We start from the raw sequence: 57,671 nt of genomic DNA on the forward strand, positions 1-57,671 counted from the left end.
GCTATTTAAAATTCCATTAGCGGAGTCCAGAATGACAACCAACAACAGCCCAATCTCGCCCACCTATAATGAGGAAGACGACGGAGAGAACAAGTCCGGTGGCCTGCCTGGCGCCATGATGACGAAGTTTCTCGAAGCCCGTACGATCATGATATTTGGCGGCATTGACCAGAAGCTGGCGGAGCGGGTGTCAACCCAGCTTCTTTATCTGGACCACGTCAACCATGACCCCATTCGGATCTTTCTGAATTCGCCCGGCGGTCACGTCGAATCAGGCGATACGATCCATGATCTTGTGCGTTATATCAGTTCGCCAGTCGCGATGATCGGCACCGGCTGGGTCGCAAGCGCCGGCACGCATATTTTTCTCGGCGTTCCGAAAGAACGGCGTTTCTGCCTGCCCAATACGAGATTCCTGATTCATCAACCATCCGGCGGTGCTGGCGGCAAGGCCTCCGATATTGCCATTCAGGCGCAGGAAATCGTGAAAATGCGCGAACGGCTGGCGCGGATCATTGCGGATGAAACCGGACAGGATGTCGAACGGGTCCGCAAGGATATTGATCGCGACTACTGGATGAGCACGGAAGAAGCCAAGGAATATGGCATTCTTGGAACGGTCATCAACAAGGCGAGCGAAGTCACGATCTGATCCCCGCCAAAGCGGCAAGTCGCGAACAGAAACTGGCAAAGATCAGCGCATAAAAAAGCCGGACAGGTACACCCTGCCCGGCTTTTTTGCATTCAGACCAAATCTATTATTTCTTGGCCGGTGCCTTCTTGGCAGCCGGCTTTTTAGCAGCTGGCTTCTTGGCAGGTGCCTTTTTCGCCGGTGCTTTTTCATCAGCAGCCTTGGCGGGTGCTTTTTTCGCTGGCGCCTTCTTGGCCGGTGCCTTTTCTTCTTCAGCCGTGTCCGATGCCTTTTTGGCGGCCGGTTTTTTAGCAGCCGGCTTTTTCGCGGCCGCTTTCTTGGCTGGCGCCTTTTTCTTGGCGGCTGGCTTGGCTTCCGCTTCGTCTTCTGCCTCGATCGCTGCTTCCAGCTCTTCGCGGGTTACTTTGCGATCGGTGATTTCAGCTTTGTCGAACAGGAAGTCGACGACCTTGTCTTCATACATTGGCGCACGAAGCTGGGCTGCAGCCATCTGATCCTGCTGGATATACTGGATGAACCGTTCACGGTCTTCCGGACGATATTGCTGGGCGGCCTGTTGCATCAGCATCGACATTTCCTGCTGGCTGACTTCCACACCATTGGCCTGGCCGATTTCCGACAGCAGCAATCCGAGACGAACGCGGCGAACCGCGATGTCGCGATATTCGTCCTTCTCGTCTTCCATTTCCTTGCGCGCGGCTTCGGTGTCTTCTTCCTGCTCCGCTTCCTGCTCGAGTTGCTGCCAGATCTGGCTGAACTCGGCTTCGACCATGCCAGGCGGCACTTCGAAATCATGGTTGGCGGCGAGCTGATCGAGCAGCTTGCGCTTCATATGGGTGCGGGTCAGGCCGTTCAGCTCCTGCTCGATCTGCCCCTTGAGCAGTTCGGTCAGCTGATCAATGCCTTCGAGACCCATGGATTTCGCCATTTCGTCGTCGGCCTTGGCTTCCTTCGGCTTCTGGACTTCGCCGATGACGACATCGAAGGTAGCGTCCTTGCCCTTGAGGTCCTCGACATTATAGTCATCGGGGAAGGTCACCTTGACGAGCACTTCGTCATTGGCTTTCTTGCCGATCAGCTGGTCTTCGAAACCCGGGATCAAACGGCCCGAGCCGAGCTCGATCGCCATGCCTTCGCCCTTGCCGCCATCAAACGGCACGCCGTCTACCTTGCCTTCGAAATCGATCAGAACCTGATCACCCTCTTTGGCTTTGTAGGATTTGGCAGCGGTTTCAAACTGCTTCTGGCTTTCAGCGAACTTCTGCAGCGCTTCGTCGACGGTCTTCTTGTCGGCTTCAACCTGCAGACGCTCCAGCTTCAGACCTTCAACATCCGGTGTCGGAACATCCGGCAGGACTTCGAGGTCCAACTTGACGATCGCGTCTTTGCCGGGCTCATAGCCTTCTTCCAAGTTGACATTGGGTTGCATCGCCGGACGGAGCTTGTTGTCCGCCATGGTCTTTTCGATGCTTTCCTGAACCGTGCTGTTCAGCGCATCCTGCATCAGGGCATCATTGTGCATCTTGCGCACAAGATTGGCCGGAACCTTGCCTTTGCGGAAGCCGGGCATGTTCACCTGAGGTGCCATTCTCTTCACTTCGGCTTCAACGCGCGACTCGATATCGTCCGCGGTAATCTTGATTTCATAGGCCCGTTTCAGACCTTCGTTCAGCGTTTCAACAATCTGCATGACTATCCTTTGATGCCTTCATATTCCGTGTGATTTCGATAAATATTGCAACTAAACTTGGTGCGGGCGAAGGGACTCGAACCCCCACACCCTAAGATACCAGAACCTAAATCTGGCGCGTCTACCAATTCCGCCACGCCCGCCCAGCTAAGTCGTCAAAATACCATCGAAGTACGATTGACCCGCGCGCCTAGCGTAAAGGCGCGTTGAGGGCAAGTGGGCTTTACGATGGATTTACCCGAGACTTTTCTTAAGCAGTTCATTGACGACCTGCGGGTTGGCCTTGCCCTGCATCGCTTTCATTGTCTGGCCGACGAAAAAGCCGAACAATTTGTCTTTACCATCGCGGTACTGGGCGACCTTGTCTTCGTTTGCGGCCATCACCTCGGCGATCACCTTCTCGATCGCGCCGGTGTCGGATTCCTGCTTGAGGCCCTGCTCCTCGACGATTTTCTTCGCGCCATCACCGGTTTCGAGCATGATCTCGAACACCTGCTTGGCGATTTTGCCGGAAATCGTGCCGTCGGCGACGAGACCGAGAAGCTCTGCGGCCTGTGCCGGCGAGACCGGGCTATCCTGAATATCAAGGCCCATGCGATTGAGCGCGCCAAACAGCTCCGATGTCACCCAGTTGGCCGCGCTGCTGGCGATTTTTTCGGGTTCGTCGGTGGTGTCGAGCAGTTCTTCAAACCACAGGGCTGTTTCATGCTCTGCGGTCAGAACGGCCGCATTATAGGCGCTGAGACCCAGGACATTCTTGTAGCGGGCGCGCTTTTCGTCCGGCAGTTCCGGCAGGCTTGCCTTGCAGTCGAAGATGAAATCATCTTCCAGTTCCAGCGGCAGCAGGTCGGGATCGGGGAAATAGCGATAGTCGTGCGCGTCTTCCTTGGAGCGCATCGAACGGGTTTCGTTGCGGTCGGGGTCGAACAGGCGGGTTTCCTGCACGACGGTGCCGCCGTCCTCGATCAGGTCGACCTGACGCTGCGCCTCATATTCGATCACCGCCTGGATGAAGCGCATCGAGTTGACATTCTTGGTCTCGGTTCGGGTGCCGAGCTCGCCGCCGGGCTTGCGCACGCTTACATTGACGTCGGCGCGCATAGAGCCCTGCTCCATATTGCCGTCGCAGGAACCGACATAGCGCAGGATCGAACGCAGCTTGCGAACATAGGCCGCCGCTTCCTTGGGCGAAGTCATATCCGGCTTGGAGACGATTTCCATCAGGGCGACGCCGCAGCGGTTAAGGTCGACATAGGACATGGTCGGATGCTGGTCGTGCATCAGCTTGCCCGCGTCCTGCTCGATATGGATGCGCTCGACGCCGATGGCCTTGCCGTGCGCGTCCGGGTCTTTCTCGTCGAGCGAAATCTGGATCACGCCCTCACCGACAATCGGATGGTAGAGCTGCGAAATCTGGTAGCCCTGCGGCAGATCGGCGTAGAAATAATTCTTGCGGTCGAAGCGCGAATATTTGTTGATCTGGGCATTGATCGCGAGACCGGTCCGCACGGCCTGACGGACGCATTCGCCGTTGAGCGTCGGCAGCATGCCGGGCATCGCTGCGTCGACGAGACTCACCTGCGTGTTCGGTTCTGCACCAAATTCTGTGGAAGCCCCGGAAAAGAGCTTCGATTCGGAGGTGATCTGGGCGTGGACCTCAAGGCCGATCACGACCTCCCATTCGCCGGTTCCGCCCTGGATTCTATAATTCGAAGCACTTTTCTTTTCTGATTTCACTTCTACTGGAAAATCCGGTGAAGACATAAATCCCATTGTCGTTGGAGGACGGCTCATAATACTTTCCTTACCACCACTGCTCGGGTTTAGCGACGAAACCAGCGCGTTCTTCCAATGCCAGACCTGCGTTAAACACGCTCTGTTCGTCCAGCGCCTTGCCAATGATCTGCAGGCCGAGCGGCAATCCCTTGCCATCGAGGCCAGCAGGAACCGACATCGCGGGCAATCCGGCCAGCGAACTGGGCACGGTGAACACGTCATTGAGATACATGGCCAGCGGATCATCCGTTTTCTCGCCCAGGCCAAAGGCGGCGCTTGGTGCCGTCGGGGTCAGCAGCAGGTCGCAGCTGTTCCAGGCCTTGTCGAAATCCTGCGCAATCAGGGTCCGGACCTTCTGCGCCTGGGTATAATAGGCGTCATAATAGCCGGCGGAGAGCACATAGGTGCCGATCATGATCCGGCGCTTCACTTCCGGTCCGAAGCCGGCTTCGCGGGTGGCGGCATACATGTCCTGCAGCCCTGCCCCGTCCGGCAGATCGCGCAAGCCATAGCGCACGCCATCATAGCGCGAGAGGTTGGACGATGCTTCGGCGGGCGCGATGATATAATAGGCGGGCAGCGCATATTTGGTGTGCGGCAGCGAGACATCAACGATGGTCGCCCCGGCATCCTTGAGCATTTCAATGCCCTTCTGCCACAGCGCATCAATTTCCGCTGGCATGTTCTCGACGCGATATTCCTGGGGAATGCCGATTTTCTTGCCTGCGAGATTGCTGTTGAGCGCCGCTTCCCAGTCGGGGACGGGAAGATTGAGCGAGGTCGAATCCTTGGCGTCGAAACCGGCCATGGACTCGAGCATGATCGCGCAATCGCGGACATCATGCGCCATTGGTCCGGCCTGGTCGAGCGAACTGGCAAAGGCAATCGTGCCCCAGCGCGAGCAGCGACCATAGGTGGGCTTGAAGCCGGTGATGCCGGTGAAGGCGGCGGGCTGGCGGATCGAGCCACCGGTGTCGGTGCCGGTTGCAGCGGGAACAATCCGTCCCGATACAACCGCCGCGCTACCGCCCGAGGAACCGCCAGGGGTCAGGTCGGTGTTGCCGCCGTCGTTGCGCCGCCAGGGCGAGACCACATTACCAAAGGCGCTGGTCTCGTTGGACGATCCCATGGCGAACTGGTCCAGATTGAGCTTGCCCAGCATCCCGGCGCCGGCCCGAAACAGGTTGGCGGACACGGTCGATTCATATTGCGGAACGAATCCCTCCAAGATGCCGCTGGCCGCTGTCGTGGCTATGCCCTGCGTGCAGAAAAGATCCTTCATGCCGATGGGAACACCCGCCATTTTGCCAAGCGTTTCGCCGGCGGCCTTTGCCTTGTCGGCGGCGTCGGCGGCCGCGAGGGCATGGTCCGGTGTTTCAACCAGGAAAGCATTGAGCGGCTTAGCCGCACTGACGCGGGCGATAAACGTCTCTGCCACTTCTTTGGCCGTAAAATAGCCGTCGGCGATTCCACTGCGAATCCCGGCGATACCCAGTTCAGATATTTCGGTCATAGCGATAGCTCCGTTGGTGCTGAGCGTGTCGAGGCATTGGTTGGTGTCGCCGTGCCCGTCGACAGGCTCAGGGCGAACGGGGTTTTGGTCGGACGGGTCATTATTCGATCACCTTCGGAACCGCGAAAAAACCATGTTCGGCAACCGGCGCATTGGCGAGTATCTTGTCGCGAATTTCGCCGTCGGTGACGACATCGTCGCGCAGCCGCAGCTTGTTCGGGATCACTGCCGTCATCGGCTCTACCTTGGAGCAATCCACTTCGCCGAGTTGCTCGACCCAGCCCAATATCTGGTTGAGTTCGGGCACAAAGGCGTCTGCCTCGGCGTCGGTGATGGCGATCCTCGAGAGGCTGGCGATCTTTTTGACGGTTTCCTTATCGATTGACATGACTCATTCTTTTCAGGTTCATCTTTTTTCGGGTATTTCGGAATTTATTTGTGTACCGAGCGCCGCTAGCACTGGCGCGGAGCGGCTTCAAGCGTATTGAGGCGGCAGCATAATGGTTGGAGTATATTTTGGCCCGTAAGTTTCTCTATTTTGTCGCGTGCATGGTAATTTTGGTGCTCGCGGGCGCCTTTATTTATCAGGTCTACGGCGATGAGCTGATGGAAGTGGCGTTTGTGCCGGACAGCGAATTTACGGCGCAGGAAGCTCTCGAGTCCAATGTCTATGCTGATCCGTCCATGTGGCTGGCCCGCCCCGGCATGATTGAGGACAACCCTGCCCTGTGGCTGCCGAAAGATATTGCCGAGGCTGACGTCACCCTGCCGGACGACAAGAAAGCAGCCGTCTTTTTTGTTCACCCGACTTCCTTTTTGAAAAAAGATCAGTGGAATGCGCCGCTGGACGACAAGGAATCGCAGACGCGAGCGCGGATTTTTCTGCGCGGCCAGGCCAGCGCGTTCAATACGGTCGGCGATGTCTGGGCCCCCCGCTATCGCCAGGCGACACTCGGAGCCTTTCTCACCGACAAGCCGGAAGGCCAGCAAGCACTGGATGCCGCCTATCAGGATGTTCTGACCGCATTTGACTATTTTGTTTCCGAAATTCCAAGTGACCAGCCAATCATATTGGCCGGGCACAGTCAGGGCAGCCTGCATCTGACCAATTTGCTCAAGGACCGCGTGGCTGGCACCCCGCTAGCCAACCGCATTGTCGCGGCCTATGTCGTCGGCTGGCCGGTTTCGGTCGAAACCGATGTCCCGGAAATGGGACTCGGCATTTGCGAAACTCCTGACCAGTCGAACTGCCTTTTGAGCTGGGAAAGCTTTGCAGAACCCGCCGATTATGGCCGGATCATCGAAGTCTATGACCGGACGATCGGCTTCAACGGCGAGCCACGCAAGGGCAGCAAGCTGCTCTGCTCCAACCCGATCAATGGTGACGTGGATTCGGCGGCACAGGCCTCCGATAATCTGGGAACGCTCAAGCCAAATGCAGATCTGAGCGATGCAACGCTTGTGGTGGGTAGCATTCCCGCGCGATGTGATGAACGGGGGTTTCTGCTGATCGGTGACCCACCCGACATGGGTCCCTATGCCCTGCCCGGCAACAACTATCATGTCTATGACTACAGCCTGTTCTGGACCAATATTCGAGCAGACGTAAAACGGAGGATGCAGGCATTTCTGGCGGGTTGATCAGCGCCGATGTGCGGGCCTTCGCCCATGCGCTGCCGGACGGTGGTCGCTTGCTGGGCCTCGATATAGGCACCAAAACCGTCGGCATGGCATTATGCGATTCCCACTGGACCTTCGCGACGGCTGCCGAGACGATCGAGCGGCGCAAGTTTTCAAAGGATCTGGAGCGGATCAAAACGGTGATTGCCGACCAGCATATTGTAGGGATCGTGGCCGGGCTGCCGCTCAATCTGGATGGCAGCCAGAGCCCGCAGACGCAGGCGGCCCGCTCGTTCGCGCAGAATTTGAAACCTCTGGGTCTACCAATATTGCTGTGGGACGAACGATGGAGCACGCAAGCGGTCACCCGCGATCTGATCGCGTCGGATGTCAGCCGGAAAAAACGCGCCAAGGTGGTCGATAAAATGGCCGCTGCCTATATTTTGCAAGGCGCGATCGACAGGCTTGCCGCGCTGCCATGATGGCTCTATAGCTCCCGCTTTAATGACATCGCAGCAAACAGGTTCACCGCATCAGTTTCCCACCGGATCGGATGCTTTCCCTCACCGTCATCTATTGGGCATCGCCGGGCTACAGCCCTGGGAGATCCTGTTCCTGTTGGAAGAGGCCAAGCAGTGGGTCGATCTCAACAAGAAATCCAGCAAACATGCGGACAAGCTGGATGGCCTGACGGTGATCAATGCGTTCTTCGAAAACAGCACCAGAACGCTGCTGTCGTTTGAAATTGCCGGGAAACGGATGGGTGCGGATGTCGTCAATATGCACGCCGCCCAATCGAGCATCAAGAAAGGCGAAACGCTGATCGATACCGCGGTGACTCTCAATGCGATGAAGGCGGATGCGATTGTTATCCGCCATGGCAGTTCCGGGGCGGTACAACTGATTGCCGACAAGGTCGACTGCCCGGTACTCAATGCCGGAGACGGCAGCCATGAACATCCGACGCAAGCGCTTCTGGATGCGTTGACGATCCAGCGCCGCAAGGGCGAAATCAGTGGCCTGACGGTAACCATCTGCGGCGATGTGATGCACAGCCGGGTGGCACGGTCCAATATCTATTGCCTGACAACGCTTGGCGCAAAAGTGAGAGTCTGCGGACCACCCTCGCTGCTGCCGGCCGCGCTCGACCGGTTCAATGTCGAGCTGTTCACCAATTTTGACGAGGCTTTGGAAGGCAGCGATGTGGTGATGATGCTCCGGCTGCAGAATGAGCGGATGAACGGTGATTACATTCCCAGCCCGCGGGAATATCACTATCTCTATGGTTTGACCCGGGAGCGCCTGGAACGCGCGAAACCGGACGCGCTGGTGATGCATCCCGGTCCGATGAATCGCGGTGTGGAGATTGACAGCGATGTCGCCGATGATCCGACGCGCTCGGCGATAACTGAGCAGGTCGAGATGGGAGTCGCGGTCCGAATGGCGTGCCTTGACATATTGACCCGCAAGTCTCGTGGTGTGGAGGGCTGGGCATGACCAAGATATTCACCAATGCCCGGCTGATTTTGCCGGACAGCGAGCAGCCAGAAGATGGCCGTTTGATCGTCGATGGCGATCGCATTGCCGCCGCCGGAGCGCTGACAGACGATCAGTCCGGCGAGGAAGTCGACTGCAAGGGCAGGATATTGGCGCCGGGTATCGTCGATCTGGGCGTTTTCGCGATCGACAAACCGGCCTTTCACTTTGGCGGGATCACGCGTGCCGCCTTGATGCCCGACCAGTCGCCGGTGCTCGACCTGCCAGCGATGATCAAACATAATGCGGTTGAAGGCAAACCGGACCTCTGGTCGCATCCGATCGCGGCTGCCACTACCGGCCTTGAAGGCAAGCGTCTTGCCGAAATCGGTCTGATGAAAAGATCCGGGGCGAAAGCGGTTGCAACCGGTAGGCAATGGGTCGCGGACAGCGGGATTATGATGCGGCTGCTGCAATATTGCAAGTCGCTGGAATTACCGCTGATTGTGCACAGCGAAGACGCGGGGCTGACCGCAGGGGCCGTGGCAACGAACAGCGAAACGGCAACCCGGCTCGGGCTTTCCAGCGCCCCGGCCGCGGCTGAAGCCGTTTCCATAGCCCGCGACATCGCTCTGGTGCGGGAAACCGGCGCTCATGTGCATTTTCGTCAGGTCACGACCGAAGCCGGGCTGGACCTTGTTCGTGCAGCGAAATCCGAAGGGCTGCCGATTAGCTGCGGGATCACCCCTGCCCATCTTCTGTTATCCGATATCGCGATCAATGATTTCCGGACATTCACACGGCTTTCCCCTCCCCTGCGCTGCGAAGAAGACCGTTTGGCCTGTATCGGTGCAGTGAAAGACGGGACGATCGACGTGATCTCGTCCGGGCATGATCCACGTGGCCCGGAAGACAAACGCCTGCCATATGCAGAGGCATTGCCGGGCATGGCGGGCGCTGAAACACTGCTGGCGCTGTCGCTGACTCTGGTGCGCGACGGTACGGTTTCAATCGGCCGCCTGTTCGAGCTTCTGTCCACCAACCCTGCCAAGATACTAGGGGTGGAGGCCGGCCTGCTACGACCGGGATATGAGGCTGACTTCATCCTGCTTGACGAGGATAGCCCGTGGCAGGTCGATACCCGCAAAATGGCCGCTACCGCTGGCAATACGCCGTTTGACGGGCTGCCGGTTCAAGGGCGGGTGACCGCCATATATAAAGGCGGCAGAGCTTATTAGCACGCCGCCTTTATCAGTTTCGTGTGTCGCCCGATCAGGCGTTAGCGCGAAGCGAGTTTTTTCGGCGCCCGGCTGGCCATCCGCGACGGCGCTATTCTTTTTACGCTTTTCGCATGGCGCACGATGCAGTTGCCGCCTTTGGCCTTGATACCGGCACACATCGCTTCGGCAGTCTGTGCGTTGCCGAAGCCGATCGCTGCCAGGCGGTAAAGCGTCCGGCCTTTCACGTTGATCCGCGAACTCGCATATTCGAAGCCTTGCAGATCGCTGTTTTTCGATGACAGGATATTCCATGCGCGCTTGGCGCTTTCCGGGGAAGAAAAGGCGCCGAGCTGGACCAGATGGGTGCCCGACGAAGAGCTGACCGTTCTGGCTGTCGGCTGATAGGCAGTTTTCTGCACCACCGGTTTGGTGATGGATTTGGGTTGCACCGCAACTGCTTTTATCGGTTTCGGCGTATCGCTGTTCTCAACGACGAATTTTGGCGAAGATTCGACTGCCGCAGCTTTGGGCCGCACTTTCGATCCAGCGCTGCTGGCTGGCAACGAAACGGATCCCACCTTGATGTTATTTTCTTTTGCCAGAAAGTCGACTTCCTCTTCAGCCGTTGGCGCTGGCCCAATAGCAGGCAGCGGGCTGTCTGCGGCAACGCTGGCAATTTCGCGCGGCTTATCCTGGTCAGCGGCGACTGCCACCTTGGTCGGGGCGTAGCTTTGCTGGAGTGCGAGTTGTACCGGCTGCCCGGGATCATTCGCGACCGGGGTCACGTTGAGGACTGTCGCAACCCGCGTCTGATACGCGCCGGGTCGTGCCATTTGCGCCCATTCCATTACCCGGTCATTGACCGCAGCCGGAGCGACATCCTGGACCGCCATCAGCTTGGCTTCTTTCCAGCGGCCGTCCAACGCGTAAGCAAGTCCGAGGTTTTGACGGGTGCGCGCGGTCACGTTGGATTCGCGGATCGCTTGCTCGAGAACATCAATCGCTGTCTTGCTGTCGCCGGCGAGCGCCAGAGCGAGCCCGTAGTCGGAAGCCGGGATATATTGGCGATTATTGACGATCAGCGCTTTCGCCTGATCGGCCTTGCCCTGGCCCAGTTGCGCCAGGCTCAGGCTGAGAATCGTGCGAGCGTCTGACTTGCCCAGTTCCATGGCGTCCTGAAAGCTGCGTTCGGCCGATGCGAGGCGGCCTGCGGACAGATAGGCCTGACCGAGCAATGCCCGGGTTTCCGGATCGCTGCCATAGCCAGCGACAGAACGCTCTGCATAAGCAATCGCGTCATCCAGATCGCCCTTCTCAAGCGCCTTTTCGGCCTTTTTGGCGTAGGTCGCTGCATCCTTGGCCGTCGCCGGCTTGCTGGACGAGGAAGCGACAGAGCCGCCGCCAAAGGGACCGCAACCGGTCAACATGGTGGTGAACACCATGGAGGAAGCAGCCAGTTTCAAAATCACATCGCGTTTCATGTCTATGCCCTCGCAATAAAAGTCAGTCGTATCCGTTCAAAATTCTCTTCAAGCTCGATTCAGGCCGCTCCACGCGACGGAACGCGTTCGGCCAGGTCGTCCAGTTCAGGGACCGATCTCAAATATTCGTCGAGCGCCCTGGTTACCAATTGTTGCGCCGAGACGTTTTTGACCGCCGAGGCGAGCCGCAATTTCAAATGCCGGTCCGGATCCAGACGAAGGGTGAATGCGGTCTTCGCCTTGCGGCTCCGGGCTGTCGGTTTTTCGTCCTCGTGCCCTTCACTATGGTCCTTGCTGGTTAGGACCGATTGATCCGCTACCGGCACTACTTCCCGTGCGCTCGACAGGGGAACCGGCAGTGCGGTGGCTTCGTCCTTGTCAGAAATGACTGGCTCATCGTCGGCAGGTGTCGCCCCCAATTTGGCCGCAATCTCTTCCTGCTGCTGCCGGACCGATGCGCCCGGATTTAGAATAGCGCCGGCCAAAGGGTTGTGGTGAACATGCGCGACCGGATGCGCGTCATGATCGGGGTCGACGTCATAACCCATATCGTTCCAGCCCAAATCATCATGGGTTTCTTCATCATTATGGGATGAACGGTCGGGAAAGCTTGAAAAGCCCTGACGGCGCATCGCCGGCTTCGCTCCGCCTTTTCGTGCCAGCAAGCTGGATGAAAGAGACGCAAAGGGTTTCTGATCGCTCATTTTGTCAGCCCTTCCCATTACGACCCGACCACCCGGCGGCCAAAAATACTGGCTGGACGATGCATGCCGGGACTCACGTTTTGAGCCACCGCAGGGGCGCTGAAAATCGTCCGACGGAAATTCTTTTCCAGACGATCGTAAATATAGGACCAAAGGTGGGCGATCTCTTCAGCCGATCGACATTTCGGGTCGACCTCCATCACGGTGCGGCCATCGATCATCGAACCGGCATAGTCCGTGCGGTGATGGATTGTAACCGGTGCCACGGTGCCATGCTGCGAAAGGGCGACGGCCGCTTCCGAGGTAATCTTCGCTCTCGGCGTTGCTCCGTTGACAACGAAAAGCAGAGGTTTTCCGGCGCGCTCGCAAAGATCGACGGTCGCGCCGACGGCCCGCAGATCGTGCGGGCTGGGGCGCGTTGGAATAACGATCAGTTCGGCCACCGATATCACGCTCTGGATCGCCATAGTGATGGCCGGCGGGGTGTCGATCACGGCCAGCTTGAAACCCTGTTGGCGCAGTATCGCCAAGTCAGACGCAAGCCGGGAAACGGTGGTTTGCGCGAAAGCTGGCATGTCGGCTTCGCGCTCGTTCCACCAATCCGCCAGAGAACCCTGCGGATCGATATCGATCAGGACAACGGGACCAGCCCCGGCCAATTGTGCTTGCACGGCCAGATGACCCGACAACGTCGTCTTGCCTGAGCCACCCTTTTGCGAAGCCATCGCTAGAACTCGCACGTTCGTCCCCTTGTTCATTCAGGGCAAAAATTGCCCGAAAATTTCTAATCGGGTGCTTTTGTAAAAGAACAGGTCTAAAATAGGGTTAACAAGATCGTCGCAAAAACGGCGGTGGTTAAATTATATTTTACCTTGGTGTGGCAGACAGTTTGCCGAAGAGCGGCCGAGTTTTTGCTAGACTTGCAGAGTCTTGGCGGTTTAGCGTCAACATGATGCTTATCGTGACGTCGTTTAGAAATTGATGACCAAGGAATATTTCATGACAATCACCCATCATTCCGTTGCCTCTTTGCTCGGTATCGCACTGTTGTTGGGATCAGGCCCGGCCTTGGCAGATGTCAAGGCAGGCGTCGATGCGTGGGGACGCGGCGACTTTCAAACCGCGATCAGTGAATGGCGGGGACCTGCCGAAAAAGGCGATGCGGATGCCCAGTTCAATCTCGGCCAAGCCTATAAGCTGGGCCGTGGTGTGCCCCAGGATCTTGTACAGGCGGAAAAATGGTACAAACGGGCCGCAGACCAGGGCCATCTCCAGGCCAGCGACAATTATGGACTGGTGCTGTTTCAGGACAACCGGCGTGCCGAAGCCCTTCCCTATCTACAGGCTTCCGCTCAACGGGGCGAACCCCGGGCGCAATATGTTCTCGGCACCGGTCATTTTAACGGCGACTTCGTGGAAAAGGACTGGGTCAAGGCCTATGCCCTGATGACTCGGGCGTCTGCCCAGCAATTGCCGCAGGCGACCTCCAATCTGGCGCAGATGGACCGCTATATTCCAGTTGAAGACCGGCGGCGGGCGATCGCGCTCGCAGGACAGATGGAGCAGGACGAAAAACGCGTCAGAACTGCGCAGATTGGCGGTCTGAGGACCACGCCGTCGTCCGGTGCCGTGCAAACCGCGCAATTGCCGCCGTCACGGCCTGCAATGCCCGCTCCGGCACCGACTCCAGCGCCAGCACCCGGGCCGATCACGCCCGGCGTGACTTACGCTCCCGCTCCCACTCCCGCACCGTCCCCCGCTCCTGCGGCACCGGTGACGACCACGGCGCCCGTGCGTGCGGCAGCAACCGGGGACTGGCGCGTTCAGCTCGGCGCATTTAGCGATGAGAACAAGGCAAAAAACCTGTGGACCAGTCTCGAACGCAGGATTTCTGCTCTCTCTGGCCTCCAGCCATATCTGGTCAAGGCGGGCGGCATTACCCGGTTACAGGCCGGACCATTTGCCACCAAGGCCCAAGCGGATTCGATGTGCAGCAGTGTCAAAACCGCTGGCAACGACTGTATTACAAAACGGCGCTAGCTGACGCTAATCAGTCACCCACTGGCTGGCACTGATCCCCTGAATATACAGCAGCGCGGTCAGGTTGTTATATCTGATCGCAACATCAGCGGCTGCAGCCGCCTTTGGCTTGGCGTGGTAAGCGACACCCAGGCCCGCCCTTTGCAGCATCGGAATATCATTGGCGCCATCGCCAACCGCGATACACTGGTCGAGACGTAAATTTTGCTCCTGAGCGGCGGCCTGCAGCAATTCATCCTTGCGCGCGGAGTCCACAATCGGCCCATCCAGCGCACCGCTGAGCACGCCGTCACTCTCTCCCAGAACATTGGCATGAAAAGATTGAAAACCAATAGTTTGGGCAACGGGCTTGGCAAACTTTGTAAAACCACCTGATACCAATATGGTCGTCGCACCGCCCTTGACCATGGTTCTGACCAGGGTTTCGGCGCCCGGCATGATCTTGACCCGTTCATCGAGACACTGCTGGATAGCCCCGGTATCAAGGCCTTCGAGCAGCGCCACCCTGCCCCGCAACGCTTCTTCAAAATCGAGTTCGCCCTGCATCGCCCGCTCGGTGATCTTGGCGATTTCGGACTTTATACCCGCGTAATCCGCCAGTTCATCGATACATTCAACCGTGATCATGGTGCTGTCCATGTCGGAGATCAGCAGTTTCTTTACCCGGTTGTCTTCCGGCTGAACCGCGACATCGATTTCGCCCTCAATTGCTTCAAGACTGGCGCGCGCGGCAACCGGGTCCCCTTCAAAGAAAATATCCACCGCACGGTCATCGACGATGTCAGCTTGGCGAACGATGGTCGCGCCCGTAGCATCGAGCGCCACAATTGCTGATTGAATATCTCTCTCATTCAGAGATTCTTTTGCTATGAGCGTCGCGATGAACATGATTTCTCCAAGCCGGGACCGAAATGTTGCCCTGGTCGTCGGACCGACGGCCAGCGGCAAATCCGCCTTGGCATTGGAGATTGCCAAAAAGCAACCCTCGGTAATCATCAATGCCGACAGCGCACAAGTTTACCGGGATCTCCAGATCCTGAGCGCACGGCCAACAGAGTCCGAAATGCAGGGCATTGAGCACCAGTTATTTGGCTATATCGACGGTAGCGAAGCCTGCTCTGCGGCCCGCTGGGCTCATGACGCCAAGACGGCAATCGCAAAAGCCCATCAGCATGACCGGTTGCCAATACTGGTCGGCGGCACCGGATTATATGTCCGGATATTGCTGGAGGGCATTGCACCAATTCCCGAGATCGTCCCGAAAGTCCGGGAGGACATCCGTAAAATGGAAACATTGGAAGCATATCGGAGCCTGCAGGACCTTGATCCCGTTGCGGCGGATCGTCTGAACAGGATGGACAGCACCCGCGTGCAGCGCGCGCTGGAAGTGGTGCGGTCGACGGGTAAACCACTCGATCACTGGCAAAAGAACAAGGTCGGCGGGATTGGTGACGCCATCACGCTGCACCCGCTGGTCCTGCAGCCACCGCGCGACTGGCTGTACGAACGCTGCGACCAACGGTTCGAGGAGATGATCGAGCGGGGTGCGACGGAAGAGGTCCGGCGGTTGATGGCTCGCGATTTGCCGCCTAACCTCCCGGTTATGCGGGCCATCGGCGTGCCGGAAATCGCCGAATGGCTGGCGGGCGACAGCTCCCGCGAAGCCGCTGTCGAGAGGGCGCAGGCCGCGACCAGGCAATATGCGAAGCGCCAATATACCTGGTTCCGCAACCAGAGCCCGCAAGATTGGCCAAGGATCGAAGAGCCACTAAATAACGATTATAGTAATATATTTGAAATATTATTACGTAGTTAGGTCTTGACATAATATATTCAGATATGTAGCGACCCCCGGATTAACAAAGCCTTGCCTATTGCACTGCGGTGCACCATGGCGGGCCGACAGTGCGAAACAGACAGGTAATGGAGCGTGATGTGGCCGAAAAAAGCGGCGCCGATATATTGGTAGAGACCCTGCTGGATCTGGGTGTGGATACCGTTTTCGGCTATCCGGGTGGCGCTGTGCTCCCCATTTATGATGCCCTGTACGAGCATCCCAAGATCAAGCATATTCTGGTCCGCCACGAGCAGGCCGCGACCCACGCCGCGGAAGGCTATGCGCGGTCCACCGGCAAACCGGGTGTTGTTCTGGTCACTTCCGGGCCCGGCGCAACCAACGCCGTCACCGGGATCACCGATGCGTTGATGGACAGCATTCCCATGGTTGTCATCACCGGCCAGGTTGCAACCAACCTGATCGGAACCGATGCGTTCCAGGAAGCCGATACGATCGGCATCACCCGCCACTGCACCAAGCATAATTATCTGGTCAAAAAACCGTCCGATCTGGCTGGTGTGGTCAAGGAAGCCTTTCATATCGCTACGCAAGGCCGTCCCGGCCCGGTCGTCATCGATATTCCGAAAAATGTCCAGGTTGCGGCAGCCGAATTCGCGCCGCACTCCAGCCGTGACAATAGCCGCTATCAGCCCCAGACCGAGGGTGACTTCAAGGCGATCAATAGCGCTGCCGAAATGATCATGAGCGCCAAGGCGCCGGTCCTCTATACGGGCGGCGGCATCATCAACAGCGGGCCAAAGGCTAGCGAAACTCTGCGCGAACTGGCAGAATTGCTCGGCTGTCCGGTTACCTCGACGCTGATGGGCCTTGGGGCCTTCCCAGCCTCTTCCGACAAATGGCTCGGTATGCTCGGTATGCACGGCACGTTTGAAGCCAATATGGCGATGAACAAGGCTGACCTTGTCGTCTGCCTCGGAGCGCGCTTCGACGACCGGATTACGGGCCGGATCGACGCCTTTTCGCCAGGCAGCAAGAAAATTCACGTCGATATTGATCGTTCTTCGATCAACAAGACAATCCGGGTCGACCTGCCGATCGTCGGCGACGTCGGCCGCGTCATGGAACAGCTGATCGCCGTTCTGAAAGGCCGCCGTTTTGCTACACCAGACCATGAAGAATGGTGGTCGCGGATCAAGGGCTGGCGCGCGACCAATTGTCTCGACTATCCTGAAAACAAGCAGGAGATCATGCCACAGCAAGCCATTCGCAGATTGTGGGAGGCAACCCACGAGCGCGAGCCGATCATCACTACCGAAGTCGGTCAGCACCAGATGTGGGCCGCACAGCATTTCGATTTCGAAAGCCCCAACAAATGGCTGACCAGTGGCGGTCTTGGCACCATGGGCTATGGCTTGCCTGCGGCCATTGGCGCGCAATTGGGCAACCCCGACGCCCTGGTGATCGATATTGCCGGCGAGGCGTCGATCCAGATGAATATTCAGGAACTCGGCACCGCCACCCAATACCGGCTTCCGGTGAAGATATTCATCCTCAACAATGAATATATGGGGATGGTACGCCAGTGGCAGGAGCTTACCTATGAAAGCCGCTATTCAAATAGTTACAGCGATAGCTTGCCAGACTTTGTGAAGTTGGCGGAAAGCTACGACTGGACCGGGATCCGGATTGAGAAGCCGGCTGATCTTGATGCCGGGATACAGGAGATGCTCGACACCGACGGCCCTGTGGTGGTCGACTGCCGGGTTTCCAAACTCGCAAATTGCTTCCCGATGATCCCGTCCGGTGCTGCCCATACCGAAATGCTGCTGACCGAAGCAGATGTGAACGGTACGATGGACGACCAAGCAAAGGCTCTTGTCTGATGCATATCCATGAAGAAGCCGTCGAACGCCATGTTCTTGCCGTTCTCGTCGACAATGAAGCCGGGATTTTGGCGCGCATCGCCGGGATGTTTACCGCGCGCGGCTATAATATCGAAAGCCTGACCGTTGCCGATATCAGCGAAGATCACGCAATCAGCCGGATCACCATCGCGACCAATGGTCCGCCGCATGTGATCGAGCAGATCATCGCGCAGCTGGACCGGCTGGTTCCGGTGCACAGCGTGCGCGACCTGACCGAATCCGGTCCCCACGTGCAGCGCGAACTGGCACTGGTAAAAGTCGCCGGCAAGGGCGACAACCGGATCGAAGCGATGCGACTGGCCGACGCCTATCGCGCGCGCATTGTCGATGCCTCCACCGAAAGTTTCATCTTTGAAATCACCGGCGCGCCGGAAAAGATCGAAACATTCGTCGGTCTAATGCGCGAAGTCGGCCTGGTCGAAGTGGGCCGGACCGGTGTGGTTGCGGTTGGACGCGGGCCAAGCGCCAGTTAAACTATTTTCAATTCAAATCACAAAGATACAAAGGACGCCTACATGAAAGTCTATTATGACGCCGATGCCGATCTCAACCTGATCACCGGAAAGAAAATCGCGATCGTCGGTTACGGCAGCCAGGGTCACGCCCACGCCCAGAACCTTCGGGACAGCGGCGTCAAGGATGTCGCCATTGCTCTGCGCGCCGGATCGGCCACCGCGAAAAAAGCCGAATCCGCAGGATTCCAGGTTATGACCAACGAAGAAGCAGCAGCCTGGGCCGATATCGTGATGATCTTGGCACCGGACGAGCATCAGGCGGCTATTTATGCCAATGACTTGCACGACAATATGAAAGAGGGTGCCGCCCTCGCTTTCGCGCATGGCCTCAACATCCATTTCGGCCTGATCGAAGCGCGGCCGGATCTTGACGTGATCATGATTGCTCCAAAAGGCCCTGGCCACACCGTGCGCAGCGAATATCAGCGTGGCGGCGGCGTCCCTTGCCTGATTGCTATCGATCGCGATGTTTCCGGCAATGCGCATGACGTGGCCCTCGCTTATGCCTCCGGTGTTGGTGGCGGTCGCTCCGGCATCATCGAAACCAATTTCCGCGAAGAATGCGAAACCGATCTGTTCGGCGAACAGGCCGTGCTTTGCGGTGGTATCACGCATCTCATCCAGGCCGGCTTCGAAACGCTGACGGAAGCGGGCTATGCTCCGGAAATGGCCTATTTCGAATGTCTGCACGAAACGAAACTGATCGTCGATCTGCTTTATGAAGGCGGCATTGCCAATATGCGCTATTCGATCTCGAACACCGCAGAATATGGCGATATCACAACGGGTCCGAGAATCATCACGGACGAAACCAAGGCGGAGATGAAGCGCGTTCTCGCCGACATCCAGTCAGGCCGTTTCGTGAAGAATTTTGTACTCGACAACCGGGCCGGTCAGCCCGAGCTGAAAGCAGCCCGCAAGGCCGCAGAAGCGCACCCGATCGAGGAAACCGGCGCTCAACTGCGCGCGATGATGCCATGGATTGGTGCCAACAAACTGGTCGACAAAGAAAAGAACTAGGCGAAACGAGCGAGGCGGGCGGCCTTTTCACAGGCCGCCCGATCGCGCGCTTCGGCAAATCTCAACAATTTGTCGGCAACTTCCAGATCGCACTGCTGTGTCAGCCGTTCGACGCTGGCTTTCAGGCTGTCGCCTTCTCCGGCAATTTTGCTGGCCATCGCCCAGCCCGGAAATTGCCGGCGGCTGATCGTCAGGCCGTGCAGCCGCATGATCGCATGATGCCGCCGATCAACTGAAATCCGTGCAAAAGTCGCCTCGACCTCGGCTTGTCCGCCCTCGAGATATTGCAAATAGCGCCGGCTATCGTGGATCAATATGCCGGTGATCCCGTCGCGATCATTGTTGTGCTTGGCCCGCCGCAACAGCGCCTGCACCTCAACGCGATTCATCTCGCGGCTAGGGCTGCTCATGTAAACCAGACAATACAATCTGAAGGTTCCTTCGACGGTTTCGCACACCCGTAGGCCGAAAATCTTAAAATTTTACATCCAGTGGTCCTTCGCTGACCTACATTGATCCGGTGGTCTCAAAAAAAATCATCGCGGTGGTTGATTTATCGACGGGTCTGGATAAAACGCTCCCCATGACGAGGTTAAAAGCTCTCTCGCTGCTACGACTTATACGCCCTTAGGCGTATCAATGCTGCTGCCCGCAAGCCGCAGCGCCCCGCCTAAGGGACGTTTTTCCAACCAATATCAGCAAACCCGCGAATTTGTGCCTTGCGCGCATTTTCCAGCAGCATAAGAGCGAAGTCATGCACAAGAATCCATCGCAAAAATATCGTCCGTTCCAGCAGATTGATCTGCCCAACCGCCAGTGGCCGTCGCGTACCATCGACAAGGCCCCGCGCTGGCTTTCCACCGATTTGCGCGACGGCAATCAGGCGCTGATCGATCCAATGGATGCACAAAAAAAGCAGCGCTTCTTTGACATGCTGGTCAAGATCGGGATCAAGGAGATCGAGGTTGGGTTTCCGTCGGCGGGCGCCACCGATTTTGACTTTATCAGCGGTCTCGTCAAATCCGGAAAAATCCCGGACGACGTGATGGTCCAGGTGCTGACCCAGTCGAGGCGCGATCTGATCGAAACGAGCTTTGCCAGCCTGGAAGGCGCACGAGCTGCCATCGTGCATCTGTACAACGCCGTATCGCCTGCCTGGCGCGACGTCGTATTCCGGCTCGACAAGCAGGGCGTCAAAGATATTGCCCGGGAAGGCGCAACCATTTTGCGCGAACAGGCGGAGAAATATCCCGATACCGACTGGCATTTCGAATATTCACCGGAAACCTTCTCGACTGCAGAGCTGGATTTCAGTCTCGAAGTCGTCGAAGCGGTGATGGAGATTATCGAACCGACCGCAGAAAAGCCTCTGATCCTCAATCTGCCAGCCACTGTGGAAGCGGCGACACCCAATATCTATGCCGATCAGGTGGAGTGGATGTGCACCAATATCAGCAAGCGCGAACATGTGGTGATCAGCCTGCACACGCATAATGACCGCGGCTCCGGCATCGCGGCGTCGGAACTGGGCATGATGGCCGGCGCGGACCGGGTCGAAGGCTGTCTGTTCGGCAATGGCGAACGCACCGGCAATGTCGATCTGGTCACACTGGGCCTGAATCTCTACACGCAAGGCGTTGATCCGGAACTGGATTTCTCCAACATGGACGAGATCGTCAAGACCGTTGAATATTGCAACCAGCTGCCGGTCCCTGCTCGGCATCCCTATGCGGGCGAGTTGGTCTTTACCGCTTTTTCCGGCTCCCATCAGGACGCGATCAAGAAAGGCTTTGCGGCCCAGGAACAGCGCAACGACGAATTGTGGAACGTGCCCTATCTGCCGATCGACCCCCGCGACCTTGGCCGCGACTATGAAGCGGTCATCCGGGTCAACAGCCAGTCCGGCAAGGGCGGTATCGCCTGGATCCTGGAGCAGGATCACGGGTTGAAGCTGCCGAAGCGGCTGCAGGCCAATTTCAGCCGCACGGTGCAGGAACTGGCCGACAAAACAAGCCGGGAACTGTCATCGGAAGACATCTGGGACGCCTTCCGCACACGCTATCATCTCGATGGCAGCGGCCGGTACAGCCTGATCGACTATGACGAGCGCGCGACCGGTGGCGAGCGCATCTTTGTCGGCAAGATCGCCGGCCCTGACGGCGAAATTTCGGTTAGCGGCCGCGGCAACGGCCTGATTTCGAGCGTGGTCGACGCCGTGTCTTCGGCGCTGGGCGTTTCGCTGGAGATCGTCGACTATAGCGAACATGCGCTGGGCTCCGGCAAGGACGCGCAGGCGGCGGCCTATATCCAGTGCCAGACCGGTGACGGCAGAGAATTTTATGGGGTCGGCATCAACAGCGACGTCGCCACCGCCTCGGTTGAGGCACTGCTCAGCGCGGTCAACCGAGTTTAAGCAGCCAATTAAATTAACAGTAGAAAATGCCACCGTATTGCGTAATGCGGTGGCATCGTTTTTTTAATTGGGGGTTCCATGACTTTACCAGCCATTTTCGACAATCTTCGCCTGCCGCTTATCGGTTCCCCCCTGTTCATCGTCTCGGGACCGGAACTGGTCATTGCCCAGTGCAAGGCCGGAATCGTTGGCAGCTTCCCTGCCCTCAACGCGCGTCCGCAGAGCCTGCTGGATGAATGGCTGCATCAGATTACAGAGGAACTGGCTGCATGGAACCGCGACAATCCGGACAAGCCGGCCGCTCCGTTCGCAGTCAATCAGATTGTTCACAAGTCGAATGACCGTCTGGATCTGGATATGGCGACCTGCGCCAAATGGAAGGTGCCGATTGTCATAACATCGCTCGGCGCGATTGAAGACCTGAACACCGCGGTCAAAGGCTGGGGCGGCATCACGCTTCACGATATTATCAACAACCGCTTTGCCCACAAGGCCATCGAAAAAGGCGCAACCGGCCTCATTCCGGTTGCGGCTGGGGCTGGTGGCCATGCCGGGACCCTGTCTCCCTTTGCCTTGATGCAGGAGATCCGCGAGTGGTTTGACGGCCCCGTGGCACTCTCCGGTTCTATCGGCAATGGCGCGTCCATTCTGGCGGCGCAGGCGATGGGCGCCGATCTTGGCTATGCTGGCTCTGCTTTCATTGCGACGAAAGAGGCCAATGCGGACCAAGGGTACAAAGAAGGCATTGTCGAAGGCCAGGCGTCGGATATCGTCTATTCCGACCTGTTTACCGGCGTGAAGGGCAATTATCTGCGCCAGTCGATCGAAAATGCCGGTCTCGATCCCGACAATCTGCCGCAGGGCGATTACAAGACGATGAACTTCGGGTCCGGTGGCAATACCGAGAAAAAGGCCTGGAAAGATATCTGGGGCTGCGGTCAAGGCATCGGCCTGATCAAAGATGTGATGAGCGTCCAGGATATGGTCGACCAGTTTACCCGTGAATATCGGGACGCGCGGGAGAGTTTGAAAGACCGCTTCAACTATTGAGCAGACGAAGACAGCGCTGACTGATCCTGTTCCTGGCCAGCAACGCTGTTCAGCCGCTAACCATATGTGCCAAAACTGTCTCGATTCCGGACATTCGGCCCAATTCGTGTAAATTCATGTCGATCGTGACACGATTTCCGACATTTTATCGCTTTAAATAAGGTAAACCTAATTGAAACCGTGCTTTCCACGCATAGCGTTACCTTGTGCCCTGACCGAGGGTCATAGCGAAAGGTTATATTTTTGGCTGTTGTTGCTGTATATAATTCCAAAGGAGGCGTCGGCAAATCCACGTTTGCGATCAATCTCGCTTGGGAATCGGTTCAGCAAGGCCATCGAACATTACTTTGGGAACTGGACGAACAAGGGGATAGCAGCTGGATCCTCTCTCCAGACGATAGAGTGAATTGCACGACCAATGCGAAACAGTTCGTACTCGGGTCGCGAAACATATTGCAGCAAATCCATCCGAGCAAATTCTCCGGCCTGAGCTTGCTCGATGGCGATCCCAATATCCGGGCGACCGAAAATTTTCTGGTCCTGTTTGCCCGGCAGCAACAGCTTTCAAAATTATTCGCCGAGCTTGAGCAAAATTACGACGTAATCATACTGGATTGCGCCCCGGGCTTCAGCGATGCCAATCGCAAGGTGATGCTGTTCGCGCATCTTGTCGTGGTGCCCGTCATCCCGTCCCCGCTGGCGGTTAGGGGACTGGGCAAGATCCGGAAATTCATGACGCTGCATCGGGGCCACCACGCCCCCATCTTGCCGGTCTTTTCAATGGTCGATCGCCGCCGAAAAATGCACAATCTATCGCTAAACGAAAATCCGGATTGGCCCGTCATCGACATGGCCAGCGAAGTCGAACAGATGACTCACCGGAAATTGCCGATCGGTTCGTTTGCCCCGAACAGCCGCAGCGGTCTGTCATTTGGCCGATTATGGCGAGGAATCGAAAGAAAATTGTTCGAAATGCGAGTCTTGAGAACCAAAGTTGACGATCCCGCCAGATCCGCAAGTTAGCGAATCCTTCCGCAGGAGCCTTGTCACATTTCTCCGCGCTCGCGTCTCAGCGCGAACCATTTTTCGACATTGGCATTATGCTCTTCCAGCGTTTCCGCAAACACATGTCCGCCCTTGCCGTCAGCGACAAAATAGAGGGCTTTGGTTTTTGCTGGGTTCAGAACCGCTTCGATTGATGCGCGACCGGGATTGGCGATCGGCCCTTTTGGCAAGCCAACCATGGCATAGGTATTATAGTCATTGACCTGCGCTATCTCCGATTGCCGGATCCGTCGGCCCAAAGGTTTGCCCCGGGTGATTGGATAGATAATAGTCGGGTCTGCCTGAAGCATCATATTCTTGCGTATCCGGTTGCTGTACACACCGGCAACTGTTGGCCGTTCGCGCGCCAAAGCGGTTTCCTTCTCGACAATCGCGGCCAAAATAACCGCTTCTCGAGGAGTTTTCACAACCGTATTGGGCGAGCGTTTTGGCCACAATTCTGCAAGCGTATCCTTCATCGCCTTTTGCATGCGCAGCAAGACAGCTGCTCGTTGTTCGCCGCGTTCGAAGCTGTAGCTGTCCGGCAGAATCGACCCTTCGGCCGGCACCGGAATATCTCCCTTGAGCAGATCTTCGGCCATCAGTTTTTCATAAACGATGATCGATGGCGTGCCTTCGGGTATCGTGATCAGACGCTGAACCGACTTGCCGCCCTGCAGAATATCCAGAATGAGCGCGTTGCTGGCACCAGCGGGGATTTCAAATTCGCCGGCCTTGATCGGCTCCGCTCCGCCCAGAATTTTTGCCCGCATCAGGAATGCATCAGCGGATTTGATCACCCCTTCCGATTCCATCACGTCCGCAGCCATGGCGAGACTCGAACCCGACTTAATCACTAGCATCCGCGGATGTTCAAGCGGGCCGCTGGCGTTCCAGCCATAGAGAAAATTTCCTGCCAGAAAGACTGCAATAACCGCCCCCGCTACCAATATCAGGCAACCGAGACGTCGGATCATGCTAGATCGCCTTCATAATGATACTGGCGTTGGTTCCGCCAAAGCCGAAGCTGTTGCTCAGCACCGCCTTCACTTCGCGCTTCTTGGCAAAATGAGGGACCAGATCCACGCCTTCACAGCCTTCATCGGGATTGTCGAGATTGAGCGTTGGCGGCACAATCTGATCGCGCAAAGCCAGGATGCAGAAAATGCCCTCAACCGCGCCCGCGCCACCAAGCAGATGGCCGATCGCAGATTTGGTCGAACTCATCGACATCGTCTTGAGATCGTCTCCGAACAACCGCTTGACCGCAGCGAGTTCGATCGTGTCCGCCATCGTCGATGTGCCGTGCGCATTCACATAGTCGATATCAGCCGTGGTCAGGCCAGAGCGCTTCAGCGCCATTTCCATCGACCGGTAAGCACCGGTTCCGTCCGGGTGCGGGGCAGTGACATGATAGGCATCGCCGGACATGCCGTAGCCGATTACTTCGCAATAGATTTTGGCTCCGCGCGCCTTGGCATGTTCATATTCTTCCAGAACAACAACGCCTGCGCCCTCGCCCATGACAAAGCCGTCGCGATCCTTGTCATAGGGACGCGATGCGGCGGTGGGATCATCATTGCGTTTGGTAGACAGTGCCTTGGCCTGCGCGAAACCGGCAATGCCGATCGGGCAGATGGTTGCCTCCGCTCCGCCGGCCAGCATGACATCGGCATCATCCAGTGCGATCATCCGCGCGGCATCACCGATACTGTGGGCGCCAGTTGAGCAGGCGGTCACCACGGCATGATTGGGGCCCATCAGGCCATATTTGATCGAAACCTGACCAGAAATCAGGTTAATCAGCCGACCATGGACAAAATGTGGGCTGACCCGGCCAGGACCGCGTTCGTGCAGGACGATGGACTCTTTTTCGATTCCCGGCAGGCCGCCAATACCGGAACCGATCGAACAACCAGCGCGATATTTCTGTTCCTCGGTCATATCCGTGAGACCGGCATCTTCGAGCGCCTGGCCTGCGGCGTCGATACCGTAAACAATGAAGGGGTCGACCTGACGCTGAACCTTGTGGTCGACGCGCAGGTTCGGATCAAAGCCATATTCATGGTCCGCCGGCTTGACCTCGCAGGCGATATGGCATTTTTGATCGGAAGCATCGAAGCGCGTGATCTTGCCCGCACCCGACTTCGAAGCAAGAATATTGCTCCAGGTCGTCTCTACATCCCCGCCCAGCGGCGTTACCAGGCCCATTCCGGTTACAACTACACGGCGCATATCATGCCTCTCCCTACGGACTTACCCTGCCCGAAATCAAAAACGGCCACCGGTTCAGGACATTCCTCCCGGGCCGGTGAGCCGCTCTGCTGTCTGTCAGCGATCATTGGCCCGAGGCGCGCCGTTTCCTGGCAACACCTCAAAATCCATTAACCCTTGTGTTTGTCGATGAAATCGATGGCGTCTTTGACGGTCGCGATTTTTTCGGCGGCATCATCAGGGATTTCAACGCTGAATTCTTCTTCAAACGCCATTACCAGCTCAACGATGTCGAGGCTGTCGGCGCCGAGATCGTCGATGAAAGCAGCTTCTTCGGTCACTTTGTCGGCTTCAACACCCAGATGCTCAACAACGATCTTTTTTACGCGTTCTGCAGTCTCACTCATGAGAGGTCCTTTTTGTTACGAATTAATTTCCATTTCGTCCTAGTGCGGTGGCGCGCGGCTTGCAAGTGTCCGTGAAGTCGAAATCGCACCGAACATCATGTTTTTGGCGGCAGGTTCAGGAAATCATCGCCATACCGCCGTTTACGTGCAGCGTCTGGCCGGTGACATACGCGGCCTCCTGACTGGCCAAATAGACGACGGCAGCGCCGATATCGTCACCACTGCCCATTTTCCCTGCGGGAATCTTGCGGTTAATCTCGTCCTTCTGCGCATCAGTCAGCGCGTCGGTCATCGGCGATTCAATGAATCCCGGCGCGACGCAATTCACCGTGATGCCGCGAGCCGCCAGTTCCTGCGCCAATGCCTTGGACATACCGACCAGCCCCGCCTTGGACGCCACATAATTGGCTTGCCCCGGATTGCCTGTCGCACCGACCACGGAACTGATAGAGATGATACGGCCATGGCGCGCCTTCATCATTGGCCTTGCGGCTGCCCGAATGAGGCGAAAAGCCGACTCCAGATTGACGCGAATGACATCGGAGAAATCTTCGTCCGACATGCGCATGGTCAGCCCGTCCCGGGTAATCCCGGCATTGTTCACCAGAATGTCCAGTTTACCAAGCTTGGCGACCGTGTCCGGCACCAGGGCGTCAACCTCTTCCGCTTTGGACAGATCGCAGGGCATCACAATATGGCCATCACCGGGCATTTCGGGGATCATTTCCATCAACACGTGGCGGCGCGTACCGGACAACGCAATCGTTGCGCCCTGCGCGGCCAGAGATTTCGCGATCGCCGAGCCGATTCCGCCGGAGGCTCCGGTCACCAGAGCGGTCATCCCGCTTAAATCAAACATTCCCAATTCCTCCCAAATTTCAACGCTATAGAATAGAGTGTTCGGCCCACTAAAGGCTCTTCAAAAAAGCCTCGATATCGGCCATCGAAACGAGGCTCACGGTTTCCGCATCGGGCGCAATGCGGCCGACCATACCGGTGAGAACCTTGCCGCCAAACTCGACAAATTGCTGAACGCCGGACTCCGCCATATTACCGACTGATTCACGCCAGCGTACGGTTCCGGTGACCTGCTGCACCAGCAGATCGCGAATCTCGTCCACGTCTGAAACCGCTCCGGCCGTGACATTAGCGAAGAGGGGTACCAGCGGCGGCAATATCGTGGCTTCCGCCAGCGCTTCTTCCATGGCTTCCGCGGCGGGGGCCATCAAAGAGCAATGAAATGGCGCCGACACGGGCAGCAATATGCCCCGCTTGATGCCATGTTCTTTTGCTGAAGCAATGGCGCGTTCGATGGCGCCGATGTGGCCGGAGATCACCACCTGAGTCGGATCATTGTCGTTCGCCACCGTGCATATTTCGCCTTGTGACGATGCGTTGGCGAGCGCCGACGCCTTCTTGATGTCGGCGCCCAGCAACGCCGCCATGCCGCCCTCGCCTACCGGCACCGCTTTCTGCATCGAAAGGCCGCGCAGCTTCAGCAGTTCGGCCGTGGTCGTCAGGTTCAGCGCACCGGCTGCGCACAGCGCGCTATATTCACCAAGGCTATGTCCGGCGACATAGGTACATAGCTCATCTAGGGGCTGGCCGCTTTCCTTTTCCATCACACGCAGCGTTGCAACAGCATTGGCCATGATTGCCGGCTGGGCATTTTCGGTCAGCGTCAGCTCATCCGATGGGCCTTCACACATCAACTTGAACAAGTCCTGCTCCAGCGCGTGATCGACTTCTTCGAAAACTTCACGAGCGGTGCTACTGGCTTCGGCGAGCGCCTTGCCCATGCCCACCGCCTGGCTACCCTGACCCGGAAAAATAAATGCACGCATGACGACCCCCTAGTTGCAAATTATGGACCGGAATTAGGGACGATTGACCGGTCATGCAAGCGTCGCTGTCGCGCGGCAAAGCCATTGCGTATTTTTAATCGTCTGATTAAGCCTCTTGCATGACTGATGATATGTTCCAGGAAAAGCTCTCCGCATATTGTGCCAAAACTTTCGGGCAAGGCGGTAAACTCACGGACGTTCAACGACTGTCGGGCGGCGCGAGCATGGAAAGCTGGGCGTTCGCTTATGGTGGGGAAGACTATGTTCTCCGCCGCCTCCCGACCGGGCTGTCGCCGGATGACGACGGTTTGCGCGGCGTCCCCCTGGCCACGCAGGCGGATGTCATCGAGCTCGCCCGAAGTGCCGGAGTAACCGCCCCGGAGGTGCGTGGGCGGCTGAAACCGGAGGATGATCTCGGCGAAGGTTTCATCATGACCAAGGCCGAGGGTGAGACCCTGCCCCACAAGATTCTTGGCAATCCGGAATTTGCGGAGGCGGAGAGTCGCCTGACCACCCAGTGCGCACAAGAACTGGCTGCGATCCACCGGATCGAGATGAACCCGCTGCTCCAGTCGCTGGAATATTTTTCACCCGCAGAACTGATCGGTTTGCAGAAAGATAAATATCACGAAATCGGCGGCCAGATTCCGATCTATGAATATGCCTTTCACTGGCTGGAACAAAATGCGCCTGACGCCAGCGACAAATATCTGGTGCACGGCGATTTCCGGATGGGCAATCTGATGATCGACCGCCAGGGCCTGTCCGCTGTGCTCGACTGGGAACTGGTCCGGTTGGGCGATCCGGTGCAGGATCTGGCCTATCTGTGCACACCAAGCTGGCGCTTTGGCCATTATGAGAAGGAAGCGGGCGGTTTTGACAGCGCCGAATCCTTCCTGACTGCGTATGCCGAAGCGAGCGGGACAGCGGTCGATCCGGAACGCTTTCGCTTCTGGCTGATATATTCGACTCTCTGGTGGGGTGTGGCCTGCATGGTGATGGGCCAAATCTGGCGCAGTCATGGCGATCGATCGCTGGAACGGACGGTCATCGGTCGCCGGGTGTCAGAGGTCGAGATTGATCTCGCTCTGCTGTTCGAAGAGATTCTGCCCGAAACAATATCCGGTCCGCTCGACTGGTCGATCCCCGATCAGGCAGACGAAACTGGCGAGACCGGATATGGCGAGTTGTTGACGGCGCTTGAGGAATGGAACGCGAAGCAAGTGCTGCCCGGTCTGCAGGGGCATGACAAATTCCAGTCCCGCGTCGCCGGCAACGCACTGGGCATTGCGCGGCGGCAGGCGGAATGGGCCCCCCTATATCGCGAAGCTGCCGAGGCCCGGCTCGCGGCTATCGGTTGTGATCATCGACAACTTTGCAACGGACTTTCACAAGGCAAGATTGCGGCAACTCGTCCGGGGGTCTGGGACCATCTGCGGCTGTCCGCGCTCGAAAGGCTGTCGATAGATCAGCCCAAATATGTCGGCCTCAAGGTCGCGCTCAGTAAATGGAGAAGCACATGACCAATTTTGAAATTCCGCAGGAAATAGAAGATTATCTGGATGTGCTGGACGCCTTTATTGAAGACAAGATCAAGCCGATCGAGCAGCGCGATGACAATATCCGCTTCTTCGATCACCGCCGCGAAGATGCACGCACCAACTGGGACAACCAGGGCCTGCCGACCGAGGAATGGGAGGCGTTGCTGGTCGAGATGCGCAAGACTGCCGATGCGGCCGGCCATTACCGTTACGCCCTGCCCAAGGAGTTCGGCGGCCAGGATGGCACCAATCTCGGCATGGCGCGAATCCGCGAACATCTGGCGCACAAGGGACTGGGCCTGCACAACGATCTGCAGAACGAGAATTCGATCGTCGGCAATCTGGTGCAGCCGCTGATGCTGCGCGACTTTGGTACCGAGCAGCAGAAAAACGACTATATTCCTGAAATGCTCGCCGGGCGCATGGGCTGGTGCTTTGGCCTGACCGAAAAGGATCACGGCTCTGACGCCACCTGGATGGACACCACGGCGGTGCGGGAAACCCGGGACGGCGTCGACGGCTGGCTGATCAACGGCAACAAGATGTGGACCACCGGGCTGCACAAGGCTTCGCACGTGATGACTTTTGCCCGGCACAGCGGCAAGGATGGCGATGCCAAGGGGATCGGCTGTTTCATCGTGCCGGTGGATGCTGAAGGCTTCGAGATCGGCGAATATATGTGGACATTCAACATGCCCACCGATCACCCGAAATGTTCCTACACCAATGTCTGGGTCCCCGCCGATGCCGTGCTGGGCGATCTCGACATGGGTCTGGCCTGTGCGCAGCATTTCGTGCACGAGAACCGGATACGGCAAGCTGCTTCCTCACTCGGCGCGGCGCAATATTGCATTGATGAATCAGTGAAATATGCGGGCGAGCGCAAGCCATTTGGCAAACCATTATCCGTCAATCAGGCTATTCAGTTTCCATTGGTCGAACTGCACACCGAAGCGGCCATGCTCCGGCAGCTAATCTACGCGACCGCCGCGAAGATGGACACCATGCCGAAACCCGACGTCGCCAAATATCTCTCGGCGCAGGTATCGATGTGCAACTATCGGGCAAACCGGCTGTGCTGCGATGCCGCCGACCGGGCGATGCAGGTTCACGGCGGGATGGGCTATTCGCGCCACAAGCCGTTCGAGCATATTTACCGGCATCACCGTCGCTACCGGATCACGGAAGGCGCGGAAGAAATCCAGATGCGCAAGATTGGCGGCGATATGTTCGGCTTTCTGGGACGTAAAAAATAGCGACCCAGCGAGCGCAGTCGACGATGTGCGAGAATGCGGTCTGAGCGCCAAGCCTATTTCGGTTTAACCTTGGTTGCTTCCCAATCGGCCACCGTGCTGAACGCGGGTAGCGAAGTCGAGTCCCCGTCAACTTTGCGTGTCGGAACATGGCCCGGCGGCAGATTGGGCACATCCAGCCCCGCCTCAGCGAGCAGATAAGGGGATATCCGCCTGGCGGTGCAAAGTCCTCCATTGCCGTCGCTGACCAGACGCGTTTCGAATTGGATGCCCTGCTGATTCCGGTGGGACCGGCAGACGGTTGCGACCGCGAGTTGACCGTCACCAAAATCGATAACGAATTTGGTGCCAACCGGAACATTATATAGTCCCTCCACCATCGCGCCGGTGACCGACAGATTGCGGATGACGATGGAATAGACATGGTTGTCGTGGATCATCCGCACTTTGCGAAACATCGACAGCCGTTCGTTTCGATGGCGCTTCGGCCCCGTAGGTTCGATGCTCCATTGACCATCGGAAAGATTTTCGGACAGCTCTGCATTGCTGACGCAGTCGCCGAAAACACGGCCCTGGATATGGCCGACATGCAGGTTTTTGATCAGTTCATGTTCGTCCAATGCCTCGATGCCCTCGGCGGCGATCTCCATGCCGAGTGCCTCCCCGAGCGCAACAATCGCAGAGATGATGGCACCGTTGGTCGACCCCTCTTCCGTCGCGCCGCGGACGAAATTCTGGTCAATTTTGATTTTGTCAAAGGGTGCATCTTGCAGATGGCTGAGCGACGAATGACCAGAACCGAACCCGTCCAGAACCAAGCGGACGTCTCTGCTCTTGAGAGCCTGGAACATGGCGTCCATCTCATTGGCTTCAGACATGAAAACACCATCGGTTATTTCCAGTTCGAGCCGTTCAGCCAACAAACCTGAACGCTTCAACGCATTGTCGACGATTTTCGGGAAACGTTCATCGGCAAATTGACTTGGCGCAACATTCACCGCCACTCTCGTCGTCCCCGGCCATTTTACCGCATCTTCGCAAGCCTGGTTCAGCGCCCATTGGCCAAGATCCCAGATCAGGTTGGTCTCTTCCGCAATGGGAATGAACAAAGCCGGATCAATCTGACCCCGCTCGGAGTGGTTCCAGCGCATCTCGGCTTCAAACGCCTCGACAATGTTGGTCTTCGCATCGACAATCGGTTGATAGGCCAGTTCCATTTCACCCTTGACGATCGCGCTGTCCAGATCTTCTGCCAGCTCCCGCCGCTCTTCGGCAGACTGCTGCAGATCCTTGGAATAGAAACGAAATCGGCCGCGCCCGTTTCCCTTGGCTTCGTACAGAGCCAGATCGGCACTTTTCACAATTTCCTCGCCCGATAGCCCGTCAAACGGACTGATTGCGATGCCGACCGAGGCACCGATAATACATCTATTGCCGCTAACCAGGTATGGCTGCGAAATGCTGCTGATGATTTTTGTTGCCAGTTCCCCCAGAACGCCGCGGTCCTCACAATCAAGCAGAATTATCTGAAACTCATCGCCGCCCAAGCGACCGACCTCACCGGTCTGACCCACAACCTTCGACAGACGTTCTGCTACCTGTTTCAACAATGCATCGCCAATGGGATGACCCAATGTATCATTGACTTGCTTGAACCGATCAAGGTCTACCAACATCACGGCACAGGTTCTTTTCTGTGCCTGATAGGTCGATAGCGTCGTCTCCAGCTTTTTCGTCATGGTGGCGCGGTTCGCGAGTCCGGTCAGTGAATCGAACTTGGCCATCCGGGACGTGTCCAGCGACGCCTTGCGTTTCGCCGTCACCTCAGAACCGCTGCCACGGAAGCCAAGAAAATTGCCTGATTTGTCATGATAGGGACGGCCAGAGATCGCCAGCCAACATTCCTCTTCAGAGTTCGCCGCCTGCACCTCCAGATCACTGAATTTGACCTTTTTCGTTAGAATGAACGGCAGTGTTCTGGCACCGGATTCGTTATTCTCGGGCTTAAGGAAGAGCGAAACCATCGGCTTTCCGATCAGCTCTTCTGCCGTCCCTCCGAGGGTCTGCGCGACAAATTCAGTAATATAGGTCAGATTCCCGGCAGCGTCGGTCGACCAGAACCACCCGAGCCGGCTTTCTTCATAGGACTGTAGCAAAAGAAGAGCATCCTCGGCCCGGATCTGGCAGGGGTCATTTGAAGCCTGCGATCCGAGCAAGGAGCTGATGTTACCAAAAAAGCCTCTGGTTCCGCCCGAAGCCTGCTTGATATTCAGATCCTCACTTGTGCTTGATGAACTGGTTTCCATCGCTTCATTCTTCTCGCTCAACGATATCATGGTAAATTTCTAAACAAGAGGTATTGCATAATGGTAAAGATCCTGCCGAAGCGCTGCAGGATCCCCGCAAGAGCACTCTTGCATTACCAGAGCAAATCGGTCATAGGCGCCGCTTCCGCGTGACCGAGCCTGACTCGTCACCGGAAAACGAAGAAAGCCGGAGGGGCGTGTCTGCATGGTGCGGCGTCAGCGATCGGCGGTAAATGAAGGAATGATTGCATGCCAATGTATGAGCATGTCTTCCTTGCGCGACAGGATCTGAGCCAGTCTCAGGTTGATGCTCTTGCGCAGGAAGCCACCAAAATTGTAGAATCGAATGAAGGCAAGGTCGTTCTGACCGAGACCTGGGGCCTGCGTACGCTCGCCTACAAGATCCAGAAGAACCGCAAGGCTCATTATGTCATGCTGCGTCTTGACGCACCGGGCAATGTCGTTCTGGAGCTCGAGCGCCAGACCCGGATCAACGAAGATATCATCCGTTTTCTGACCATCCGCGTTGACGAGCATGAAGAAGGCCCGTCCGTGATGATGCGCAAACCAGAACGCGAGCGTGAACGCAAACCGCGCCGCGACGATAATTAAGCCAGAGAAGGAGTTAAAATATGGGACGTCCATTTTTCCGTCGCCGCAAAAGCTGCCCCTTTTCCGGCAAAAACGCAAAGCCCATCGACTATAAAGACGTGAAGACGTTGTCGGGATTCATTTCCGAACGCGGCAAGATCGTACCAAGTCGTATCACCGCAGTTTCTGCCAAGAAGCAGCGCGAGCTTTCCAAAGCCATCAAACGCGCCCGCCATCTCGGCCTGCTGCCATATCTCGTGAAGTAGGAGCGAAACAATGGATATTATTTTGCTCGAACGAGTAGAGAATCTCGGAAGCATCGGTGATATTGTCACCGTCAAAAACGGCTATGCCCGCAACTTCCTGCTGCCGAACAAGAAAGCACTGCGCGCCAACGAAGCGAACAAAAAGGTTTTCGAAGCCAATCGCAAGCAGATCGAAGCGGATAACGAAGCCAAGCGCAAGGAAGCCGAATCGGCATCCGGCGACATCGACGGCCGTCAGATCGTATTGATCCGCGCGTCGTCCGCCAGCGGTCAGCTATATGGTTCCGTGTCGGTTCGCGATATTGTCGAAGCCCTGAATGCCGACGGCAAGGGCACCTTGGTCGAAAAGAGCATGGTGATCCTGGAGAAGCCAATCAAGACGCTCGGTGTTTTCGATGTTCGTATTCGTCTGCACCCGGAAGTCAACGTCAACATCCAGGCAAATGTCGCCCGTTCGGATGATGAAGCCGACCTGCAGAAAGACGGCGTCGACGTGATCGCCCAGATGTTCGAAGAAGATCAGGCTGAACTGGCTGCCGCTGCCCTCGAAGTCATCGACGAAAATAGTGAAGTCGATGAAGAAGCGAAGGCCGAGCTCGAAGAAACCGTTGAAGCGGGTGCTGGCGAGACTCCGGAAGCCACGGAAACAGAAGAACAGGACGACACCGAAACCAAGGAATAGTCCTATTCTGAACTTGCTTTTGAAAGCCCGGATCCGGATCGTCGCAAGGCGGCGCCCCAGATCCGGGCTTTTTCTTTGGAGGCGGGATTGAACAAAGATTGGCAATCCAGATTTGCAGGCGATGCAACGCTCTTTCCGCATCTCGCTGATCTGCAACAGAATCAGGTGCTGCTGTCGACGATGAGCGAGGCTGCATTCAACCAGGCGAGTTTTCTCGATCAGCGGCTGTTTACGCCGGAGCTTGAGCGGCAGGTTGTCGCCTGGAACGATATCGCATCCATAGCTTTGCCGCCGCTCCAAAAACCCCACTATATTTTCCATATAGGTCATGTCGGTTCGACCCTGATTTCACGGCTGTTGGGTGAACTCGACAGCGTATTGGCTTTGCGGGAGCCAGCTATATTGCGGCAACTGGGCGATGAATATGTAAACAGGCAGGCTGATATTGGCTGGTCGGACGACGAAAGAACCCATCGTCTGGATCTGGTCGAAACCTGGTTGTCCCGCGTATTTCATGCCGGCCAGCGCGTAATGATCAAGGCGAGCAGCTTTGTCAGCCCGCTGGCGCGGCCATTGCTCGCCGACGCAGGCACGGCGCTTTTCCTGTTCACCTCGACCGAACGCTATCTGCAAACGATATTGGCCGGAGACGCGTCCAAGCAGGAAGCTGCTGCGCTGACCGACCTTAGGCTCAGCCGCCTCCAGCAGCATTGCGGTGGATCGCTGAAAACAGAAGGCTCCCTTTCGCTTGCCCAGACCGCCGCGCTCGGTTGGTTGTGCGAGATGGTCACGCTTTGTGATGCGGAAAGCCACTGTCCGCAAGCAAAGATTGCCTGGCTGGATTTCGATGATTTTCTGGATCAACCGGCGGAACGTTTGCAGCCGACGGCCCAGCATTTCGGGCTGGACCTGTCGACCGAGCAGGCCCGGCGTCTTGTCTCCAGTCCGATCATGAATCGCTATTCCAAGGCACCGGAATATGACTATAGCGCATCGCTGCGCGAAGAACTGCTGGCTGAAGCCGGAAAATTTCATGCTGACGATATCAAGCAGACGCTGCTATGGATCGATCAACTGGCGCGGCGCTTTCCGATAGTCGCCGCCGCACTATCAACAGCGGAATCGAGACGATAATGTTCAAGCAACTCAGCTTACTGGATCAGGCGCAGGTCAGGGAATTGAAAAAAATCGCCAACGAGGCGAAATTTGTCGATGGAAAGATCAGCAATCCACACAGCAAGGTCAAAAACAACCTGCAGCTGCACGACGTTGAAGGCTACAAGAAGTCATCGAAAATCCTGCACGACGCGTTGATGTCCAACCGCGAATTTGTTGATTTCGCCTTTCCGGAGCGAGTCGCGCCGCCACTGATTACCCGGTACAAGCCGGGCATGAATTACGGGCTGCATGCGGACAGCGCCATGATTCCCCTGCCCGACGGCCCGCTGCGTTCCGACCTGAGTTGCACCGTCTTCCTGAGCGACGTCAACGACTGCAAGGGCGGCGCCCTTCATGTGACGCAAGGCGAAGCCGGCATGCGGTTCAAGGGCATTCCCGGAACTGCGATCGTCTATCCCTCCTACACGCTGCACGAGGTCGAGCCTGTCACCCAAGGCGAGCGGATGGTTGCGATCACCTTCATCCAGAGCAAGATCCCCGACGCGATGAAGCGCAATCTGCTCTACGAACTCAACGAAGTGGCGGCGCTGGAAGGCCTGAATATGGCTCAGGAAAATTATACCCGCCTGCAGGCGGTGCAATATAATCTGATGCGGAAATGGATGCGTTAAGCGGCCAGTAGATCAATAGCCCATCAGGCTCATCACTTCCTCACGGCTGCGGGCGTCGTCGAGGAAACAGCCCAGCAAACGACTGGTGATCATCCCGACACCGGGCGTGCGGACGCCGCGGGCGGTCATGCAGCTGTGGCTCGCTTCGATCACCACCGCGACGCCTGCGGGTTTCAGATTATTCCAGATACATTCCGCGACTTCCGCGGTCAGCCGTTCCTGTACCTGAAGACGCCGCGCGAATCCGTGCAGCACACGGGCGAGCTTGGAAATGCCGACCACTCTGTCGGTCGGCATATAAGCGATGCTGGCCTTGCCGATAATCGGCGCCATATGATGTTCGCAGTGGGAGTGAAAGGGAATGTCCTTGAGCAGTACAAGCTCGTCATAGCCACCGACTTCCTCGAAGGTCCGGGCGAGATGCATGGCCGGATTTTCGGCATAGCCTTCGCAATATTCCTTCCAGGCCCGCGCGACACGCTTCGGCGTGTCGACCAGCCCTTCTCGTTCGGGGTCATCCCCGGCCCAGCGGAGCAATGTCCGCACTGCTTCCTGAACTTCGTCGGGAACCGTAATTTTCTGGGCTTCACGCTCAGCGAGCGCGTCGGCAATGGAGATGGAATAGTCGGCCAATTCGGGTCCTTCGGTTCAGCGATTGCAATGGCGACAAGTTAGGCCAGCGGACGGCCTCGCGCAAGTGCACCTTGGGGCAAATCTGCAAAGGAAAAAGGTGGTGCGCCCAGAGAGATTCGAACTCCCGACCCCTTGATTCGTAGTCAAGTACTCTATCCAGCTGAGCTATGGGCGCTAACCAGACGGTGCAGATAGGGGCTGAATGCTGTGCTGGCAACCCATAATTGCCCTCTTTGCGCAACATTCTGAACATTCGTTCGCATCTGTGCTCCGCGCTGGATGCGGAGCACAGTGCCATATGGAATCTCTTGCCGCCAAAGCTCCGCATCGAGTGCGGAGCACATCTGTTTATTTTTGCGACAAGGCCGCCTGCGCAGCCGCCAGACGGGCGATCGGCACGCGATAGGGCGAGGCGCTGACATAATCGAGGCCGGTTTTCTCGCAGAAGGCAACCGAAGCGGGGTCACCGCCATGTTCGCCGCAAATGCCCAGCTTGATATCGGGGCGGGCTGCCCTGCCCCGTTCGGCAGCGATTTCAATCAGTTGGCCGACGCCCTCGATATCGAGGCTGACGAACGGATCGCGCGGGAAGATACCCTTGTCGACATATTGGGTCAGGAACCGCCCGGCGTCGTCGCGGGAAACACCCAAAGTGGTTTGCGTCAGATCGTTGGTGCCAAAGCTGAAGAACTCGCCATGTTCGGCAATCTCGCCGGCCATCAGCGCGGCGCGCGGCAATTCGATCATGGTGCCGATAAGATATTCGATCTCGCGGCCCTTCTCAGCGAACACTTCTTTCGCCATCCGGTCGACCACGTCCTTCATCAGCTGCAGCTCGCGGGCCGTTGCAACCAGCGGGATCATGATTTCGGGAATCGGCGCTTCGCCGCTCTTTTCCGCAACTTCGCAGGCCGCTTCAAAGATCGCACGCGCCTGCATTTCGTAGATTTCAGGATACGTTACGCCAAGACGGCAACCGCGATGGCCTAGCATCGGGTTAAACTCGTGCAGTTCGCTCGCCCGTTGTTTCAGCGTTTCCACGCCGACATCCGCAGCTTTCGCCACTTCCTCAAATTCCGACTGCTGATGCGGCAGAAATTCGTGCAATGGCGGATCGAGCAGCCGGATGGTCACCGGCAAGCCGACCATGACCTCGAAGATCTCGCGGAAATCATTGCGCTGTTCCGGCAGCAGTTTCGCCAGAGCAGCCCGCCGCCCTTTTTCATCAGAGGCCAAAATCATCTGACGCACCGCCGTTATGCGCCCGGCGTCAAAGAACATATGCTCGGTCCGGCACAGACCAATGCCCTCTGCCCCGAAATCACGGGCGATTTGACAATCCAGCGGCGTTTCCGCGTTGGTACGGACGCGAAGACGGCGAACCTTGTCGGCCCAGACCATCAGCACGCCGAAGTCGCCGACCAGTTCTGGCTGAATGGTGGCGACACGACCGGCCATCACCTGGCCATTGCTGCCATCGATGGTCAGCATATCGCCTTCTTTCAGTTCCCGATCACCGACCTTCATCGTCTTCGTCTCATTATTGATCGAAACCGTGCCGGCACCGGAAACACAAGGTCTCCCCATGCCTCTCGCAACCACAGCGGCATGTGACGTCATGCCGCCACGTGCCGTCAATATGCCCTTGGCCGCGTGCATCCCGTGAATATCTTCCGGCGAGGTTTCCACGCGCACCAGGATGACGTCATCACCCATTTCGGTGCGACGTTCGGCAGTGTCGCTGTCGAACACGATCAGGCCGCTAGCAGCACCCGGAGAGGCTGGCAGGCCGCTTGTGAGCACGTCGCGCTTGGCGTCCGGATCCAGAGTCGGGTGCAGCAACTGGTCGAGCGCCATCGGATCGACCCGCATCACCGCTTCTTCCTCGGTGATCAGGCCGTCATGCGCCATATCGACGGCAATCTTGAGCGCTGCCTTGGCGGTGCGCTTGCCCGACCGGGTCTGGAGCATCCACAATTTGCCGCGTTCGACAGTGAATTCGATATCCTGCATGTCGCGATAATGGCGTTCGAGCAGGTCAAAGACGGAGGCCAGCTCCTTGTAGGTTTCCGGCATCGCCTCTTCCATCGACAGCGGCTTGGCATTGGCTTCCTCGCGCGCTGCCTTGCTGAGATATTGCGGCGTACGGATACCGGCGACCACATCCTCGCCCTGCGCGTTGATCAGCCACTCGCCATAATAGGCGCTGTCGCCGGTCGACGGATTGCGGGTGAAAGCCACGCCGGTAGCGCTGGTTTCGCCCATATTGCCGAAGACCATCGCCTGGACATTGACGGCCGTGCCCCATTCTCCCGGAATATCGTTGAGACGGCGGTAGACCTTGGCCCGCTCCGCCTGCCAGCTGCCGAAGACAGCGCTGACGGCGCCCCATAGCTGATCGTTGACGTCCTGCGGGAATGGCTTGCCCCAGAGTTTCTCGACCAGCCCCTTATATTCCGCAACCAGGGCTTGCCAATGCTCTGCTTCCATCTCGGTATCGGTGAAGAAACCATTGTCTTCCTTGGCAATTTCCAGCGCTTCTTCAAAAGCATCATGGTCCAGTTCGAGCACCACATCGGAATACATCTGGATGAAGCGCCGGTAGCTGTCCCAGGCAAAACGCTCGTCCCCGGAGGTCTTGGCCAGACCTTCTACGGTTTCATCGTTCAGCCCTAGATTGAGCACCGTGTCCATCATGCCGGGCATCGATGTGCGGGCGCCGGAGCGGACGGATACCAGCAGCGGATCGGCGGCATCGCCGAATTTCTTGCCGGTCACGGATTCGATATGCGTTATGCCCTCGGCCACCTCATCGCGGACGCTGTCCGGATATTGGCCACCCTCGGCATAATAGCGGGTGCACATTTCGGTCGAAATGGTGAAACCCGGTGGCACCGGCAGGCCGATATTGGCCATTTCGGCAAGATTGGCCCCTTTGCCGCCGAGAAGGTTGCGGGCTTCTGTCTTGTCAGACGGCGCACCGTCTGCATTCATGCCACCACCGAAACGATATACATATTGGGTCATTCTTGCTTTTAACTCCGTGTCTTAGGCCTTCCTCTTCAGAGGAAGGATTGGGGTGGTGCCGCGCCACTGGAAAATTCGGAAAGCGACATCAAGCCCCTTCCTCATGTCCCGCCCCTGGGTTCGTTTCCCTGAAAGGGAGCGATGATTGCTCAGGTCGCCTTACCGAAAAACCTGCCGCTGTTCTTTACAAACTTTACAGGGTTCGAAATCAAAATTCCTTAACCCTCAATCCTGGAGAAATCGGCAACCTGATGGACGGCATCGCGGAAGCGCGCCAGCAGGGCTAGCCGCGCATCACGCTTGTCTTCGTCACTATCATTCACGGTCACATCCTCGAAAAATGCATCAATCGGTTCCCGCAGCGCCGCCAGCGCGGTCATCGCCTTTTCAAATTCTTCCGCCTCGATCGCTGCGGTGACTTGCGGCTGGGCTGCGTCGAGCGCGTCGATCAGGGCCTTTTCGGCTTTTTCGGGGGTGTAGGAAAGGGGTTTTGCACTATCGTGCTCTACGCTTGATGCGGAGCCCTGGCCACCACCAGCGCCTCCTGCCTCGCTCCGCATCAAGTGCGGAGCACTACTGCCCTCTTTCTTCAGAATATTCGAAGCCCGCTTGTAGCCAGCGAGCAGATTGACGCCGTCCGGGGTCTCGACAAAGGTCTGCAACGCCTTAACCCGGGCGAGCAGGCGCACCAGATCATCTTCACCGCCGAGCTCAAACACCGCGTCTATGAGGTCGTGACGAACGCCCGCTTCACGTTGCTGGACTTTGAGGCGATCGGCGACGAAGGGTAATACATCAAGAACCTGATTCATCACCGAATTAAACAGATTTTCTAATCTGGGCAAAAGGTCTTCAAGGTGCCTACGTTCTGCCGCTTCTGGGCTTTTTGGATCAAAATAGATATCTGTAATCCGCTTCAACATCGTTTCTGAGGCTACCGGCAAGGGGTATTCAGGCCACATTGTCTTCACGAGTGGTCGAAAGCCTTCTGGATATACTCCTTTTCCGACAACTTCGGAATACACAGACACAGCGGATATTATCGACGCCGCTCGCTTAAGAGAGAATCTAAGATTATTTTCAAGAATTAACGCGACAATGCCTAGCGCAGCCCTTCTAAGAGCGAACGGATCCTTTGATCCAGTCGGTCGCTCATCCACGCTAAACATTGAGACCAAAGTATCCAGCTTATCCGCCAAACTCACCCACACCGTCACCGGATCGCTCGGCACATCATCGCCCTGCCCGACCGGCTTGTAATGATCTCGGATCGCGTGTGAGACTTCTACCGGAAGTCCTTCTTTCTCTGCATAATAACCGCCCATCAAGCCTTGCAGCTCGGGGAACTCGCCGACCATTTCGGTGACGAGATCGGCTTTGCAGAGACGTGCGGCCTGCTTGGTCTGTTCCGGGTTGGCATGGAGTAACCCGGTCCCTTCTAAAGACGCCAACCACTCAGCCAGCTTGGCCACACGCTCTACCTTGTCGGCAACCGTTCCCAGTTTTTCATGGAACACGATGTTGCTCAATTTCTTTGCATGATCCTCCAAACTGGTCTTCTGGTCAAGTTCCCAGAAGAATTTTGCGTCGGAGAGCCGTGCGGCGAGGACTTTTTCGTTCCCCGCGATAATTGCTGCGCCACCATCGCTGGCGGCTATGTTGGCCGTGCAGACAAAGTTCGGGGCGAGTGCGCCCTGTTTGTCGCGGCAGATAAAATATTTTTGATTCACGCGAGCCGTAAGCTGGATCACTTCCTCGGGTACATCGAGAAAGGCCGGATCAAAGCTCCCCAGCAGCGGCACCGGCCATTCGGTTAGACCGGCATTCTCGATCACCAGTCCCTCGTCCTCGACCAGCTCCAGTCCGGCGTCCGATGCAGCCTTGGCGGCACCGTCGCGGATGATATTCTGGCGTTCTTCGTGGTCGACGATCACATGGCAGGCGCGGAGTTTTTCTGCGTAATCGGCGGCGTTACCGATGGTGATCCGCCCAGGTTCCGTTCCTGTCGAGCCTAGTCGAGACACGCTGGGATCACTCTCCGCCGCTTGTCTCTCGACTTCGCTCGAGACGAACGGGGTGCTTGCATTGTGAAACCGGTGTCCTACCGTGTCAAAACCCGACTTTATGCCGTCAATTTCACATTCCACCAGCGCGTCGCCTAGGATCGCGACAATGCCGCTCAGTGGCCGTACCCAGCGCAGGCTCTCGGTCGAGAGGCTGGCTTCGCCCCAGCGCATCGATTTCGGCCAGGGGAAGGCCTTGATTATCGCGGGAATGGCGTCCGCGAGCACGTCCCTGGTATCGCGGCCCGGCTTGTTGATAACAGCGAAATAGGTCGGACGCCCCTTGACGTCGCGCACTTCCAGCTGGTCGCGGGTGACGCCATTCTTGCGGCAGAAGCCCTCGACCGCCTGATCGGGGGCACCTTCCGGCGGCCCCTTGGCTTCCTCGCTGACCGCTTCGGTCTCGGCCGGCAGATCCTTGGCGATAAGAGCCAGTCGTCTTGGCGTCGACCAGACGGTAATCGCGCCCGCTTTCAGACCGGCGTCTGCCAACTGCGCGGTGAACAGGCGCTCGAGATCGGCTCTCGCCTTGGCCTGCATGCGGGCGGGGATTTCTTCGGAGAGCAGTTCGAGGAGGAAATCGGTCATGCGCATCCACCCTGATACTCGTCATCCTGAACTTGTTTCAGGATCTCGTGCGGCAGGTGCACAATCTGAAGGGGTCCTGAAACAAGTTCAGGATGACGAAATTGTTGGCTCATCACGCCGCCCACCCGTTCTTTTTCATATGCGCCTCACAGCTGCCTTTCGCGAGATCGCGGACGCGGCCCATATAGCTGGCGCGTTCCTGCACGCTGATCACACCGCGCGCCTGCAGCAGGTTGAACACATGGCTGGCCTTGATCGCCTGCTCATAGGCCGGGATCGGCAGTTCCTTCTCAAGGCAGTTTTCGCATTCCGCCGCCGCCTTGTTGAACAGGTCGAACAGGCTGTCAGTATTGGCGACCTCGAAATTCCATTCCGACATCTGCTTCTCATTTTGCAGGAAGATATCGCCGTAAGTCATTCCCGCGCCGTTATAATCCAGATCATAAATGCTATCGACGCCCTGGATATACATGGCCAGCCGTTCGAGGCCGTAGGTCAGTTCGCCGGACACCGGTTTGCAGTCGAATCCGCCCATCTGCTGGAAATAGGTGAACTGGGTGACTTCCATGCCGTCGCACCAGACCTCCCAGCCGAGGCCCCATGCACCGAGCGTCGGGCTTTCCCAGTCATCCTCGACAAAGCGGATATCGTGCAGCATCGGATCGATGCCGATCACCGACAGGCTGTCGAGATAGAGCTGCTGGATATCCGGCGGCGATGGCTTCAGGATCACCTGATATTGATAATAATGCTGCAGGCGGTTGGGATTTTCGCCGTATCGGCCATCGGTCGGGCGGCGGCAAGGCTGGGCAAAGGCCGCTTTCCAGGGGTCGGGGCCAAGCGCCCGGAGCGTGGTCGCGGTGTGGAACGTCCCTGCCCCCATTTCCATGTCATAGGGCTGCAGGATCGCACAGCCCTGATTGCCCCAATATTCATGGAGCTTGAGGATGATCTGCTGGAAGCTGAGCGGCTTCGTATCGGACAAGATGAAGACTTTCTTCGCGAGTGCAATATTCAGGCGCTGCTTTGGCGAAAGGGCGGCAGAGGGTCAAGGGAGGATTGGTCTGATGTGCGACCTTATTCGTCATCCTGAACTTGTTTCAGGACCTCCAAAGGCTATGCGTGATCGCAAAGGATCCTGAAACTAGTTCAGGATGACGATGCTTGTTGCTCCGCCTCTTATTCCGCCGCAACCAGCTCTTCCGCCCTTGCCACCGTTACCGGCACCGCGTTCAGGACGGCATTGCCGGACAGCGGGTCATAGCGCTCGGTGTCGGTGAGATCATTGAGCGAAACCCCCGGCTTTTCGCGGGCGACCGACAGGCCGACGCCTTTGCGTCCATGGCCGAAGCCGTGCGGAATGGAGACCACGCCGGGCATGACGTCATCGCTCACTTCGACCACAATATCGACGCTGTTCACCCGGCTGGTGACTGACGCCATGGCGCCATCGACCAGCCCGCGTGCGCTGGCGTCATCGGGGTGGATCATCAGTGTGCAGCGGTCCGGGCCCTTGAGCAGCCTTTGGCTGTTGTGCAGCCAGCTGTTGTTCTGGCGGACATGGCGGCGGCCGATCAGGCGGAGACTGTCCGGCTGTTCCTTGTCGAGCGCCGCCCCAAAGCGCTCCAGCTCGGCGAGAAAATCGGGATGGGCGCAGTGGATCATCTGGTCCTCGGTGCGCAGCCGTTCGGCCATGCAGGGACGCAGCGGCCCGAGATCGATACCATTGGGTGCGGCTTCCACTTCCGCCAGCGTCAGGCCGGCGGGCGAGCTTTGCAACATGCCGTCGAGCACATCGCGCGGCTCGCGAATATTCGGCACATCCTGCCCGTCCTGCACCAATATCTCCCGCGCCAGTTCGGCGATGATTTCCCAGTCGGTCTTTTCGCCGTCCTGCAGATCAAAGATCGCCGGCGAGTAGCTGGCATAGTTGCGGATCGCCAAAGGGCCGAAGAAGAAGGGATAATGGTCCTTTTCCAGCGGGCCACAGGGCGGGAGGATATAATCGGCGTGGCGGCTGGTTTCGGTGACATACATGTCGAATGAGACCATCAGATCGAGCTGTTCCAGCGCCCGGTCGAGCTTGGCCCCGTCGGGCGAGGACAGTACCGGGTTGCCGGTAACCACAAAAAGCGAGCGAATGCGTTCCTCGTGCTCGTCATCGCGCAACATCTCGTCAGCAAAGGTCACCATCGGCAGTTCGCTCATCACCGAAGGCATCGGACCGCGTACGGTATCGGCGGTGCGCACCGATCCGCGACCCACCAGATTGATCGTGTCGAGCGCGGGTTCCGGCACCATCGTGCCGCCAACCCGGTCGAGATTGCCGGCGGCAATGTTGATCACCTGGATCAACCACTGGTTGAGCGTGCCAAATTCGCAGACCGAAACGCCCATCCGGCCATAAATGGCAGCGGGTTGATCGGCGGCCAGCTGAGCGGCCATGTCCTGCATCGTTTCGACCGCGATGCCGCAATGCGCGGCCAGCTGATCCATATCAAAATCGGCGATGGCGGGTTCGATGGTGCTCCAGCTGTCGTCCAGCATCGCATCAAGCCGCGACGTGTCGGTCAGCCCGGCATCAAAAATGCTTTTCAATATCCCGATCAATAGCGCCGTATCGGTCCCCGGCTTTACGAAGTGATGGGCGTCGGCTAGTTTGGCGGTCTCGGTCCGGCGCGGGTCCACGACCAGCAGCTTGCCATCGCGCGCCTGCATTTCTTTCACGCGCTTCTTGAAGTCCGGTACCGTCCAGATACTGCCATTGGAGGCGGCCGGATTGCCGCCGATGATCAGCAGATACTGGCAGCGATCGATATCGGGCACGGCAGCGAGGCTGACATGGCCGTACATATGATATTGCACGACATGGTGCGGAATCTGGTCGAGCGTCGAGGCGGAATAAATGTTCTTGAGGCCTATCGCCCGGCGCAACTGGCCGATCTGGGTGGAAATGCCGTAATCATGCGCGCTGGGATTGCCCATATACATGGCAGGCCTCGCATCCTGCCCCTTGAGATCGAGCAGCCGGGCGGCGATTTCCGAAAAAGCCTGCTCCCAGCCGATTTCCTGCCAGGCACCATCGACCTTTTTCACCGGTTTGTGCAGGCGGTCGGGATCATCCTGCAGATCGGCGATCGCGGTCGCCTTGGGACAGATATGCCCGCGGCTCAGGACATGATCGGGGTTCCCCTTGATCGACAGGATTTCGCGGCCCTCGACCTCCACCAGAACGCCACAATTGGCCTCACAGATGTGGCAGGTGCGGGCGTGAATCGTGCTCATCGGAAAACTCCTTGATTTAACCACCCGGTTAACAGATTAGTCTGTCGCTCGCCAGTGCCCCGAAGCTACCGCTCAAAATTTGCTGGGCATTTGTCGTCAATTGTTCAATGAAGCCCGTTTAACCACTCGCCGGAGAAACCTGTTCATGCCGCGTAACTGGCCTTTTGTCGCCTTGCTCCTTCCGCTTTATCTCTCGCTCACCGCCTGCCCGGCAAGCGAGGCTGAAACTGCCAGTGCTGGCAGCACCGCCGTCCCCGCCACCGAAAAGCCGGCTGCGGTGATGCCGGACGATGCCGACCCTGCCCTCTGGGTAATCAAGGATGAAGACACCACCATCTACCTGTTCGGCACCGTTCATATCCTCCAGCCCGGGATGAGCTGGTTCGATGAGGCGGTGAAGGACAGTTTCGATGCGTCGGACGAACTGGTCGTCGAAATGATCAAGCCTGATCCTGCGGTGATGATGAACGTTATCAATGACCTGGCGATCGACACCACCGGGATCGCACTGCGCGACAAATTGAAGCCCGAAGATCGGACCAAATATGAGGCGGTGATGGCGGAGCTGGGCTTGCCCCTCGCTGCATTCGATCCGCTGGAACCCTGGTACGCCAGCGTCAGCCTGTCTTTAATCCCGCTGATGCGCAACGGCTATGCGTCCGATCAGGGCGCTGATGATGCGTTGATGGCGCAGGCCGCCGCGCGCGGGATCAAGATTGTCGGACTGGAAACGCCGGAGCAGCAGCTCGGATTTTTCGACAATTTGCCCGAAGCGGTCCAGATCCGCTTTCTCAACTTCACGGTCGATACGATAGACGATGCCGCCGAGGGTATGGAGCAGATGGTCATAGAATGGGCCAACGCCAATGTTGATGCGCTGGGAGAGCTGATGAATGCGGGCCTGGAAGACAAGATTCTTTACGATACCTTGCTTGTCAATCGCAACCGCAGCTGGGCGGAGTGGGTCGAGCATCGGATGACGGAGCCGGGCACAATATTCCTAGCAGTCGGCGCCGGCCATCTTGCCGGAGAAGGCAGCCTGCAGTCGATTCTCGCAAAAAAAGGGATAGTTGCAGAACGGATTGAATATTGATTATTCTTAGCTCCGGACTTTCCATTTCCTTCTCTCACACCAAATAGGGCCCATGCGAAACATCCTCATCTGGCTTTCCCTCATGGCGTCGTTGTTGCTGACAGCGTGCAACAATGCACCTGATCCCGTGGCCCTGAACACCGTGAAGACGGGCAAGCCTGCGCTGTGGAAAGTCACTGGCAGCAAGCCCGGACAGGTCGGCGTGGCCTACATGTTCGGTACGATCCATATCCTGCCGAACGATGTCCAATGGCGCACACCGGCGCTGGAGAGCGCGATCGCAGAATCGGATCAGCTGGTGATTGAAGTGCTCGGACTGGATGACCGGCAGAACGCCGCCAAAATATTCTCCCGTCTGGCTGTATCGCCGGGCCAGGAACAACTCGAATCGCGCGTCAAGCCAGCCTTGCGCAAAGATCTCGACCGGATCATTGATGCCGCCAATATTTCCGAACGATCGCTCAACCGCATGGAAACATGGGCCGCGGCGCTATCTCTGGCGTCCGCGCAAACCAAGAGCCTGGGGCTCGACTCCAGCGACGGCGTAGAGAAAAAACTCACGGCGCAGTTTGAAAAAGCAGGCAAGCCGGTCACTGCACTGGAAACGATTGAGAGCCAATTGAGCTATTTCGACCGCTTGTCGGAAGAGCAACAGCGACAGATGCTGGTCAGCGTCGTCGAAGAGTCAGGGGATTCCCAGCAAGCCTTTGAAGAATTGTTCAACGCATGGATGACCGGCGACCTTGAACAAATCGTGACCCTTTCTGACACCGGCATATTGAAAGACCCCAAGACGCGGGAATATCTGCTGATCAAACGCAACAAAGACTGGGCAGAACAGCTCGACAAGCACTTGCAAAAACCCGGTGTTTCGCTGGTGGCGGTTGGCGCAGCGCATCTCGCCGGACCGGATGCGGTGCAGGCCATGCTGGCGAAGCGCGGATATACCGTCGAACAAATTCAATAAAATCGAATAATCAGGGCATTTCATGACATATATATTTGATCGCGAAACCGCGCTAGTCGCGCTGGACGACGGACAATTCACCATCGAAGCGAGCGATGTCTATCGCAATCCGAACGGTATGGCCTTTGGCGGATGGGTGGCAGCAATCGCTGCTCAGGCCGTCGAAATGCATCCGGAGCGTCGTGGTCCGCTGGTTTCACAACAGATCATCTTCATGACCGGCGTCGGTCCGGGCGAAGTCAACCTGTCCGTCAAACTGCTACGTGCCGGCTCTTCCACCCAGTTCTGGCGCGTCGAAATCTCGCAAAATGGCGCGATGACCAATGCCGCCGATATTGTGACAAGCACCCGCCGGCCAACCGATATTGACTATCAGGTCGAAATGCCGACGACGAAGTCACCTGCGGATTCGATCTCTTTGCCGTCGGTCAATCCGGTGGCGCCGAAATGGGTCGGGCACTATGAGCAACGGATCGCCAAGGGCATGCCGTTCGCGATCAACGAGTCACCGGAAGCAATCGTCTGGATCAAGGAAGCAGATGAACGTCCGGTCGACCGGGTTAGCCTGTTCTCTATTCTCGATACGCCGATGCCGCGCACTTTCTTCGTCACCGACAAACACCGGCCTGGCTCTACCGTGACCATGGCCACCTATATCTATGCCAGCGACGAAGATCTTGAGGCTGCAGGCAGCGATTACATGATGTTGCGGGTCACCGGAGCTACGGTCAGGAACAGCGCCACCGACGGGCGCGCCGAACTCTGGTCAAAAAACGGCATATTGCTGGCAACGAGCTCCCAGATCGGATTTTTCCGCTAGGCCGGGCGGCCCGCGCAAATCCCTTGCTTTTGCGGCAACTCGACCTTATAGCGCCCTCTTTCCGGCCATGAGCACCCTGGAGGCGTGGCGGAAATCTAACAAAACCTTATTTTTGGAGCAACATTATGAGTGATCAGCTGTCTATTACAGCAGAGCCTCGCGAACGGGCTGGCAAGGGAGCCTCCCGTGCACTGCGTCGCGAAGGCCGTGTCCCCGCCGTTATCTACGGCGACAAGAAAGAAGCCGTGGCAATTCACGTCGAAGCCCGCGCGTTGAACAAACTGCTCGGCACCGGCCACTTCATGAATTCGCTAATTCAGGTTGAAGTGAACGGCGAGAAAACCCGGACGCTGCCAAAGGATGTTGCTTTCGACCCGGTCACCGACCGGCCCATGCATGTCGACTTCTTCCGTCTGGCAAAGGGCGCAAAGGTACAGGTCAATATTCCTGTTGTGTTCATCAACGAAGAAGAGTCCCCTGGCCTGAAACGTGGCGGCGTCATGAACGTTGTGCGGCACGAGCTGGATCTTATGTGCGACGCGGATCATATCCCCGACCAGATCGAAATCGACGTCACCGGCCTCGAAATCGGCGACTCGATCCACATTTCGCACATCACCCTGCCGGAAGGCTCGGAAAGCGCGATTACCGATCGTGACTTCACCATTGCGGGTGTGACCGCCCCATCGGCTCTGAAATCTTCGGACGACGAAGCGGAAGAAGGCGAAGAAGGCGATGTCGAAGAAACCGAAGTCACCGAACAGAATGCCGATACGGTCGAGGGCGAAGACTAGACCTTCATCGATCAAACATTGTAACGAAAAACCGTCCATGCTGGTCTATCAAAGCATGGACGGTTTTTTTCTGTCAAAAGCTCGATAGCGAGCGGAAGGACGTTAGAAGATGCAACTATGGGTCGGCCTTGGCAATCCGGGCGCGCAATATGCGCTGCACCGGCACAATGTCGGATTCATGGTGATCGACGCGCTGGAGCAGGTGCACGGCTTTCCGCCACCCAAGCAGAAATTCAAGGGCTGGACAATGGAAGCGCGGCTCGGCGGTGAAAAGCTCGTTCTGCTGAAACCCGCCACCTTCATGAACGAAAGCGGAAACAGCGTTCGGGCCGCTCTCGACTTCTACAAATTGCAGCCGGAAGATGTCACCGTCTTCTACGACGAACTCGATCTCGAACCATTCCGGATCAAGGTCAAGCATGGCGGCGGTGCAGCGGGCCATAATGGCATCCGCTCGATGATCGCCCATATCGGCCCGGAATTCCGCCGGGTACGCATCGGCATCGGTCATCCCGGCCACAAGGCGCGGGTTACCGGCCATGTGCTAGGCAATTTCGCAAAGACCGAAATCGAGGATCTTTCCGACATGCTCGGCGTAATCGCATCAGAGGCCGACTGGCTGGCCAAGGGCGATGATGCGCGGTTTATGAGCGAATATGCGATGCGGATGCAGGAATAGCAGACACTTACGAATTAAATCGGCACCCTGAACTTGATTCAGGGTTCAGAGCGTATATGCGCAACTTTCGAACGGTTTGGCACCGAATGCCGAATCCGGTTCAGCATGACGGAGTTATAAAATGGGTTTCAAATGCGGTATCGTTGGCCTGCCCAACGTCGGAAAATCAACGCTTTTCAATGCACTGACCGAGACGCAGGCAGCGCAGGCGGCGAACTATCCGTTCTGCACGATCGAGCCCAATGTTGGCCAGGTCGCGGTGCCCGATCCGCGGCTCGACCAGATTGCGAAAATCGCCAATAGCGCCAAGATCATCGAAACCCAGCTCGCCTTTGTCGATATCGCCGGACTGGTAAAGGGCGCGTCCCAAGGTGAAGGCCTGGGCAACCAGTTCCTCGGAAATATCCGCGAGGTTGACGCGGTCGTACACGTGCTACGCTGTTTCGAGGATGACGACATCCAGCACGTCGCAAACAAGATCGACCCGATTTCCGATGCAGAAGTGGTCGAAACCGAATTACTACTTTCCGATCTGGAAAGCCTGGAACGACGCGTGCCTGCCTACCAGAAAAAGGCGACCAGCGGCGACAAGGAAGCAAAGATAGCCGCCAATGTGCTGGGCCGGACGCTGGAATTGTTGCGCGAAGGCAAGCCCGCACGCCTCACCGAGCCAGAGGGCGAGGAAGAGCAACGGATTTTTGACCAGTCGCAGCTGCTGACGGCCAAGCCGGTGCTCTATGTCTGCAATGTCAGCGAAGGCGATGCGGCCACCGGCAACGACCTGAGCGCCGCCGTATTTGAAAAGGCCAAGGCCGAGAATGCGGAAGCAGTTATCGTCTCTGCTGCAATCGAATCCGAACTGGTCGAGATGGAACCGGACGACCGTGCCGAATTTCTCGCCGAACTGGGCCTTGAGGAATCCGGTCTCGCCCGGGTTATTCGCGCCGGTTACCAGTTGCTCGATCTGCAGACCTTCTTCACCGTCGGCCCGAAAGAAGCGCGCGCCTGGACCGTGCACAAGGGTGCCAAGGCTCCTGAAGCCGCAGGCGAGATCCACAGCGACTTCGAGCGCGGCTTCATCCGCGCCGAAACCATTGCCTTTGACGATTATGTCACCCTCGGCGGTGAAAGCGCGGCGCGGGATGCGGGCAAGCTACGGCAAGAGGGCAAGGACTATGTCGCCAAGGACGGCGATATCTTCAATTTCAAATTCAATGTCTGAACTGTCACATTGTCCGGCTAAGCGATAGTGATCCGGGAGAATAACGCATGATTCGTTCCATATTTTCGCTAATTCTGGGCAGTTTTCTGCTGGTAGCCTCTCCGGCGCTCGCCGCGACCACGCCCGAGCATGACGAGACAACAAGCGAAAAAGCGGAATTGCGCGATCCGGTCACGATTTTGATCTCGATCGACGGATTCCGGCCCGATTATCTCGATCGCGGAATCACGCCCAATCTCAGCGCGCTCGCCGCAAAGGGCATATACGGACCGATGCGCCCGTCCTTCCCGAGCAAGACCTTTCCCAATCACTGGACCCTGGTGACCGGCAAGACGCCTGACCATCACGGCATTGTCGGCAATACGATGGAAGATGTCGCACGGCCGGGTGAATTGTTCAAAATGGCGACCAAGGATCCGTTCTGGTGGAATCAGGCGGAGCCGATCTGGATCACCGCGGAGAAACAGGGTGTCCGAACCGCCACCATGTTCTGGCCGGGATCGGAAGTGGAATTTGACGGCATTCGACCGGCAGACTGGTGGCCGTTCAATGAGAAGCTGTCGAATGATCGCCGGATCAACGCCGTGGTCGACTGGATGCGGCGCCCCGCCGATATCCGGCCAAAACTGGTCACGCTCTATTTCGATACCGTCGACACGGCCGGGCACTATTATGGTCCAGCGCCGAGCGAGAAACTGCACGCTGCGATAGCCGAAGTGGATAGCGAAATCGGGCGATTAAAGCAGCAGCTCGACAGCATGGGCCAACCGGTCAATTTTGTCATCGCATCGGACCACGGCATGACCGAAACCTCTCCGGAACGGATCATCTACCTTGATGAGATCATGCCACGCGACCAATATCGTCTGGTGGAAGACGGCAATTACGCCGGACTGGAGCCGCTGGACGGAAATATCGATGCGCTGCGTAGCGCCTTTGTCCGGCCGCATCCGCATATGCAATGCTGGGAGCGCGACAATATTCCGCCAAAATTTGGCTATGGCACCAATCCGCGTGTGCCATCGATCCTGTGCCTGCCGGAAACCGGCTGGGTGGTTTATCAGGATGTGCCGGAATGGATGACCGGCATCGGCGGCGGCCACGGTTATGATCATCGCGCGCCGGACATGATGGCCTTTTTTCTCGCCAATGGCCCAGCGATCAAAGCAGGTGGCAAGCTGCCGGTGTTCGACAATGTGAATATCTATTCGCTGGTCGCCCGGCTGGCCGGCATCAAGCCCGCTGCCAGCGACGGCAGTCTCGCTCCGTTCGAGGCAATGCTTGTCCCTTGACGGACAAAAGACTCGATTGATTCATTTCAGCGGATCGAAATCGAGGACCCTTTTATAGACCAGCTTGACGGCATCGCTGTTTTCAACACTGCAGGTCCGGAGGTTAACGGACCGGTCTCCCCGAAACCCCTCCAATATCGTGCCATCATCCTTCACGGTCAGGCCCATGCCGACCCATATCTGGATTCCGCATTTCTTCTGCATCGCCCGCGAAAAGGGCCCCCGGTAAGCGCCATAGACCAGACTGTCGTGAACGGATGCGGTAAAGTCTATGTCATCTGGCTCGTTGGTCGTCGATCGCTTGACGTAGCGCGAGGTCAGGCTGGAGCCGTCCTGCGTGAAATGGACGATTTGACCATTCTCCTGTTGCCAGTAGCCCGTCAGATCGCTGACGGCTTCTTTCGATTGATTGGCGTCGGAGCGCGCGTCGGCGGCTGCGCCGCTAACCAGCATCATGGCGGAAAAAGCATAGGCTGCGTCGCGAAATAGCATGGCACACTCCGGTTTCTTTGAAACCAACGGCTTAGGCTTTCAGCCGAGGCAAGCAATGATCTTGATCACTGATCGCGTCTGAAGCTTATTTCCGGCCAAATAGTTTTTCCACGTCCTCCAGCGCCAGCTTCACCCAAGTCGGACGACCGTGGTTGCACTGACCGCTATGCGGCGTCACTTCCATTTCGCGTAGCAACGCGTTCATTTCCGCGACGCTGAGCACCCGCCCTGCCCGGACGGAGCCGTGACAGGCCATGGTCGAAGCGACATGATCGACGCGCTCCTTGAGGCTGAGCGCCTGGTCGTAGGCACCAAGTTCGTCAGCGAGATCGGTGACCAGTTCCCGGACATCGCCGGAGCCCAGCATCGCTGGCGTCGCTCTCACCAGCATCGCCGTCGGCCCGAAACGCTCCAGCTCCAGCCCGAATTCCGACAGTTCGGCAGCCCGCGCCTCAAGCCGGTCGCAAGCATTTTCATCCAGTTCGACCACCTCTGCCATCAGCAACGCCTGCGATGCCACAGTGCCACCTTCGACCGCCTTGCGCATCCGCTCAAGCACAAGCCGTTCGTGCGCCGCATGCTGATCAACAATCACCAGCCCGTCCTGTGCCTCCGCCACGATATAGGTTTTTGCCACCTGCCCTCGAGCAATGCCCAGCGGATGGCTGCTGCTCGCCGGTACGGGCTCGGAAGCCTCCTCAGCCCGGCCCATCAACGGCGCAAGCTCCGCTGGCGAATCCGTTTTCCCAAAGTTCGGGAACGCGCTGCCGCCATCGTGCACCGTCGCAGACGGATAGGGTTGCTGAGCGACCGTCGCCCTGCCCTGGCTTGTGAACATATTGCTCTGCGGATCCGGCATGACCGGTTCGCTCTGCCATCGGCCTTGCGCCGATTCGGCCGGACGCTGGACCGCACGAAAACCACCCTCATCGAGCGCCTTGCGCAAACCACTTACGATCATGCCGCGAATCATCGCCGGTTCGCGAAACCGCACTTCGGTCTTCGCTGGATGCACGTTCACATCGACCAGTTCCGGCGGCATGTCGATGAACAAAGCGACCACTGGATGCCGGTCCCGCGCCAGCATCTCGGCATAAGCCCCACGAACAGCGCCAACCAGCAACCGGTCTTTTACTGGCCGCCCGTTGACAAACAGAAACTGATGATCGGCGACCCCGCGATTATAGGTCGGCAGGCCAGCCACGCCGGTCAGATGGATGTCTTCGCGCTGCAGGTCGACGCCGACACTATTGGCGCGCAGATCACGGCTGGTCAGGGCTCCCACCCGTTCGGGACCGGTTTCCCCAGCCTGAACCGCGATCGCCTTGCGTCCCTGATGCTCCAGCGTGAAACCGATATCGGGCCGCGCCATCGCCAGGCGCCGCACGATATCTGTGCAGGCCGCATATTCGCTTCGCGCCGTCCGCAGGAATTTGCGCCGTGCCGGGACCTTGCCGAACAGCTGCTCGACTCGCACCTTTGTGCCCGGCGGAATCGCAGCTGGCCCTTCCTCGATCAGTTCGCCATGATCGATGACCCGCATCCAGCCATCTTGTCCGGCCATGCGGCTTTCAATGGTCAGTCGGGCCACACTGGCGATCGACGGCAGGGCTTCGCCGCGGAACCCCATGGTCGTGACCAGTTCGATCGCTTCATCCGGCAATTTGGAGGTTGCATGGCGTTCAAGCGCCAGCGCAATGTCCTCACGGCCCATGCCGGAACCATTGTCGGTGACCTGAACGAGATCCAGTCCGCCTTCCTCCAAACGGATATTTATCTGGCTGGCCCCGGCGTCGATCGCATTTTCGACAAGCTCTTTCAGAGCACTGGCCGGGCGCTCGACAACCTCTCCGGCAGCGATCCTATTTATCAGGCTATTTGGAAGTCTTCTTATTGACATATTGTCGTTCCTAGCCCAAGCGACCTTGCCAAGCGACCCCTGATTTTTTGGGCGATTCCCATGGCTAACCTCATGACCCGTTCATCTTGATTATCGCTTCGCTTCATTGTTGCAGCAGGCTGCACAAATACTAGAAATTACGGACAAAAATATGTTTGAAAATCTGTTCAAGTTCCGTTCGCAAGATTTGGCGATCGACCTCGGCACCGCGAATACTGTCGTATATCTGCGCGGTCAGGGTATCGTGCTCAACGAGCCGTCCGTCGTCGCGATTGAGACCGTCAATGGTGTCAAGAAGGTCAAGGCCGTTGGTAACGACGCCAAGATGATGATGGGCAAAACCCCTGACAGCATCGAGGCCATTCGCCCGCTGCGCGACGGTGTCATTGCAGATATCGACGTCGCCGAACAGATGATCAAGCATTTCATCCAGAAAGTGAACGGCAAGAGCAAGCTGTTCAGCTATCCTGAAATCGTAATTTGCGTTCCGAGCGGTTCCACCTCGGTCGAACGCCGCGCGATTCGTGATGCCGCGTCCAATGCTGGCGCACGCCAGGTGTTCCTGATCGAAGAGCCCATGGCGGCTGCCATTGGTGCCGATATGCCGGTGACCGAGCCGATCGGTTCGATGGTTGTCGACGTCGGCGGCGGTACCACAGAAGTGGCTGTCCTCTCACTGCGCGGGCTGGCCTATACCACTTCGGTCCGTACCGGTGGCGACAAGATGGACGAAGCCATCGTCTCCTATGTCCGCCGTCATCACAACCTGCTGATCGGCGAGACGACGGCAGAGCGGATCAAGAAAGATTTCGGTGTCGCTCAGGCACCTGCCGATGGCGTTGGCCATACGATCCACATCAAGGGCCGTGATCTGGTCAACGGTGTGCCCAAGGAAATCTCGATCAATCAGGGACAGATTGCCGAAGCACTGAGCGAGCCGATCGGCACGATCATCGAGGGCGTACGGATCGCGCTGGAAAATACCGCACCGGAACTGGCCGCCGATATTGTCGATCAGGGCATTGTCCTGACCGGCGGCGGCGCGCTGATAGCCGGGCTTGATGCGGCGCTGAGCGACGAAACCGGGCTGCCGGTCACGGTCGCAGAGGATCCTCTTGCCTGTGTCGCAATCGGCACCGGTCGTGCAATGGAAGATCCGATGTTCAGAGGCGTTCTGACCACCGCCTGATATTAGAGCATATGATGCAACAACGATTGGAAGCGAAAGGATAAACCGATATGGCGCCGCCAAACAATCGGCGTCCAGGATTTTCCAAGCGGGCGCAATATAGTATTTTCGCCAGCTACTTACTGGGCATTTTGGGAGCAGTTTTGGGACTGCTTCTGTTGCTCATTTCGTTCGTCGATCCTCGAGGCTTCTCGGCCCTTCGCTCTGCCGGCGCAGAAGTGATCGCACCGGTCAGCAAATCGCTTGCCGAATTTGGTGGTGCCACCGGCAGCGCTGTCGATCAGGTTTCCGCCTATTTCAACGCAGCATCGAAAAATGCAGCGATGCGCGAGGAACTCGAGCAAAATCGCATAGAAATTCTGGAAGCCCGTGCCCTGAGGCAGGAAAACGAGCGGCTGAAGCGGCTGTTGAAGCTGGATGAGGAAATACCCGACTCGATTGCCATGGCCCGCCTGATCAGTTCGACCGCGTCCAGTTCGCGCCGCATAGCCACATTGGGCGTCGGCAGCAGCAGCGGCCTCGAACCGGGGCAGCCCGTTCGCTCACCGGAAGGACTGGTCGGCCGGATATTGGAAACGGGACCAACGACCGCCCGCGTGCTGCTGGTGTCGGACGGTAACAATGTCACCCCGGTACAACGCGCCAGCGACAGCCTGCCGGCTTTTGTAACCGGTCGCGGTGATGGCACAGTCGACATCCAGCCAATCAACATCGGCTCCAACCCCTTCAAAGGCGGCGATCTGATGATCACTTCAGGCAGCGGCGGCCTGTATAGCCCGGGCATCCCGGTAGCAAT

General features: G+C 57.5%; 51 protein-coding genes and 2 tRNA genes (1 of these 53 only partly in view). 29 read left to right on the top strand and 24 right to left on the bottom strand.

Annotated elements, in window-relative coordinates; translation table 11 throughout:
- Positions 1-31: 31 nt before the first annotated feature.
- The gene (locus tag ACN0WW_RS09720) at positions 32-652 is read left to right on the top strand and encodes an ATP-dependent Clp protease proteolytic subunit (protein ID WP_417611882.1); all 621 of its coding nucleotides are present in this window, start codon (positions 32-34) and stop codon (positions 650-652) included.
- Between the two features lie 106 nt (positions 653-758).
- Here the strand turns inward: ACN0WW_RS09720 and tig are convergent, their stop codons facing one another.
- From tig to gatC, 5 genes are all read right to left on the bottom strand, one after another.
- On the bottom strand, positions 759-2,342 hold the full coding sequence (tig, locus tag ACN0WW_RS09725) for a trigger factor (protein ID WP_417611884.1): 1,584 nt from the start codon (positions 2,340-2,342) through the stop codon (positions 759-761).
- A 58-nt stretch (positions 2,343-2,400) separates the two neighbouring features.
- Positions 2,401-2,485: transfer RNA gene (locus ACN0WW_RS09730), tRNA-Leu, on the bottom strand.
- Positions 2,486-2,576: 91 nt separating this feature from the next.
- Positions 2,577-4,106, bottom strand: a complete 1,530-nt coding sequence (gatB, locus tag ACN0WW_RS09735) for an Asp-tRNA(Asn)/Glu-tRNA(Gln) amidotransferase subunit GatB (protein ID WP_417612139.1) — start codon at positions 4,104-4,106, stop codon at positions 2,577-2,579.
- A gap of 40 nt (positions 4,107-4,146) precedes the next feature.
- A complete protein-coding gene (gene gatA, locus ACN0WW_RS09740; RefSeq protein WP_417611886.1) occupies positions 4,147-5,631 on the bottom strand; it encodes an Asp-tRNA(Asn)/Glu-tRNA(Gln) amidotransferase subunit GatA in 1,485 nt (494 codons plus the stop codon).
- Positions 5,632-5,731: 100 nt separating this feature from the next.
- On the bottom strand, positions 5,732-6,019 hold the full coding sequence (gene gatC, locus ACN0WW_RS09745) for an Asp-tRNA(Asn)/Glu-tRNA(Gln) amidotransferase subunit GatC (RefSeq protein WP_417611888.1): 288 nt from the start codon (positions 6,017-6,019) through the stop codon (positions 5,732-5,734).
- Positions 6,020-6,147: 128 nt separating this feature from the next.
- On the opposite strand from gatC, the gene ACN0WW_RS09750 reads away from it, so the two are divergent.
- Genes ACN0WW_RS09750 through ACN0WW_RS09765 form a run of 4 tightly spaced genes read left to right on the top strand, consistent with a single transcriptional unit; the run spans position 6,148 to position 9,965 of the window.
- The gene (locus ACN0WW_RS09750; protein WP_417611890.1) at positions 6,148-7,272 is read left to right on the top strand and encodes a DUF3089 domain-containing protein; all 1,125 of its coding nucleotides are present in this window, start codon (positions 6,148-6,150) and stop codon (positions 7,270-7,272) included.
- On the top strand, positions 7,269-7,733 hold the full coding sequence (gene ruvX, locus ACN0WW_RS09755; protein WP_417611892.1) for a Holliday junction resolvase RuvX: 465 nt from the start codon (positions 7,269-7,271) through the stop codon (positions 7,731-7,733). Before ACN0WW_RS09750 ends, ruvX begins: the two co-directional genes overlap by 4 nt.
- Positions 7,734-7,755: 22 nt before the next feature.
- Positions 7,756-8,748: an aspartate carbamoyltransferase catalytic subunit gene (locus ACN0WW_RS09760; protein ID WP_417611894.1), complete on the top strand. Its 993-nt coding sequence runs from the start codon at positions 7,756-7,758 to the stop codon at positions 8,746-8,748.
- Complete coding sequence (locus ACN0WW_RS09765; RefSeq protein ID WP_417611896.1) at positions 8,745-9,965, top strand: dihydroorotase; 1,221 nt, start codon at positions 8,745-8,747, stop codon at positions 9,963-9,965. The genes ACN0WW_RS09760 and ACN0WW_RS09765 overlap by 4 nt, the downstream gene beginning before the upstream one ends.
- Before the next feature lie 41 nt (positions 9,966-10,006).
- Here the strand turns inward: ACN0WW_RS09765 and ACN0WW_RS09770 are convergent, their stop codons facing one another.
- Genes ACN0WW_RS09770 through ACN0WW_RS09780 form a run of 3 tightly spaced genes read right to left on the bottom strand, consistent with a single transcriptional unit; the run spans position 10,007 to position 12,872 of the window.
- Complete coding sequence (locus ACN0WW_RS09770; protein ID WP_417611898.1) at positions 10,007-11,428, bottom strand: SPOR domain-containing protein; 1,422 nt, start codon at positions 11,426-11,428, stop codon at positions 10,007-10,009.
- A 59-nt stretch (positions 11,429-11,487) separates the two neighbouring features.
- A complete protein-coding gene (locus ACN0WW_RS09775) occupies positions 11,488-12,132 on the bottom strand; it encodes a hypothetical protein (protein ID WP_417611900.1) in 645 nt (214 codons plus the stop codon).
- Between the two features lie 17 nt (positions 12,133-12,149).
- On the bottom strand, positions 12,150-12,872 hold the full coding sequence (locus tag ACN0WW_RS09780) for an AAA family ATPase (protein ID WP_417611902.1): 723 nt from the start codon (positions 12,870-12,872) through the stop codon (positions 12,150-12,152).
- Between the two features lie 259 nt (positions 12,873-13,131).
- Here ACN0WW_RS09780 and ACN0WW_RS09785 point away from each other — a divergent pair, with 259 nt between their 5' ends.
- Positions 13,132-14,172 (top strand): SPOR domain-containing protein, encoded by a 1,041-nt coding sequence (locus ACN0WW_RS09785; protein WP_417611904.1) that lies wholly within the window; start codon positions 13,132-13,134, stop codon positions 14,170-14,172.
- A 6-nt stretch (positions 14,173-14,178) separates the two neighbouring features.
- On the opposite strand, the gene serB is transcribed toward ACN0WW_RS09785, so the two are convergent.
- On the bottom strand, positions 14,179-15,060 hold the full coding sequence (serB, locus tag ACN0WW_RS09790; RefSeq protein ID WP_417611906.1) for a phosphoserine phosphatase SerB: 882 nt from the start codon (positions 15,058-15,060) through the stop codon (positions 14,179-14,181).
- Here serB and miaA point away from each other — a divergent pair.
- From miaA to ilvC, 4 genes are all read left to right on the top strand, one after another.
- The gene (gene miaA / locus ACN0WW_RS09795; protein ID WP_417611908.1) at positions 15,053-15,988 is read left to right on the top strand and encodes a tRNA (adenosine(37)-N6)-dimethylallyltransferase MiaA; all 936 of its coding nucleotides are present in this window, start codon (positions 15,053-15,055) and stop codon (positions 15,986-15,988) included. The two genes, serB and miaA, sit on opposite strands and share 8 nt — an antisense overlap.
- A gap of 119 nt (positions 15,989-16,107) precedes the next feature.
- A complete protein-coding gene (locus ACN0WW_RS09800) occupies positions 16,108-17,853 on the top strand; it encodes an acetolactate synthase 3 large subunit (protein ID WP_417611910.1) in 1,746 nt (581 codons plus the stop codon).
- Positions 17,853-18,368 carry an acetolactate synthase small subunit gene (ilvN, locus tag ACN0WW_RS09805; protein WP_417611912.1) on the top strand — a complete coding sequence of 172 codons (516 nt, stop codon included), beginning with the start codon at positions 17,853-17,855 and terminating at the stop codon, positions 18,366-18,368. Before ACN0WW_RS09800 ends, ilvN begins: the two co-directional genes overlap by 1 nt.
- A 42-nt stretch (positions 18,369-18,410) precedes the next feature.
- A complete protein-coding gene (gene ilvC / locus ACN0WW_RS09810; RefSeq protein WP_417611914.1) occupies positions 18,411-19,430 on the top strand; it encodes a ketol-acid reductoisomerase in 1,020 nt (339 codons plus the stop codon).
- Here ilvC and ACN0WW_RS09815 read toward each other — a convergent pair.
- Entirely contained in the window at positions 19,427-19,888 is a 462-nt protein-coding gene (locus ACN0WW_RS09815) for a BLUF domain-containing protein (RefSeq protein ID WP_417611916.1), read from the bottom strand. The two genes, ilvC and ACN0WW_RS09815, sit on opposite strands and share 4 nt — an antisense overlap.
- A gap of 296 nt (positions 19,889-20,184) precedes the next feature.
- Between ACN0WW_RS09815 and leuA the strand changes: the two genes are divergently transcribed.
- From leuA to ACN0WW_RS09830, 3 genes are all read left to right on the top strand, one after another.
- Positions 20,185-21,843, top strand: a complete 1,659-nt coding sequence (gene leuA / locus ACN0WW_RS09820) for a 2-isopropylmalate synthase (protein WP_417611918.1) — start codon at positions 20,185-20,187, stop codon at positions 21,841-21,843.
- 78 nt (positions 21,844-21,921) lie between these two features.
- Positions 21,922-22,893, top strand: coding sequence for an NAD(P)H-dependent flavin oxidoreductase (locus ACN0WW_RS09825; RefSeq protein ID WP_417611920.1), 972 nt, complete (start codon positions 21,922-21,924; stop codon positions 22,891-22,893).
- 243 nt (positions 22,894-23,136) lie between these two features.
- Positions 23,137-23,916: a ParA family protein gene (locus tag ACN0WW_RS09830; protein WP_417611922.1), complete on the top strand. Its 780-nt coding sequence runs from the start codon at positions 23,137-23,139 to the stop codon at positions 23,914-23,916.
- 23 nt (positions 23,917-23,939) lie between these two features.
- Here ACN0WW_RS09830 and mltG read toward each other — a convergent pair whose 3' ends face one another.
- From mltG to fabD, 5 genes are all read right to left on the bottom strand, one after another.
- A complete protein-coding gene (gene mltG, locus ACN0WW_RS09835) occupies positions 23,940-24,911 on the bottom strand; it encodes an endolytic transglycosylase MltG (RefSeq protein WP_417612141.1) in 972 nt (323 codons plus the stop codon).
- Positions 24,912-24,915: 4 nt separating this feature from the next.
- Entirely contained in the window at positions 24,916-26,172 is a 1,257-nt protein-coding gene (fabF, locus tag ACN0WW_RS09840) for a beta-ketoacyl-ACP synthase II (protein ID WP_417611924.1), read from the bottom strand.
- Between the two features lie 149 nt (positions 26,173-26,321).
- A complete protein-coding gene (locus ACN0WW_RS09845) occupies positions 26,322-26,558 on the bottom strand; it encodes an acyl carrier protein (protein ID WP_417611926.1) in 237 nt (78 codons plus the stop codon).
- Between the two features lie 115 nt (positions 26,559-26,673).
- Positions 26,674-27,417: a 3-oxoacyl-[acyl-carrier-protein] reductase gene (gene fabG / locus ACN0WW_RS09850; protein ID WP_417611928.1), complete on the bottom strand. Its 744-nt coding sequence runs from the start codon at positions 27,415-27,417 to the stop codon at positions 26,674-26,676.
- A 49-nt stretch (positions 27,418-27,466) separates the two neighbouring features.
- Entirely contained in the window at positions 27,467-28,402 is a 936-nt protein-coding gene (fabD, locus tag ACN0WW_RS09855) for an ACP S-malonyltransferase (protein ID WP_417611930.1), read from the bottom strand.
- A gap of 119 nt (positions 28,403-28,521) precedes the next feature.
- Between fabD and ACN0WW_RS09860 the strand changes: the two genes are divergently transcribed.
- Entirely contained in the window at positions 28,522-29,925 is a 1,404-nt protein-coding gene (locus ACN0WW_RS09860) for a phosphotransferase family protein (protein ID WP_417611932.1), read from the top strand.
- Positions 29,922-31,199, top strand: coding sequence for an acyl-CoA dehydrogenase family protein (locus ACN0WW_RS09865; RefSeq protein WP_417611934.1), 1,278 nt, complete (start codon positions 29,922-29,924; stop codon positions 31,197-31,199). The genes ACN0WW_RS09860 and ACN0WW_RS09865 overlap by 4 nt, the downstream gene beginning before the upstream one ends.
- Positions 31,200-31,252: 53 nt before the next feature.
- Here ACN0WW_RS09865 and ACN0WW_RS09870 read toward each other — a convergent pair whose 3' ends face one another.
- Positions 31,253-33,532 carry an EAL domain-containing protein gene (locus ACN0WW_RS09870; RefSeq protein WP_417611936.1) on the bottom strand — a complete coding sequence of 760 codons (2,280 nt, stop codon included), beginning with the start codon at positions 33,530-33,532 and terminating at the stop codon, positions 31,253-31,255.
- A 219-nt stretch (positions 33,533-33,751) separates the two neighbouring features.
- Here ACN0WW_RS09870 and rpsF point away from each other — a divergent pair, with 219 nt between their 5' ends.
- The 5 genes from rpsF to ACN0WW_RS09895 all read left to right on the top strand — a co-directional run bounded on the left by rpsF (position 33,752) and on the right by ACN0WW_RS09895 (position 36,831).
- Positions 33,752-34,114, top strand: a complete 363-nt coding sequence (gene rpsF, locus ACN0WW_RS09875; protein WP_417611938.1) for a 30S ribosomal protein S6 — start codon at positions 33,752-33,754, stop codon at positions 34,112-34,114.
- 20 nt (positions 34,115-34,134) lie between these two features.
- Positions 34,135-34,359 carry a 30S ribosomal protein S18 gene (rpsR, locus tag ACN0WW_RS09880; protein ID WP_417611940.1) on the top strand — a complete coding sequence of 75 codons (225 nt, stop codon included), beginning with the start codon at positions 34,135-34,137 and terminating at the stop codon, positions 34,357-34,359.
- Between the two features lie 10 nt (positions 34,360-34,369).
- Positions 34,370-35,041 carry a 50S ribosomal protein L9 gene (rplI, locus tag ACN0WW_RS09885; RefSeq protein WP_417611942.1) on the top strand — a complete coding sequence of 224 codons (672 nt, stop codon included), beginning with the start codon at positions 34,370-34,372 and terminating at the stop codon, positions 35,039-35,041.
- Between the two features lie 87 nt (positions 35,042-35,128).
- Positions 35,129-36,175 carry a hypothetical protein gene (locus ACN0WW_RS09890; RefSeq protein ID WP_417611944.1) on the top strand — a complete coding sequence of 349 codons (1,047 nt, stop codon included), beginning with the start codon at positions 35,129-35,131 and terminating at the stop codon, positions 36,173-36,175.
- Entirely contained in the window at positions 36,175-36,831 is a 657-nt protein-coding gene (locus ACN0WW_RS09895) for a Fe2+-dependent dioxygenase (RefSeq protein ID WP_417611946.1), read from the top strand. Before ACN0WW_RS09890 ends, ACN0WW_RS09895 begins: the two co-directional genes overlap by 1 nt.
- Before the next feature lie 12 nt (positions 36,832-36,843).
- Here the strand turns inward: ACN0WW_RS09895 and folE are convergent, their stop codons facing one another.
- The 6 genes from folE to ACN0WW_RS09925 form a co-directional block, all read right to left on the bottom strand.
- The gene (folE, locus tag ACN0WW_RS09900) at positions 36,844-37,464 is read right to left on the bottom strand and encodes a GTP cyclohydrolase I FolE (protein ID WP_417611948.1); all 621 of its coding nucleotides are present in this window, start codon (positions 37,462-37,464) and stop codon (positions 36,844-36,846) included.
- Positions 37,465-37,562: 98 nt separating this feature from the next.
- Positions 37,563-37,639, bottom strand: a tRNA-Arg gene (locus ACN0WW_RS09905).
- Positions 37,640-37,812: 173 nt separating this feature from the next.
- Entirely contained in the window at positions 37,813-40,491 is a 2,679-nt protein-coding gene (gene ppdK, locus ACN0WW_RS09910; RefSeq protein WP_417611950.1) for a pyruvate, phosphate dikinase, read from the bottom strand.
- Between the two features lie 218 nt (positions 40,492-40,709).
- Positions 40,710-43,142, bottom strand: a complete 2,433-nt coding sequence (glyS, locus tag ACN0WW_RS09915; protein ID WP_417611952.1) for a glycine--tRNA ligase subunit beta — start codon at positions 43,140-43,142, stop codon at positions 40,710-40,712.
- A 112-nt stretch (positions 43,143-43,254) separates the two neighbouring features.
- Positions 43,255-44,127: a glycine--tRNA ligase subunit alpha gene (locus ACN0WW_RS09920; protein WP_417611954.1), complete on the bottom strand. Its 873-nt coding sequence runs from the start codon at positions 44,125-44,127 to the stop codon at positions 43,255-43,257.
- Positions 44,128-44,321: 194 nt separating this feature from the next.
- Positions 44,322-46,427: a molybdopterin oxidoreductase family protein gene (locus ACN0WW_RS09925; protein ID WP_417611956.1), complete on the bottom strand. Its 2,106-nt coding sequence runs from the start codon at positions 46,425-46,427 to the stop codon at positions 44,322-44,324.
- A 145-nt stretch (positions 46,428-46,572) separates the two neighbouring features.
- Between ACN0WW_RS09925 and ACN0WW_RS09930 the strand changes: the two genes are divergently transcribed.
- The 7 genes from ACN0WW_RS09930 to ACN0WW_RS09960 all read left to right on the top strand — a co-directional run bounded on the left by ACN0WW_RS09930 (position 46,573) and on the right by ACN0WW_RS09960 (position 53,294).
- Complete coding sequence (locus tag ACN0WW_RS09930) at positions 46,573-47,520, top strand: TraB/GumN family protein (protein WP_417611958.1); 948 nt, start codon at positions 46,573-46,575, stop codon at positions 47,518-47,520.
- A 52-nt stretch (positions 47,521-47,572) separates the two neighbouring features.
- Positions 47,573-48,487, top strand: coding sequence for a TraB/GumN family protein (locus ACN0WW_RS09935; protein ID WP_417611960.1), 915 nt, complete (start codon positions 47,573-47,575; stop codon positions 48,485-48,487).
- A gap of 22 nt (positions 48,488-48,509) precedes the next feature.
- Complete coding sequence (locus ACN0WW_RS09940; protein ID WP_417611962.1) at positions 48,510-49,307, top strand: acyl-CoA thioesterase; 798 nt, start codon at positions 48,510-48,512, stop codon at positions 49,305-49,307.
- A 125-nt stretch (positions 49,308-49,432) separates the two neighbouring features.
- Positions 49,433-50,101 (top strand): 50S ribosomal protein L25/general stress protein Ctc, encoded by a 669-nt coding sequence (locus ACN0WW_RS09945; RefSeq protein ID WP_417611964.1) that lies wholly within the window; start codon positions 49,433-49,435, stop codon positions 50,099-50,101.
- Positions 50,102-50,210: 109 nt separating this feature from the next.
- Positions 50,211-50,780 (top strand): aminoacyl-tRNA hydrolase, encoded by a 570-nt coding sequence (gene pth / locus ACN0WW_RS09950; RefSeq protein WP_417611966.1) that lies wholly within the window; start codon positions 50,211-50,213, stop codon positions 50,778-50,780.
- A 121-nt stretch (positions 50,781-50,901) separates the two neighbouring features.
- The gene (gene ychF / locus ACN0WW_RS09955) at positions 50,902-52,002 is read left to right on the top strand and encodes a redox-regulated ATPase YchF (protein ID WP_417611968.1); all 1,101 of its coding nucleotides are present in this window, start codon (positions 50,902-50,904) and stop codon (positions 52,000-52,002) included.
- Between the two features lie 47 nt (positions 52,003-52,049).
- The gene (locus ACN0WW_RS09960) at positions 52,050-53,294 is read left to right on the top strand and encodes an alkaline phosphatase family protein (protein ID WP_417611970.1); all 1,245 of its coding nucleotides are present in this window, start codon (positions 52,050-52,052) and stop codon (positions 53,292-53,294) included.
- 21 nt (positions 53,295-53,315) lie between these two features.
- Here ACN0WW_RS09960 and ACN0WW_RS09965 read toward each other — a convergent pair whose 3' ends face one another.
- Positions 53,316-53,786 carry a hypothetical protein gene (locus ACN0WW_RS09965; protein WP_417611972.1) on the bottom strand — a complete coding sequence of 157 codons (471 nt, stop codon included), beginning with the start codon at positions 53,784-53,786 and terminating at the stop codon, positions 53,316-53,318.
- 85 nt (positions 53,787-53,871) lie between these two features.
- The gene (gene mutL / locus ACN0WW_RS09970) at positions 53,872-55,686 is read right to left on the bottom strand and encodes a DNA mismatch repair endonuclease MutL (protein ID WP_417611974.1); all 1,815 of its coding nucleotides are present in this window, start codon (positions 55,684-55,686) and stop codon (positions 53,872-53,874) included.
- A 151-nt stretch (positions 55,687-55,837) separates the two neighbouring features.
- Here mutL and ACN0WW_RS09975 point away from each other — a divergent pair, with 151 nt between their 5' ends.
- Together ACN0WW_RS09975 and mreC are read left to right on the top strand one after the other, a co-directional pair.
- The gene (locus ACN0WW_RS09975; protein ID WP_089132514.1) at positions 55,838-56,875 is read left to right on the top strand and encodes a rod shape-determining protein; all 1,038 of its coding nucleotides are present in this window, start codon (positions 55,838-55,840) and stop codon (positions 56,873-56,875) included.
- 50 nt (positions 56,876-56,925) lie between these two features.
- Positions 56,926-57,671, top strand: partial view of a rod shape-determining protein MreC gene (mreC, locus tag ACN0WW_RS09980; protein WP_417611977.1) — the 5' portion only. 157 nt of this gene lie beyond the right edge of the window; 746 of the gene's 903 nt are visible here — the first part of the coding sequence; its start codon is at positions 56,926-56,928; the stop codon falls past the right edge of the window.

Source organism: Parasphingorhabdus sp., from assembly GCF_048269865.1.
GTDB lineage: Bacteria > Pseudomonadota > Alphaproteobacteria > Sphingomonadales > Sphingomonadaceae > Parasphingorhabdus.

Bases quoted from the DNA above. Each gene is read 5' to 3' on its own strand.
- ACN0WW_RS09860 (WP_417611932.1), top strand. From the start codon at position 28,522: ATGACTGATGATATGTTCCAGGAAAAGCTCTCCGCATATTGTGCCAAA.
- ACN0WW_RS09785 (WP_417611904.1), top strand. From the start codon at position 13,132: ATGACAATCACCCATCATTCCGTTGCCTCTTTGCTCGGTATCGCACTG.
- fabG (WP_417611928.1), bottom strand. From the start codon at position 27,417: ATGTTTGATTTAAGCGGGATGACCGCTCTGGTGACCGGAGCCTCCGGC.
- rplI (WP_417611942.1), top strand. From the start codon at position 34,370: ATGGATATTATTTTGCTCGAACGAGTAGAGAATCTCGGAAGCATCGGT.
- ACN0WW_RS09945 (WP_417611964.1), top strand. From the start codon at position 49,433: ATGAGTGATCAGCTGTCTATTACAGCAGAGCCTCGCGAACGGGCTGGC.
- ACN0WW_RS09845 (WP_417611926.1), bottom strand. From the start codon at position 26,558: ATGAGTGAGACTGCAGAACGCGTAAAAAAGATCGTTGTTGAGCATCTG.
- rpsR (WP_417611940.1), top strand. From the start codon at position 34,135: ATGGGACGTCCATTTTTCCGTCGCCGCAAAAGCTGCCCCTTTTCCGGC.
- ilvN (WP_417611912.1), top strand. From the start codon at position 17,853: ATGCATATCCATGAAGAAGCCGTCGAACGCCATGTTCTTGCCGTTCTC.
- gatC (WP_417611888.1), bottom strand. From the start codon at position 6,019: ATGTCAATCGATAAGGAAACCGTCAAAAAGATCGCCAGCCTCTCGAGG.
- ACN0WW_RS09865 (WP_417611934.1), top strand. From the start codon at position 29,922: ATGACCAATTTTGAAATTCCGCAGGAAATAGAAGATTATCTGGATGTG.
- ACN0WW_RS09960 (WP_417611970.1), top strand. From the start codon at position 52,050: ATGATTCGTTCCATATTTTCGCTAATTCTGGGCAGTTTTCTGCTGGTA.
- ACN0WW_RS09775 (WP_417611900.1), bottom strand. From the start codon at position 12,132: ATGAGCGATCAGAAACCCTTTGCGTCTCTTTCATCCAGCTTGCTGGCA.
- ACN0WW_RS09870 (WP_417611936.1), bottom strand. From the start codon at position 33,532: ATGATATCGTTGAGCGAGAAGAATGAAGCGATGGAAACCAGTTCATCA.
- ACN0WW_RS09940 (WP_417611962.1), top strand. From the start codon at position 48,510: ATGACATATATATTTGATCGCGAAACCGCGCTAGTCGCGCTGGACGAC.
- serB (WP_417611906.1), bottom strand. From the start codon at position 15,060: ATGTTCATCGCGACGCTCATAGCAAAAGAATCTCTGAATGAGAGAGAT.
- ychF (WP_417611968.1), top strand. From the start codon at position 50,902: ATGGGTTTCAAATGCGGTATCGTTGGCCTGCCCAACGTCGGAAAATCA.
- pth (WP_417611966.1), top strand. From the start codon at position 50,211: ATGCAACTATGGGTCGGCCTTGGCAATCCGGGCGCGCAATATGCGCTG.
- ACN0WW_RS09760 (WP_417611894.1), top strand. From the start codon at position 7,756: ATGACATCGCAGCAAACAGGTTCACCGCATCAGTTTCCCACCGGATCG.
- ACN0WW_RS09925 (WP_417611956.1), bottom strand. From the start codon at position 46,427: ATGAGCACGATTCACGCCCGCACCTGCCACATCTGTGAGGCCAATTGT.
- ACN0WW_RS09720 (WP_417611882.1), top strand. From the start codon at position 32: ATGACAACCAACAACAGCCCAATCTCGCCCACCTATAATGAGGAAGAC.
- tig (WP_417611884.1), bottom strand. From the start codon at position 2,342: ATGCAGATTGTTGAAACGCTGAACGAAGGTCTGAAACGGGCCTATGAA.
- ACN0WW_RS09930 (WP_417611958.1), top strand. From the start codon at position 46,573: ATGCCGCGTAACTGGCCTTTTGTCGCCTTGCTCCTTCCGCTTTATCTC.
- glyS (WP_417611952.1), bottom strand. From the start codon at position 43,142: ATGACCGATTTCCTCCTCGAACTGCTCTCCGAAGAAATCCCCGCCCGC.
- miaA (WP_417611908.1), top strand. From the start codon at position 15,053: ATGAACATGATTTCTCCAAGCCGGGACCGAAATGTTGCCCTGGTCGTC.
- ACN0WW_RS09895 (WP_417611946.1), top strand. From the start codon at position 36,175: ATGTTCAAGCAACTCAGCTTACTGGATCAGGCGCAGGTCAGGGAATTG.
- ACN0WW_RS09770 (WP_417611898.1), bottom strand. From the start codon at position 11,428: ATGAAACGCGATGTGATTTTGAAACTGGCTGCTTCCTCCATGGTGTTC.
- ppdK (WP_417611950.1), bottom strand. From the start codon at position 40,491: ATGACCCAATATGTATATCGTTTCGGTGGTGGCATGAATGCAGACGGT.
- ilvC (WP_417611914.1), top strand. From the start codon at position 18,411: ATGAAAGTCTATTATGACGCCGATGCCGATCTCAACCTGATCACCGGA.
- ACN0WW_RS09765 (WP_417611896.1), top strand. From the start codon at position 8,745: ATGACCAAGATATTCACCAATGCCCGGCTGATTTTGCCGGACAGCGAG.
- mutL (WP_417611974.1), bottom strand. From the start codon at position 55,686: ATGTCAATAAGAAGACTTCCAAATAGCCTGATAAATAGGATCGCTGCC.
- gatA (WP_417611886.1), bottom strand. From the start codon at position 5,631: ATGACCGAAATATCTGAACTGGGTATCGCCGGGATTCGCAGTGGAATC.
- leuA (WP_417611918.1), top strand. From the start codon at position 20,185: ATGCACAAGAATCCATCGCAAAAATATCGTCCGTTCCAGCAGATTGAT.
- ACN0WW_RS09825 (WP_417611920.1), top strand. From the start codon at position 21,922: ATGACTTTACCAGCCATTTTCGACAATCTTCGCCTGCCGCTTATCGGT.
- fabF (WP_417611924.1), bottom strand. From the start codon at position 26,172: ATGCGCCGTGTAGTTGTAACCGGAATGGGCCTGGTAACGCCGCTGGGC.
- fabD (WP_417611930.1), bottom strand. From the start codon at position 28,402: ATGCGTGCATTTATTTTTCCGGGTCAGGGTAGCCAGGCGGTGGGCATG.
- ACN0WW_RS09965 (WP_417611972.1), bottom strand. From the start codon at position 53,786: ATGCTATTTCGCGACGCAGCCTATGCTTTTTCCGCCATGATGCTGGTT.
- rpsF (WP_417611938.1), top strand. From the start codon at position 33,752: ATGCCAATGTATGAGCATGTCTTCCTTGCGCGACAGGATCTGAGCCAG.
- ACN0WW_RS09975 (WP_089132514.1), top strand. From the start codon at position 55,838: ATGTTTGAAAATCTGTTCAAGTTCCGTTCGCAAGATTTGGCGATCGAC.
- gatB (WP_417612139.1), bottom strand. From the start codon at position 4,106: ATGTCTTCACCGGATTTTCCAGTAGAAGTGAAATCAGAAAAGAAAAGT.
- ACN0WW_RS09935 (WP_417611960.1), top strand. From the start codon at position 47,573: ATGCGAAACATCCTCATCTGGCTTTCCCTCATGGCGTCGTTGTTGCTG.